The sequence below is a fragment of the Mycolicibacterium septicum DSM 44393 genome, assembly GCF_000455325.1.
GTDB lineage: Bacteria > Actinomycetota > Actinomycetes > Mycobacteriales > Mycobacteriaceae > Mycobacterium > Mycobacterium septicum.
Genome location: NZ_HG322951.1, coordinates 1,043,031 through 1,100,701, shown reverse-complemented (window position 1 = coordinate 1,100,701; position 57,671 = coordinate 1,043,031). Strand labels below are relative to the sequence as shown.

Annotated in this window: 39 protein-coding genes and 2 pseudogenes (1 of these 41 only partly in view); 15 read left to right on the top strand and 26 right to left on the bottom strand. The window is 64.8% G+C overall.

Features of this window, described 5'->3' with window-relative positions:
• Positions 1–407: the start of an aa3-type cytochrome oxidase subunit I gene (ctaD, locus tag TX88_RS05020; RefSeq protein WP_044515084.1), read on the bottom strand. 1,327 nt of this gene lie to the left of the window's left edge; 407 of the gene's 1,734 nt are visible here — the first part of the coding sequence; the start codon lies at positions 405–407; its stop codon lies off the left edge, out of view.
• A 273-nt stretch (positions 408–680) separates the two neighbouring features.
• Here ctaD and TX88_RS05015 point away from each other — a divergent pair, with 273 nt between their 5' ends.
• From TX88_RS05015 to TX88_RS04985, 8 genes and pseudogenes are all read left to right on the top strand, one after another.
• A complete protein-coding gene (locus TX88_RS05015; protein ID WP_044515082.1) occupies positions 681–2,141 on the top strand; it encodes a bifunctional aminoglycoside phosphotransferase/ATP-binding protein in 1,461 nt (486 codons plus the stop codon).
• A gap of 161 nt (positions 2,142–2,302) precedes the next feature.
• Positions 2,303–2,977, top strand: coding sequence for a cAMP-activated global transcriptional regulator CRP (crp, locus tag TX88_RS05010; protein ID WP_044515081.1), 675 nt, complete (start codon positions 2,303–2,305; stop codon positions 2,975–2,977).
• 63 nt (positions 2,978–3,040) lie between these two features.
• On the top strand, positions 3,041–3,541 hold the full coding sequence (locus TX88_RS05005) for a MarR family winged helix-turn-helix transcriptional regulator (protein WP_044515080.1): 501 nt from the start codon (positions 3,041–3,043) through the stop codon (positions 3,539–3,541).
• Positions 3,542–3,556: 15 nt separating this feature from the next.
• Positions 3,557–3,973, top strand: a complete 417-nt coding sequence (locus TX88_RS05000) for a DUF5313 domain-containing protein (RefSeq protein WP_044515079.1) — start codon at positions 3,557–3,559, stop codon at positions 3,971–3,973.
• Between the two features lie 26 nt (positions 3,974–3,999).
• Positions 4,000–4,134, top strand: a pseudogene (locus TX88_RS35630) (GntR family transcriptional regulator); the annotation flags it as partial.
• 91 nt (positions 4,135–4,225) lie between these two features.
• Entirely contained in the window at positions 4,226–4,684 is a 459-nt protein-coding gene (locus TX88_RS04995) for a GntR family transcriptional regulator (RefSeq protein ID WP_244438362.1), read from the top strand.
• Positions 4,681–5,934: an MFS transporter gene (locus TX88_RS04990; RefSeq protein WP_044515077.1), complete on the top strand. Its 1,254-nt coding sequence runs from the start codon at positions 4,681–4,683 to the stop codon at positions 5,932–5,934. Before TX88_RS04995 ends, TX88_RS04990 begins: the two co-directional genes overlap by 4 nt.
• Before the next feature lie 961 nt (positions 5,935–6,895).
• Positions 6,896–8,419: a serine hydrolase domain-containing protein gene (locus tag TX88_RS04985; protein ID WP_084621816.1), complete on the top strand. Its 1,524-nt coding sequence runs from the start codon at positions 6,896–6,898 to the stop codon at positions 8,417–8,419.
• Here TX88_RS04985 and TX88_RS04980 read toward each other — a convergent pair.
• The 4 genes from TX88_RS04980 to TX88_RS04965 are packed head-to-tail and all read right to left on the bottom strand — an operon-like array spanning position 8,416 to position 10,792.
• On the bottom strand, positions 8,416–8,712 hold the full coding sequence (locus TX88_RS04980; protein ID WP_084621815.1) for a cytochrome C oxidase subunit IV family protein: 297 nt from the start codon (positions 8,710–8,712) through the stop codon (positions 8,416–8,418). The two genes, TX88_RS04985 and TX88_RS04980, sit on opposite strands and share 4 nt — an antisense overlap.
• 3 nt (positions 8,713–8,715) lie before the next feature.
• A complete protein-coding gene (locus TX88_RS04975) occupies positions 8,716–9,291 on the bottom strand; it encodes a cytochrome c oxidase subunit 3 (protein WP_044515076.1) in 576 nt (191 codons plus the stop codon).
• Positions 9,288–10,088 carry a hypothetical protein gene (locus TX88_RS04970; RefSeq protein ID WP_044515074.1) on the bottom strand — a complete coding sequence of 267 codons (801 nt, stop codon included), beginning with the start codon at positions 10,086–10,088 and terminating at the stop codon, positions 9,288–9,290. The genes TX88_RS04975 and TX88_RS04970 overlap by 4 nt, the downstream gene beginning before the upstream one ends.
• Positions 10,085–10,792, bottom strand: coding sequence for a hypothetical protein (locus TX88_RS04965; protein ID WP_044515072.1), 708 nt, complete (start codon positions 10,790–10,792; stop codon positions 10,085–10,087). The genes TX88_RS04970 and TX88_RS04965 overlap by 4 nt, the downstream gene beginning before the upstream one ends.
• A gap of 165 nt (positions 10,793–10,957) precedes the next feature.
• Between TX88_RS04965 and TX88_RS04960 the strand changes: the two genes are divergently transcribed.
• On the top strand, positions 10,958–11,476 hold the full coding sequence (locus TX88_RS04960; protein ID WP_044519110.1) for a TetR/AcrR family transcriptional regulator: 519 nt from the start codon (positions 10,958–10,960) through the stop codon (positions 11,474–11,476).
• Between the two features lie 29 nt (positions 11,477–11,505).
• On the opposite strand, the gene TX88_RS04955 is transcribed toward TX88_RS04960, so the two are convergent.
• From TX88_RS04955 to mtf2, 6 genes are all read right to left on the bottom strand, one after another.
• Entirely contained in the window at positions 11,506–12,309 is an 804-nt protein-coding gene (locus tag TX88_RS04955) for a GAP family protein (RefSeq protein WP_044515070.1), read from the bottom strand.
• Positions 12,310–12,317: 8 nt separating this feature from the next.
• The gene (locus TX88_RS04950; RefSeq protein WP_044515069.1) at positions 12,318–20,054 is read right to left on the bottom strand and encodes a non-ribosomal peptide synthetase; all 7,737 of its coding nucleotides are present in this window, start codon (positions 20,052–20,054) and stop codon (positions 12,318–12,320) included.
• Positions 20,051–30,382: a non-ribosomal peptide synthetase gene (locus TX88_RS04945; protein WP_044515067.1), complete on the bottom strand. Its 10,332-nt coding sequence runs from the start codon at positions 30,380–30,382 to the stop codon at positions 20,051–20,053. Before TX88_RS04945 ends, TX88_RS04950 begins: the two co-directional genes overlap by 4 nt.
• A 26-nt stretch (positions 30,383–30,408) precedes the next feature.
• Positions 30,409–30,639, bottom strand: coding sequence for an MbtH family protein (locus tag TX88_RS04940; protein WP_044515066.1), 231 nt, complete (start codon positions 30,637–30,639; stop codon positions 30,409–30,411).
• 545 nt (positions 30,640–31,184) lie between these two features.
• Complete coding sequence (locus TX88_RS04935; RefSeq protein ID WP_044515065.1) at positions 31,185–31,430, bottom strand: hypothetical protein; 246 nt, start codon at positions 31,428–31,430, stop codon at positions 31,185–31,187.
• Positions 31,431–31,510: 80 nt separating this feature from the next.
• Positions 31,511–32,317: a fatty-acid O-methyltransferase Mtf2 gene (mtf2, locus tag TX88_RS04930; RefSeq protein ID WP_044519109.1), complete on the bottom strand. Its 807-nt coding sequence runs from the start codon at positions 32,315–32,317 to the stop codon at positions 31,511–31,513.
• A 111-nt stretch (positions 32,318–32,428) separates the two neighbouring features.
• Between mtf2 and TX88_RS04925 the strand changes: the two genes are divergently transcribed.
• Complete coding sequence (locus TX88_RS04925; protein WP_044515064.1) at positions 32,429–33,682, top strand: glycosyltransferase; 1,254 nt, start codon at positions 32,429–32,431, stop codon at positions 33,680–33,682.
• Positions 33,683–33,694: 12 nt separating this feature from the next.
• On the opposite strand, the gene TX88_RS04920 is transcribed toward TX88_RS04925, so the two are convergent.
• The 5 genes and pseudogenes from TX88_RS04920 to TX88_RS04900 all read right to left on the bottom strand — a co-directional run bounded on the left by TX88_RS04920 (position 33,695) and on the right by TX88_RS04900 (position 39,394).
• A complete protein-coding gene (locus tag TX88_RS04920; RefSeq protein WP_110918012.1) occupies positions 33,695–34,459 on the bottom strand; it encodes a TylF/MycF/NovP-related O-methyltransferase in 765 nt (254 codons plus the stop codon).
• Positions 34,460–34,627: 168 nt separating this feature from the next.
• Positions 34,628–35,407, bottom strand: a pseudogene (locus TX88_RS34920) (TylF/MycF/NovP-related O-methyltransferase); the annotation flags it as partial.
• 144 nt (positions 35,408–35,551) lie between these two features.
• Positions 35,552–36,820, bottom strand: a complete 1,269-nt coding sequence (locus TX88_RS04910) for a glycosyltransferase (protein WP_044515063.1) — start codon at positions 36,818–36,820, stop codon at positions 35,552–35,554.
• 31 nt (positions 36,821–36,851) lie between these two features.
• Positions 36,852–37,652 carry a TylF/MycF/NovP-related O-methyltransferase gene (locus TX88_RS04905; protein ID WP_044515062.1) on the bottom strand — a complete coding sequence of 267 codons (801 nt, stop codon included), beginning with the start codon at positions 37,650–37,652 and terminating at the stop codon, positions 36,852–36,854.
• Between the two features lie 485 nt (positions 37,653–38,137).
• On the bottom strand, positions 38,138–39,394 hold the full coding sequence (locus TX88_RS04900) for a glycosyltransferase (RefSeq protein ID WP_044515060.1): 1,257 nt from the start codon (positions 39,392–39,394) through the stop codon (positions 38,138–38,140).
• Positions 39,395–39,883: 489 nt separating this feature from the next.
• Between TX88_RS04900 and rfbA the strand changes: the two genes are divergently transcribed.
• A complete protein-coding gene (rfbA, locus tag TX88_RS04895; RefSeq protein WP_044515059.1) occupies positions 39,884–40,750 on the top strand; it encodes a glucose-1-phosphate thymidylyltransferase RfbA in 867 nt (288 codons plus the stop codon).
• Positions 40,751–40,757: 7 nt separating this feature from the next.
• Here rfbA and TX88_RS04890 read toward each other — a convergent pair whose 3' ends face one another.
• Positions 40,758–41,726 (bottom strand): sulfotransferase family protein, encoded by a 969-nt coding sequence (locus TX88_RS04890; RefSeq protein WP_409365875.1) that lies wholly within the window; start codon positions 41,724–41,726, stop codon positions 40,758–40,760.
• A gap of 851 nt (positions 41,727–42,577) precedes the next feature.
• Here TX88_RS04890 and TX88_RS04885 point away from each other — a divergent pair.
• On the top strand, positions 42,578–42,916 hold the full coding sequence (locus TX88_RS04885; protein WP_044515057.1) for a hemophore-related protein: 339 nt from the start codon (positions 42,578–42,580) through the stop codon (positions 42,914–42,916).
• Positions 42,917–43,000: 84 nt separating this feature from the next.
• On the opposite strand, the gene TX88_RS04880 is transcribed toward TX88_RS04885, so the two are convergent.
• The 4 genes from TX88_RS04880 to TX88_RS04865 form a co-directional block, all read right to left on the bottom strand.
• Positions 43,001–45,931 carry an MMPL/RND family transporter gene (locus tag TX88_RS04880; RefSeq protein WP_044515056.1) on the bottom strand — a complete coding sequence of 977 codons (2,931 nt, stop codon included), beginning with the start codon at positions 45,929–45,931 and terminating at the stop codon, positions 43,001–43,003.
• A 10-nt stretch (positions 45,932–45,941) separates the two neighbouring features.
• A complete protein-coding gene (locus tag TX88_RS04875; protein ID WP_044515054.1) occupies positions 45,942–48,824 on the bottom strand; it encodes an MMPL/RND family transporter in 2,883 nt (960 codons plus the stop codon).
• Positions 48,821–49,240: an MmpS family transport accessory protein gene (locus tag TX88_RS04870; protein WP_044515052.1), complete on the bottom strand. Its 420-nt coding sequence runs from the start codon at positions 49,238–49,240 to the stop codon at positions 48,821–48,823. The genes TX88_RS04875 and TX88_RS04870 overlap by 4 nt, the downstream gene beginning before the upstream one ends.
• Positions 49,241–49,896: 656 nt before the next feature.
• Entirely contained in the window at positions 49,897–50,274 is a 378-nt protein-coding gene (locus tag TX88_RS04865; protein WP_209446951.1) for a DUF2834 domain-containing protein, read from the bottom strand.
• A 106-nt stretch (positions 50,275–50,380) separates the two neighbouring features.
• Between TX88_RS04865 and TX88_RS04860 the strand changes: the two genes are divergently transcribed.
• Positions 50,381–50,986 carry a TetR/AcrR family transcriptional regulator gene (locus TX88_RS04860; RefSeq protein ID WP_044519104.1) on the top strand — a complete coding sequence of 202 codons (606 nt, stop codon included), beginning with the start codon at positions 50,381–50,383 and terminating at the stop codon, positions 50,984–50,986.
• Positions 50,987–51,012: 26 nt separating this feature from the next.
• Positions 51,013–52,224 carry an acyl-CoA dehydrogenase family protein gene (locus TX88_RS04855; protein ID WP_044515050.1) on the top strand — a complete coding sequence of 404 codons (1,212 nt, stop codon included), beginning with the start codon at positions 51,013–51,015 and terminating at the stop codon, positions 52,222–52,224.
• A 15-nt stretch (positions 52,225–52,239) separates the two neighbouring features.
• On the opposite strand, the gene TX88_RS04850 is transcribed toward TX88_RS04855, so the two are convergent.
• Positions 52,240–52,506 (bottom strand): YdeI/OmpD-associated family protein, encoded by a 267-nt coding sequence (locus TX88_RS04850; RefSeq protein WP_044515048.1) that lies wholly within the window; start codon positions 52,504–52,506, stop codon positions 52,240–52,242.
• A 195-nt stretch (positions 52,507–52,701) separates the two neighbouring features.
• Here TX88_RS04850 and TX88_RS04845 point away from each other — a divergent pair, with 195 nt between their 5' ends.
• Positions 52,702–53,370 carry an SDR family oxidoreductase gene (locus tag TX88_RS04845; protein ID WP_044515046.1) on the top strand — a complete coding sequence of 223 codons (669 nt, stop codon included), beginning with the start codon at positions 52,702–52,704 and terminating at the stop codon, positions 53,368–53,370.
• A 22-nt stretch (positions 53,371–53,392) separates the two neighbouring features.
• Here the strand turns inward: TX88_RS04845 and TX88_RS04840 are convergent, their stop codons facing one another.
• From TX88_RS04840 to TX88_RS34915, 4 genes are all read right to left on the bottom strand, one after another.
• The gene (locus tag TX88_RS04840) at positions 53,393–54,487 is read right to left on the bottom strand and encodes a tartrate dehydrogenase (RefSeq protein WP_044515045.1); all 1,095 of its coding nucleotides are present in this window, start codon (positions 54,485–54,487) and stop codon (positions 53,393–53,395) included.
• 83 nt (positions 54,488–54,570) lie between these two features.
• Positions 54,571–54,738, bottom strand: coding sequence for a hypothetical protein (locus TX88_RS34490; RefSeq protein WP_167333289.1), 168 nt, complete (start codon positions 54,736–54,738; stop codon positions 54,571–54,573).
• 179 nt (positions 54,739–54,917) lie between these two features.
• A complete protein-coding gene (locus tag TX88_RS04835; protein ID WP_044515043.1) occupies positions 54,918–55,772 on the bottom strand; it encodes a thioesterase family protein in 855 nt (284 codons plus the stop codon).
• Positions 55,769–57,671: MMPL/RND family transporter (locus TX88_RS34915; protein WP_244438361.1), on the bottom strand; the 1,903-nt coding region annotated here is incomplete at its 5' end. The genes TX88_RS34915 and TX88_RS04835, both read right to left, overlap by 4 nt.

Genomic DNA, 57,671 nt, shown 5'->3' with positions numbered 1-57,671 from the left:
GCGATCAGGGCGCCGAACAGGAACAGCCAGTAGGAGAGCGCATTGAGGCGCGGGAACGCCACGTCGGGCGCGCCGATCTGAAGCGGCAGCACCAGATTGGCGAACCCGAACACGATCGGGGTGGCGTAGAACAGCAGCATCACCGTGCCGTGCATGGTGAACAGCTGGTTGAACTGCTCGTTGGAGAGGAACTGCAGCCCCGGTTCGGCCAGTTCTGTACGCATGAACAGCGCCATCAGCCCGCCGATGGCGAAGAACGTGAAACACGTGACGCAGTACATGATGCCGATCAGCTTGTGATCGGTCGTCGTGATGAGCTTGTAGATCAGGTTGCCCTTGGGGCCCATCCGTTCCGGATAAGGACGGCCTGCCACGAGTTCTCCGATTGGAGGGGCTTCGGCAGTCAAAACAGAACTCCTCTTCTATCCCCCTGTGAACATGTCCGTTCCGAGCAATGACCCGCAATCAAGATCATCAAGAGAAGACTCGCGGGCGCGCGCCGGCGGGAGAAGGGTCTTTGGTCCTCAATGTCGGATCCGGATCGAGATTGACTGTGCGGCAACATGAATCACCACCGACGTAAATAACGGGTTCAGCAGTGGACCTTCGGCGCTCGGAAAAGGACAGAAAGGGACCAAAGACCCCTGCCGCCATGTGCCCGCAAGCAGCCATCATGAGGTATGGACGTTTCAGCTTCGCCGGCCCCGGAGATCCATGAGACGCATACCGGCATCGTCGCCTTGATCGGCGACCGGGCATACAAGGTCAAGAAGCCTGTCGTCACGGATTTCCTCGACTTCAGCTCGGTCGAGCGGCGCGAACAAGTATGCGCACGTGAGGTTCAGCTGAACCGGCGACTGGCGGCTGACAGTTACCTGGGGGTCGCGCACCTCTCGGATCCGCAAGGTGGCCCGCCCGAACCCGTGATCGTGATGCGCAGATACCCCGACGAGCGTCGGCTGACGTCGATCGTTCTCCGCGGTGAGCCGGTGGTTGAGCATCTGTCGGCGATCGCCGAGGCGTTGGCGCGGTTTCACGCGGACGCCGAGCGGTCGGCGGACATCGATGCCGCGGCCGAGGTCCCTGCGATTGCGGGCCGTTGGCATGACAACATCGCTGAACTCCACCGGCGGGCGGGAACCGTGGTTCCCGCGGAATCGGTGGCCGAGGTCGGACGGTTGGCAGACCAATTCATGAACGGTCGCGCCGCGCTGTTCGCCGACCGGATCGCCAACCGACGCATCGTCGACGGCCACGGCGACCTGCTGACCGGCGACATCTTCTGCATGGCGGACGGTCCGGTGATCCTCGACTGTCTCGAGTTCGATGACAGCCTGCGTCATGTCGACTGCGCCGACGATGCCGCATTTCTGGCGATGGACCTGGAGTTTCTCGGCCGCAAGGACTTGGCTGACTACTTCATTGCCGAGTACCAGCGGCTCTCCGGGGACGCCGCGCCGACGTCTTTGGTGGACTTCCTCATCGCCTACCGGGCCGGGGTCCGCGCGAAGACCGACTGCATCAGGGTCGAGCAGGGCATCGAGACCGCAGGGGCCGACGCACGGCGGCACCTGGACATCGCCCTCGATCACCTCCGCCGGGGTACCGTCCGGCTGATCCTGATCGGCGGTGGCCCGGGCACCGGCAAGACCACACTCGCGCACGCGTTGGCAGAACAAATATCGGCGGAGGTCATCTCCACCGACGACGTGCGCCGCCAGTTGCAGGAACAGGGTCTCGTAGCGGGCGACGTGGGGATCTTGAACAAGGGCCTCTACAGCAGCGACAACGTGGCGGCCGTGTACGACGCGGTGCTCCAGAAGGCCGACGGCGCCCTCGCCGAGGGCCGATCCGTGATCCTCGACGGCACGTGGCGCGACCCGGAACTCCGACGACGGGCACGTGACATCGCCTCCGAAAGACGATGCCCGACAACGGAACTAGCGTGTGCAGCCCCCATCGACGAAGCCAAGAAGCGGATAGCGCAGCGGCAGACCACCACGTCGGATGCCACACCGCAGATCGCCGAGGGTTTGGCCGCAGGCGGCGCCGAATGGTCTGACGCCCATCTCATCAACACGCGCCGACCGCTGGCGGACTCCGTCGCCGAAGCTCAACGGATCTGTTGCTCGACGATCTGAACCCTGCGGTCACTGCCATTACGAAATGAGGGGGCAGTGTAAAACCCGCAGCCAGCGCGGGCGGACAGCCCTTGTAAAGTAAGAAGGCAGCCACGTTCACGGCTGCGACCTGCACAAAAACACCGCATCGCCGCGTTTGGCGCATCCACCGAGGGGGATTCATGAACGAAGTGCTGGCCCGCGCCGGCATCTTCCAAGGTGTGTCGCCAGATGCCGTGGCCGCCCTGGTCCGGCAGTTGGAGCCCGTGACCTTCCGTCGTGGGGAGGTGGTGTTCGCCGAGGGCGAGCCCGGCGACACGCTGTACATCATCACCGCGGGCAAGGTGAAGATCGGCCGCAAGTCGGTGGACGGCCGCGACAGCCTGATCACGCTGATGGGCCCCTCGGACATGTTCGGTGAGCTCGCCATCTTCGATCCGGGCCCGCGGACCTCGACGGTGACCGCGCTGACCGAGCTGAAAACGGTCGTGATGAGCCGCAGCGTGCTGCGGGGTTGGATCGCCGATCGGCCCGAGATCGCCGAGCAGCTCCTGCGCGTGCTGGCCCGTCGGTTGCGCCGCACCAACGACAATCTGTCGGATCTGATCTTCACCGACGTGCCGGGGCGTGTGGCCAAGCAGCTGCTCTACCTGGCGCAACGGTTCGGCAGCCGTGACGGCTCCGCACTGCGCGTCGATCACGAGCTGACCCAGGAAGAGATCGCCCAGCTCGTGGGGTCCTCGCGGGAGACGGTCAACAAAGCGCTGTCGGACTTCGCGCAGCGAGGCTGGATCCGCGTGCAGGGACGAAGCATCCTGATCGACAACGCCGAGCGCCTGGCCAAACGCGCGCACTGATCGCTTGACCGTGTGACGGTCGAGACATTGTTAGTACCCTAACTATTAGGGTACGTTTATTTTGTGTCCGCAGTATCCGAAGCGCCGAAGCTCAGCTCCGATCCATTGGCCCTCGAACGGCAGGTCTGTTTCGCGCTGGCCGTCAGCAACCGCGCCGTGCTCGCCGTCTATCGGCCACTGCTCGAACCGTTGGGCCTGACCCATCCGCAGTACCTGGTGATGCTGGCGCTCTGGGATCACCAGCGGTCCGGCTCGGGTGGCAATCCCCCGCTCTCGGTCAAGGAGATCGCTTCCGCGCTGCAACTCGACTCGGCGACCCTGTCGCCGATGCTCAAACGACTGGAAGCGCTGGGCCTACTGACCCGCAGCCGCCGGGCCGGCGATGAACGCGCGACCGATGTCGAGCTCACCCAGGCCGGGGTCGCCCTGCGCGAACGGGCACTGGCCATCCCACCCGCGGTGGTGGAACGCCTGGGCGTCGACATCGCCGAACTCGAGGAACTGCATCGGGTGTTGACCCGCATCAATGTGGCTGCACTGGCGGCCAATTCACTCACCGATTGACACCAGGAGCCCCTCATGGCCAAGGACCGTCCCAACTTCTTCCAGTACATCGCCTACTGCTACGGCAAGCGGTTACCCGACTCCATGCGCGAGTGGGTGGCCCACGACCTGGCCGACCACGGGGCCGTGCGCCGGCACCTGATCCGGATGGCGATCCCGCCGCTGTTCGTACTGGCACCGCTCTGGCTGTTGCCGGCCTCGCTGTACGTGCACATGGAGATGACCGTGCCGATCTACATCTGGGCCATCTTGATGGCGCTCGCGCTGAACAAGATCTGGCGCCGGCACCGGCTGGCACAGCACGGCCTCGACCCCAACCTGGTCGACGAGATCCAGTACAAGAAAGACCAGAAGAAGCACGAGGACTACATCCGGCGGTTCGGACCACGTCCGGAATCCTCCAAGTACCAGGCCAACAGCAGCCCGTTCTAGGCATTTCCCCTGGATAGACCCCTTGCATGCAAGCTTGCATGCAAGGGGTATCGTGGTCTCTCGTGGCCACGGACGAGAAATCGAGCAACAGCCAGCGCGTCTACCGGATGACCAAGGATCAGATCCTCTCCGGTGAGTTTCGAGGCGGGCAGCTGCTCAGCGAGGTAGAGGTGGCGACGCAACTCGGCGTCAGCCGCACACCCGTGCACGAAGCGTTTTCTGCGCCTGGCCGCCGAGGACTTCCTCGATCTGATGCCGCGCCGCGGTGCCGTCGTCGTCCCGGTCTCCGCCCAGGAGGCCACCGACCTGCTGGAGATGCGACTGGCGCTGGAGACCGCCGCCGTGCGCCGGTTGTGCCGATCATCGGATTCCATCGACACACTGTTCGGCGAGCTCACCGAGTTGGTGGAGCGCCAGCGCCACGGCGCGGCGATCGGCGACGCCGATCAGTTCGCGGCCGCCGACGACGCCTTTCACCGCCGAATCGTGGAGGTCGCCGGGAACACGATCGCCGGCCGCTTCTACGGGTCACTCAGCGACCGGCAGCGCCGCATGATGGCCGACGCCGCCCGCTCGGACTCTGCCCGGCTGACCGAGTTGATCGGCGAACACGCGGAATTGGCCGACGCGATCGGCCAACGCGATGTGCAGGCCTTCGAGGGCGCGCTGCTGGCTCATCTGGAGGCGACCTACCGGGTGGTGCTGGCATGACCGCTGTCGCAATCGATTCCCGCGAGGCGCCGGATCAGGTCCGGCACCGCATGCCGCCCTGGCTCGCCGTGGCCATCGCGGTCTTCTGTATCGGTTGGGGCGGAAACCAATTCACCCCGCTGCTGATCGCCTATGCCCAGCACTCCGGATACACCCGCGTGGACGTGGACATCCTGTTGGGCGCCTACGTGCTCGGCCTGATCCCGGGCCTGCTGATCGCCTCGACGTTGTCGGACCGCCACGGTCGACGCACCGTCATGGCCGCCGGCGTCATCAGTGCGGCCCTGGGCAGTCTCGTCCTGGCGATCGGTGACGGCTGGGGTTTCCCGGCCCTGTTCGTCGGCCGGTTGTTCAGCGGCGTGGCCGTCGGTATCGCGATGGCCGTCGGTTCGGCGTGGATCGCCGAGCTGTCCCGGCCGCCCTTCGACGATGCGCCTGCCGGTGCCGGTGCGCGCCGCGCCTCGATCTGCCTGTCGTTGGGCTTCGGGGTCGGGCCGCTGTGCGCCGGACTGCTCACCGTGTACGCACCGCTGCCGCTGGTGTTGACGTACCTGGTCCACGCCGCCCTGTGCGTGCCGGTGCTGTGGGCGGTGTGGACTCGGACCGTCGAGACGCGTGAGCGCATGACCTCGCGGCCCTTCCTCGACGGTTTGAAGGTGCCCGCGGCCGGGCACCGCCGGTTCCTTCATGTCGTTGTTCCCATGGCGCCGTGGATCTTTGGCTCGGCAGCGATCGCGTATGCGGTGGTGCCTGCACTCGTCGCCGACCAGCTCGGGTCGTGGGCCCTGCTGTACACCGTCGGGTTGACGGTGCTGACGCTGGGCTGCGGGGTTGCGATCCAGCCGGTCGCGCGGCGCCTGGACGACGTGTCCAGCTCGCGTGCCGTGGTGGTGTCGATGGCGTTGATGGCGTTGGGCATCTTCGCCGCGGTGGCCACCGCCCTCACCCGTTCCGCGCTCGTCGCCCCGCTCGTCGCGATGCTGCTCGGCAGCGCGTACGGAATCGCCATCGTCTCGGGTCTCCTTGAGATCCAACGCATCGCGCCGCCCGACGAGCTCGCCGGTATCTCCGGGGTCTACTACTCCCTGGCCTACCTCGGGTTCCTGCTGCCCGCGGCACTGGCGGCTCTGGCGCACTGGTTCAGCTATCCGGTGATGCTGAGCGTGGTGGGGCTGTTGGCGATTGTCTGCACGGCGGTGTGCGCGTCGGGCTGGGCGAAGCATCTGGAGCCGCGGACGCCGGTTGTGTAGCACTGAGAAAATCGATATCGAACCACAGATACTGCGAAGCAGCCTCGTAACCTGCTGCGGGGTTCAACGCCGGAAGTGATGGCCCTGCCCTGAAAAGCGCTCAAACACGACACGAAGTACCCGACCCGGGCGAGTTCCGACCGTGGACCGATGGACGAGACCAGCGTGTGCCGGCTTGCAGCTCTGTATATGTCACAGCGCCGTGGGACTGTGGATCAATGAACACAGCCGCGGTAGGAGTAATTACGGGAGCACTCTCGGTTGCCGTCTCAGGATGGTCGCTGTTCTACAGTGCGAGCGAACGTCGTTGGATCCGCGTGGACCGCCTACTGACCTTGGCAGACAGACTCGACGATGAGAATCTCAAAGCGGAGTTGCGAAAGGACGCAGTTCATTTGGCGCGTTGCCTCTACTTACGTGAGCGAAGGGGCGAAGTCCGGATGATGCGTACGTTCGCCCACAGATCTCACATGCTAAAGATTGGCGCGCCGTCATTGATAGGGAGAGTCCCTGGCCGACGCTCTCACCGAGAAACAGCGGCGATCTGGTCCGCCTTCGTGGTTGTCGGCCTGGCGTTTGTCGTGGCCGTCGCGTGGCCCGGTAGTTCAAACCCACACCTTGCACCGGTTTTCGGTGCAGGAACCCTTACCGTCGCCGGGCTACAGTTCTATTTCACCGTGGCTAGAGGATTCCGCTTTCCGCGACGAGCTGTGCAACCAGAGACACTCTTCGGCATGGAGGCGAGTATCCGTAGCGAGGCCGAGAAGGCATGGCCATCTCGCTATCTCGAGGCGACCAACTAGCAGAAGCCGAGCCCATCCTCGGATCAACCAATCCTGCCGCACCCAATGACTAGTCTCACCGATCCTGCATCACCCAGGAGAACGCCTTCCAGGTCCACGCGACGGGATCCAAGTCCAGATTGGTGCCATCACCACAGGGCACGACTACCGTCGATCGGGTGACCGTGTCGCGATTGCGTCTTACCCGGCTGTGCGCCGCGGGAACGGTCCTGTTCACGATCGCCGCGACGACGTCGTGCGGACAGCCGTCGCCTCCACCGGCGGCCACCAGCACGCCGACCACGACCGCACCGTCGCCCACCGTCCCGATTCCCACTCTCGCCGCCGTCGTACCTACCGGTGACTTCACCCCGGTCTCGCAACTGGTCAACGACAACATCGCGGCCCATCGCCTGCCCGGCGCCGTGGTCCAGGTCGGACACGGGGGCAACGTCGTCTTCCGCCAGGCATACGGTTCGCGCAAGCTCGACGGCGAACCGGGACTGGACGGAGTGCCTGCCCCCGCCGAACCGATGACCGAGGACACGATCTTCGACCTGGCCTCGTTGTCGAAGAGCATCGCGACGACGACGGCCTTCATGCAGCTCTACGAACAGGGCAAGGTCAACTTCGACGACCAGGTGCAGACCTACCTGCCGGACTTCAACCCCGCCAACGACCCACGACGCGCGCAGGTGACCGTTCGCATGTTGCTGACCCACACGTCGGGCATCGCGGGCGACCTCAGCCTGGACGGACCGTGGGGGCTCGACAAGGCCGACAAGGCCGAGGGCATCCACCGCGCGCTCGGCGCGTGGGTGGTGTACGAACCCGGGCAGCTCTTTCACTACTCCGACATCAACTTCATTCTCGTCGGCACGATCATCGAACGGATCACCGGCCGGCCCCTGGATGGATACGTGCAAGACAATGTCTTCGCACCGCTCGGGTTGTCCGAAACCCACTACCTCCCGGCCACCAAAGCCTGTGGCCCGCACCAGGTCCGGGGAACCGCCATCGCCTTCGACCCGAGCGCACCCAAAGTGCACGACTGCCCGGCAGGTACCTGGAGCACCGACCTCCTGCCGCGCATCGCACCGACAGCGCTCGATGAAGACACTCCGGGCATCAACCCGGACTTCGGCCGCCCGTTGCGCGGTACCGTGCATGACCCGACCGCACGCCGCATGGGTGGTGTGGCCGGGAGTGCCGGGGTGTTCTCGACCGTGAACGATGTCGGCCGGTTCGCGCAGGCCCTGCTCGATCGTCTCGCCGGCCGCCCGAGCACGTTTCCGCTGAAGCAGTCAACCGTGGAGTTGATGACGACTCCGCAGCAGCCCGGGCACACCGCTGAACAACTCGACGCGGCCAACAATGCCACCCGGCGAGCCATCGAAAACACTCCCAACACAACCGATCCCCTGCTGGCTCCGCACTACCCGGCGATCGACGGGCAGGACCTCCGCGGCTTCGGATGGGATATCGATACCCCGCATTCCCGACCGCGCGGGCTGGTCTTTCCCGTCGGCAGCTTCGGCCACACCGGGTTCACGGGTGTGACGCTGTGGATGGATCCCGGATCAGACACCTACGTCGCCGTCCTCGCCAACGTCATCCATCAACGCGGCGGTCCGCCGATCGCGAAGCTGAGCGGCGAGGTCGCCACCGAGACCGCCCGGGCGCTCCACTTGTACGGGACCTAGCCCGCGACCGCCGAGCCGACGAAGTAGCTGCCCAGCAGGCAGATTCCGATGAGGACGACCCACCCGTCGGTGAGGCGACAGAGCAACATCGGAGCGTGACGCACCTCCATGAATTCCCGGAAGATGATGCGCACCTTGACAAGTGCGATGGCGATCGCGCTGACGGTGACGACGGTGCTGGCCTTCAGCGTCCCGTTCTGGTCGACGGCTTCGTCGAGCCACACGTAGACGAGTGTCATCGCCGTCAGGATCGCCCAGACGATCAGCAGTCTTGTGTTGCCTTTGGTGCGCACCGCTCACCTCACCACGTAGATCAACGCGAAAATCAGGACCCATAGGAAATCGACGGTATGCCAGTAGGTGGCACCGGTTTCGATCAGCTGTTGGGATCGCCGCTGCGGACTCCGAAGCTGGTAGACGACCACACCCAACACCACGAAGCCGATCAGGACGTGGATGCAGTGGATCGACGTCAGGAAGAAATAGTGCTGAAAGAACTCGTCGCTGGTGAACGTGTTCCCCATGCGAATCTGGGTGACCCACTCGATGATCTTGCCCACCAGGAAGATGACGCCGAACGAGATCGTCAGGAACACATTCGTCAACGCGGATCGATAGTTGCCCTCGCGGGAGGCCTGGACGCACCGGGCAATGGCCCACGAACTCAGCAACAGGGCAATGGTATTGACCACGCCGATCCGCAGGTCCAGGTGGGACTGCGATTGCAGGAAGAGTTCTGGATCCTGGGTTCGCGACACCAGGTATACCGAGAAGTACGCGGTGAACAGCAGTGATTCGAACAGCACGAACATCCACATGTCGGGCTGCCCGGGCACGGACTTTGTGCGGATACCCTCGACTTGTTCGGTCATCGCAGCGCCTCCACCGAATCCACGAACTGCTCGCCGGCATCCTTGTCCGGAGGGTCCGGTAGCGGACCGATGCCGAAGTCCTCACGCTCGATCATCCTGCGCAGCAGAACGATGAAAACACCGGTGTACGTGACGAACACGACCATGTTGACCCACCATGCGATCGCGCCGTTCCAGGCGAACGCGCCACGCTGGAAGATCCATGCGGGCGCGACGACCACCTCGGTCAGCGCGTTGCAGAGATTGAGATAGCCGAACCATTTCGGGAACACCCGGTTCTTGTCGAGCAGGATCGCGGTCATCCACACCAGGGACCCGATCAGGAAAACACCCATGGTCCCGCTGAACGACAGGAACGCGAATTCATAGAGCCAGTGGATGATCTCGGGGTCGCGGTCGGGCCGCAGCGCGGCAGTGGTCATCGCGATGGCCATGACCAGCATTCCGGGAATTGCGCTCAGCGAGTACATGATCAGATACGAGTAGGCGAAGACCGGACTGACCGACATTCGTCGCATCGAGTACGCGAGAAGGGCGTTCATCGGTGCGCACAAGCCGGTGATGAGAAAGACGACGCCGAAGCCGGCGAGGACTCCGAACCGGTGGTCGGTGACCCAGTGCACGACAGTGGGGGTGTCCCACGCCGGGCTTGGCGGAGGCTGTACGCGAGTGACGAAGAAGAAGAGCACCCCGTAGAGCTGGTAGAAGAACACCATCACGTACCAGGCGAACCACAGTTCGCGTTTCGGGTGGTAGCGCAGGTTCCACATGAATCTGCTCAGCCGTGAGCCGCTCATGCGGGCACCTGGTCCTGCGCTCGCTGCTGCTTGATCGCCTGGGCGAGAACGACTCCCATCACCAGGATCCATACGGCGATGGCGATGTTCTTGAGCCAGAAGGACAACGCCCCGTCCCATGCGAAAGGGCCGTCGAACGACAGCGCGGTGAACGTCGCGGGAACCAGCGCCGCCGCGATGACGAGGTTGAAGTAGGCCACCCACGGTTTGAACACCGGCCGTTCCTGCTGATCCCAGTAGATCGCCAGCGCCAGCAGCAGGCATTGCGCGATCAGATACGGCACCAGCAGCGTGAAGGTCAGCCACGCGAGATCGTTGAGCACCTGGGTCAACTCTGGGGCGCGGTCCGGACGGAATGAGCCGAGCAGCCAGAACATGTTGGCGATGAGGAACAACGCCGGCGGACCTCCGGCCGCGGCGATCAAGCTGTAGGACAGGATCGGCGTGCGGTGGGCCATCCGGCGGACCTGCATCGCCAACAGGATGACGATCGGGATGAGGCCGACGCCGAACCAGTTGAACAGGATCATGCTGTACCGGATTCGCGCGGTCTCGTCCTGGTAGAAACTCGCGACCTGCTCGGCAGACATGTTGGGCGACATCGGATGTACGAACCCGGGGAACAGGAAGAACGCGGCGATCCAGATGATTGCCACCACGGGCAACGTCCCCAAGAGGATCAACTCACCATCAGGTCGTCTCATCGTCAGACTCTCTTCATGCGTGACGTTAGTTGCCGATCGGCAACTTGGACGGTAGCCGATCGGCTACTCTACGGTCAATCGTCGGTTACCGTTGACGCTGTGACGTCTACCCAGGAGGCCCGCAGCTTCGCCGCGATCACGCGCACCGCCGCTCAAACCCGCGTGATGGACGCGGCCCTGAAACTCATTGCCAATCACGGGGTCAGCGGGACGTCGCTGCAGATGATCGCCGACGAAATGGGTGTCACGAAGGCCGCCGTGTATCGGCAGTTCAAGACCAAGGAAGAGATCGTCATCGCGATCACCGAGCGGGAGATGGGCCGGCTGGAGGAAGCGCTCGAGGCGGCCGAGGCGGAGGGGTCTCCCCGGCTGGCCCGCGAGGCGCTGCTGGACCGGATGATCGAGCAGGCCATCGACCGCCGCGGCACCTTCAGCATTCCGATGTTCGATCCGGTCATCATTCGTCTGCAGGCCGAGTACGAGCCGTTTCAGCGGTTCATCGAACGCCTCTACGCCGCCCTCCTGGGGACCGAAGCCGGTGTCGAGGCCCGGTTTCACGCGGCGATGCTCTCAAGCGCGATCAGTGTCGCCGTCATGCATCCGCTGCTGGCCGATGTCGACGGCGAGACCCTCCGGGTCCAGCTGACCCAGATGACCCGCCGGATGCTCGGGCTCGCCGACTGACTGGGTCCCCGCCGAGATCAGTTCCGCGCTCAGAGAAGTCCGGCGCCGGTGACCACCTGCCAGAGCCCGACCACCGCGAAGAGCGCCAGCAGCACCAACTGCCGGTGGTGCTTGGTCCATTCGTGCAGTGGATGCAGCACAGCCTGGGTCCTGGCCGGGGCGATGGCGTAGCTGAGTAACGCGAGCTCGAACACCGCGAGCATTCCGAACACGAACGCGATGCTGATGACGACCTGCACTCCGATCGGCGCACCCGATCCGACCACCATGGTGGCCACCATCAACACCAACGGCGGCGGCGCGATGTAGCAGAGGCCGAACACGAGCGCGACCCACAACGCGCCGCCCTCCCAGGCGTCGTGTGCACGTTCGACGAGCCTTCGGGCCGCGGCACCCAGATCGGACATCGCCTTACGGATGCGCCCCGTCGGCGGTCCCGGGGGGGCCGGCTGGTCTGGTTCCATGACAAGCACCGGCGAGTCACCACCGACGTTCACCGACGCGCCCTGGTTCACCCGTTTCCGCATCCTCATCCGCACGGCGAGCAGTGCGGCGATCGCCACACAGACCAATCCCGAGACGAATTGGAAAGGCTTGACGGTCGAACCCGGTTCAGGGGTCACCAAGTCCTGTGCAACCGATCTGAACGACGGAACCGAGGCCAGTACCAATGTCGAGATCACGAAGGCCGGAATGTTCACGATCAGACTTCCGACCCAGAACGCGATGAGGTTCTGCACTGGCCGGGGCCGCGAAATCACCAGCAGGATGAAGCCGAGAAGCACCGGATTGAGTGACACCAGAAGTGCCATCCCCAAGATATCGCCCCACATGGCGCTGCCTAGAGCATCCCGAGCAGCTGCAGGTCTGTCACATATTTCACGACGACCTCCGGCGTCACGCGTGGAATGTCATTTGCTGAACCGACTTTCGCCCGCCGGACCGCGGCGCGGAACCGGTCGGCCGGCGCGTAGGAGCCCTGCGTGGGCTCCGGAGCACGCAGGACGCCGCCTTGCTGTTGAAGCAGCGTCAGCATCTGCAGGACCGAGTTCTGCCGTTGCCGCTCCGGCAGTCCCCTCATGCCGGTTTCGAACCGCTGCAACCACTCTCCGAAATCCCCGACACGTTCGATCGGGTAGCCGGCCTCGATCAGCCAGTCGATGTACGTGTCGATCCCGATACCATCGTCGTGCGGATTCATCACGTGGTAGGTCTCGAAACCGGCTGCCGCACGGGCCACCTCCCAGCCCAATGTGGTTATCGCTTCCGCGACGAAGTCCACGGGCAGTCCGTCGAAATGCGCGCGTTGCCGTTGGCCGTCGTCGCCGAGCCGATAGAACGACTCGGGCGCGACACCGGTGGCCACGAGGCTCAGCACCATTCGGCTCACCGTGTCGGTGAGGTTCAACTGTCCCGCATAAGTCGGGTCAGCCATGATCATGCCGGACCGGAACACCGCGATCGGCAGGTGGCAGAGATCATGCGCCTCACGCAGCAGAACCTCGCCGGCCCACTTGCTGTTGCCATAGCCGTTGGCGTACCCGGCATCGAGGGTGCGGAGCGGGCTGGCGAACCGAATGTCGGTGTCCTCGGTGAACTTCGACGGCTCGATCTGACGACCGACATCGGAGGTCGAGACGAAGTTGTAGGGCTTGAGCTTGGTGGTCAGCGCGAAGCGGATCAACTCGGCCGTCCCGACGACGTTGGGCCCGAACAGTTCTCGGTAAGGCAGCACGCTGTTGACGAAGGCGGCGGAGTCGACGATCAGATCGACACGCTCGGCCAGGTGCCGCCAGCGCTGGTCGTCCAGTCCGAGATTAGGTTCGCCCTTGTCGCCGGCGATGACCTCGAGGCGCTCGGCGGCGAGCTCCTGGAAGTGCCTGCGCAGGACCGGGTCGGTGTCGAAGGTGGCTTCCAGGCGCCGGCGGGCCTCCTCGTCGGAGTCGGCCCGCACCAGGCAGATCACGGTGTCGTCGACCCGGCGCAGTCGCTTGAGCCAGTCCAGCAGCAGATAACGTCCCAGAAATCCGGTGGCGCCGGTGAGTAGAACGGTCTGCACCTGCCCGTTCGGTCGTGGCAGCGCCCGCGCGGTCCTCAGGGTGGCGGCGTCGATGAACTTGTCCAGGGTCAGGTCACGGGCGTAGACCTCATTGACCACGGTGCCGTGTACCGACACGAAGCTGACACCGGTGGGGGTCGCCACCGCATCGGATCCGGCCTCGGTGGTCAACTGGAGGCCCAATGCAGCCACCGACGGTTTCTCGAACAGCGTGCGCACCGCCAGCTGGGCGTCGAACGCGGTGTTGACCGCGGCGATCACCCGCATCGCGGAGATCGAATCGCCACCGAGGTCGAAGAACGAATCATCGATGCCGACCCGGTCCAATCCCAGCACCTGGGCGTAGATGCCGGCGAGCGTGTGTTCGGCCGGGGTGGCCGGGGCGCGGTAGCGGGCGGCGTCCCGGTACTCGGGAGCGGGCAGAGCACGGCGATCGAGTTTGCCGTTGACGGTCAACGGCAGTGCATCCAGGACCACGATCGCGGTCGGCACCATGTACACGGGCAGCCGTTCGCCGAGTTCCTTCCGCAACTGGGTCGGATCGCCGTTGCCGGTGATGTAGCCGACCAGACGCTTGTCGCCGGGGCGGTCCTCGCGCGCGATGACCGCGGCCTGAGTCACTCCGTCGAGCTCGGCGAGGGCGGCTTGGATCTCGCCGAGCTCGATGCGGTAGCCGCGGATCTTGACCTGCTCGTCGGCGCGGCCCAGGTATTGCAGCTGTCCGTCGTCGCCCCACTTGACCAGATCACCGGTTCGGTACATGACCTGTCCGGGAGCGTCGGCACCGCCGAACGGGCAGGCGACGAACCGTGATGCGGTCAGGCCCGACCGGTTGAGATAGCCGACGCCGACGCCGCGGCCGGCGAGATAGAGCTCGCCGACCACACCGGCGGATACCGGACGCAACCACTCATCCAGGACGAACGTGGCACCGGAGGGAACGGGTGACCCGATCGGAACGGCACCACCGGCAGCACCTCCGATCAGGGGTGCGCTCATCGCGCCGTAGATCGTGGCCTCGGTCGGGCCGTACGCGTTGATCATCACCCGGCCCGGCGCCCAGCGATCCACCACATCGCTGGGGCAGGCCTCTCCGGCCACCACCAGAGCGGTGTTCTCCAGCCCCTCCGGCGACAGCATCCCCACCGCGGACGGCGTCTGGTAGAGCACGCTGACCCCTTCGGCGACCAGCAGGTCGTGCAGGTCATTCGGTGAGCCGGCCACCGACTCCGGAACGATGACCAGCCTGGCCCCGTGCAGCAACGCGCCCCAGATCTCCCACACCGAGACGTCGAACACCAGTGAATGCCATTGCGACCAAACCTGTCCCGATCCCGCGGGCAGATCCGGGTGCAGATTCTCCAGCACCTGGGTCACATTGCCGTGCGAGATGGCCACGCCCTTGGGAGTGCCGGTAGTTCCCGACGTGTAGATCAGGTAGGCGGTGTCATTGGCAGATGGCGGTAGCAGGTTGGTTGTGGGGTAGATCAGGCCCGCGGATTCCACAGCGGGATCGTCGACCTCGACGATCTGTACGTCTGTCCCTTCCAGCCGGGATCGGAGCTCACCCGTCGTGATCGCGATGATCGGTGCGGCGTCGGCCAGCATGAACTCCAGTCGGGTGGCCGGCACCGCAGGGTCGATCGGCAGGTAGGCCGCCCCGGTCTTGAGCACCGCCAGGATGGCCACGATCGCCAGGTCGGACCGCGGCGCCAGCAGCGCCACGGTCTCGCCCGGACCGGCACCCATGAGTGCCAACAGGTTTGCCAACCTACGCGCGTCCTCGTCGAGTTCGTCGTAGGTCAGCGAGCGATCCTCAAAAGTCAGCGCGGGCGCACCAGGATCACGTTCCACCTGCCGGCTGAACATCTCCGGGATCGAGACCGGTGCGCTCACCGGCAGGGCCAGGATCTCGCGATTGCTCCACGCGTCCAGCAGATCGTGCTCGGCGCTCTCAAGGACATCCATCGTCGAGAGCCGGCGAGCCGGATCGGCGACCATGTCCACCAGCAGCCGCTGGAACCGTTCGACCAGCGCTTCGATCTGACCCGCATCGAACACGTCGCTGTCGAATTCGAGGCGCAGGCCCAGTTCGTGCCCAGGAAGGGCCATCATCGAAAGCGGGTAGTGGTTGTACTCGCGGTTGTTGAACTCGGTGACGGCCAACTCCTGCACACCCATGAACGCACTGGTGTCGATGGGGTAGCTCTCGTAGAGGAACAAGGTGTCGAACAGCCGCTCGTGGCCGGCGAGGTGGTGAATCTCGGTGAGCGCCAAGTGCTCGTGCTCAAGGGTGTCGTTGTGGGCGCGTTGCAACTGGTCCAGCAGCTCGGCCACTGTGGTGGCCGCGGTGGTGCGGGCTCGCACCGGGACGGTGTTGATCAGCAGGCCCACCATGGAATCCGCACCGGCCAGGTCCGTGGGCCGGCCCGACACCGCGGTACCGAAGGCGACGTCGTGCTGGCCCGTCAGCCAGATCAGCAGTTGCGCCCAGGCGGCCTGCAGCACGGTGGCCACCGTGGTGCGCTGCGCGCGTGCGAGTTCACCGAGCGCCGCGGTCGTCTCGGCCGACACCCGATAGGTCTCGATGCCTCTGGGGCCCGGCTCGGCCGGAGGGGCGACCAGGGTGGGAGTCTCGAAGCCGTCCAACAAGTTTCGCCAGGCTTCACGCGACGCGTCACGATCCTGGCCGGCCAGCCAACTGACGTAGTTGCGGTACGACGCCGGCGCGGGGAGCCGCTGCCCGAAGTAGCTGGCGAAGACCTCCTTCAACAGGATCGGCAGCGACCAGCCGTCGATCACGATGTGGTGGAAGGTCAGGACAAAGCGATGCTCGTTCCCCGCGGTGCGGATGAGTGCGGCCCGGAATGTCGGCCGCTCGGAGAGGTCGCAGACCGCGGTCCGCTCGGCGTCGCAGAGCGCACGGACCTCCTCGTCGGACGTCAGGTCATCGCCGCGAAGGTCGAGGTACCGCCACGCCATGACCGGGTCGGCAGGGATGACCTGCACGGGTTCGCCGAACTGCCCACAGAATCGCGCAGCCAGATTCGGATGCCGGGCGACCACGGTGTGCAGTGCGTCCCGCAGCCGGTGCTGGTCGACGATGCCGGTGATGGTGATGTCGAGCTGAACCGCGTACACGTCGTCATGGGCGCCACGGCCACGGGCGAAGGTGGAATGGAACAGCAACCCCTGTTGTACCGGAGTCAGCGGCAACACATCGGCAACGGTGTATTCCTGTGCCAGCTCATCGATCTGGCCCTGAGTCAGTTGTGCCGGAAGGACATCCGATGGGGTCAACCCGCCGCCACCGGAGTGCACGTGGGCGCAGATACCCTTCAATGCCTCAAACCACAGCCGGCTGAGCCGGTCCACCTGATCCCGGCTGACGACCGATGGGGCCCATGTCCACGCGGCCTGCAGGCTCGGGCCGGCATCGGTGTCCGTGGTGCCGGCATTGAGTTCAACGGTGTGCATCAACGGCATGGGGACCTCTGACACCACACCGGTGGCCGACAACGCGTCCTGGTCGATGCGCCACAGGTCCTCGCCGAGGTCCGCCATCCCAACGGCGAGGCGACCCAGATAGTTGAACCCGATCGTCGGGTCCGGCCCGTCCAGTTCCACGTCGGCGTTGAGGTAGCGGAGCATCCCGTAGGTCAGGTCATCGGGCAGGGCCCGCAGTTGCTCCTTGACCTCCTTGATGACCGAACCCAACTCGACGTCACCCGAAATCACCTGATCCCAGGGCAGTTCCGGCGCTGCCAACGCGATCGGATACTTGGTGGTGAACCAGCCGACGGTACGCGAGAGGTCCACATCGGAGTCCGGGCATGCTCCCCCGAGGTCCTCACTGCGGCCATGACCCTCGACGTCGAAATTGATCGGCAGGCTGCCGGTGCCGAGGTATTCGGCCCATGCCAGGCCGAAGGCGATCAACAGAATGTCCTGCACCCCTGCGTGAAATGCCGCAGGAACCGGCCCGAGCAGCTGGCGGGTGGTCTCGACATCCAGCTCCACCGACAGCTGGCCGGCGTTGGCATAGGTGTCCACGTCTGGCCGCACCGGCGGCAGAGGAGCGGGTACCTCGAGCACTCTGCGCCACTGGTCGGCATGCCCGACAACCTTCGCGTCGCCGGCATGCTCGGTCAACAAGTGCGACCAACGGGCAAACGACGTACCGCCGAGCGGCAGGCGCACCGGCTGCCCGCTGTGGTGCTGCGCCCAGGCAATGTTCAGGTCTTCCAGCAGAATTCGCCAGGACACCCCGTCGACAGCCAGGTGGTGGATCATCAACACGAGCTGGCTGGCGGTGGGCACCCACAGGGCTCGAAGGACCGACCCGCCGGCCGGGTCCAACTGCGTCAACGCCATGATCAGCGCGTCGTCGGACAACTCCTCGACAATGGACACGCGGTCGCGCGCATCCACCGCACCCTTGTCGGGCACGCTCAGCGCCCATTCGCCGTCGGCGTCGGTTTCGGCCAGCATTCTCAGGGTGGCGTGTCGATCGAGCAGCTCCTGCACCATGACCACCACATCGTCCTCGGTCACCCCATCGGGCGCCTGCAGCACGACCGTCTGGTTGAACTGATCGACGGGACCCTGCACGTCGCGCAGCCAACGCATGATCGGTATGGCCGACACCGGACCGATGCCCTCGTCGACGACCGCATGCTCCGGATCTGCGAAGACCGAAACTTCGGCGACCCCGGCCACGGTCTGTTCGACGAAGATGTCGCGCGGCCGGCACCGCACGCCTGCCGCCCGAGCCCGGGCCACCACCTGCATCGACAGGATGCTGTCACCGCCCAGGTCCAGAAATGAGTCGTCGACACCGACCTGATCCAGGCCAAGCACCTGGGCATAGATGTCGGCGAGGATCTCCTCGACCGGGTTGCTCGGCGCGCGGTATCCGGCTCCGGCAGTGCGATATTCGGGCGCCGGTAGCGCGCGCTTGTCGAGCTTGCCGTTCACCGTCAGCGGGAAGGCGTCGACCACCACCACCGCGGCGGGCACCATATAGGCCGGTAACCGCTTGGCCAGCGCCGCACGCATCTGGGCCGGGTCGGCCGTGCCGGTGATGTAACCGACAAGCCGTTTGTCGCCGGGGCGGTCCTCGCGGGCGATCACCACGGCCTGGGTCACCCCATCGAGCCCGGCAAGTGCGGCCTGCACCTCGCCCAATTCGATTCGGTAGCCGCGGATCTTGACCTGCTCGTCGGCGCGGCCCAGGTATTGCAGCTGTCCGTCGTCGCCCCACTTGACCAGATCACCGGTGCGGTACATGACCTGTCCGGGAGCGTCGGCACCGCCGAACGGGCATGCGACGAAACGCGATGCGGTGAGCCCGGACCGACGCGCGTATCCAACTGCCACCCCGGCACCCGCCACGTACAGCTCACCGACCACGCCCTCCGGCGCCGGGCGGAGCCACTGGTCGAGCACGAACAACGCCGCACCCGGCACCGGGGAGCCGATGGGCACGATCGCACCGGCCGTTTCCGACGTCGTCAACGGCGCACTCATCGCGGCGTAAACGGTTGCCTCCGTGGGCCCGTACGCGTTGATCATGACCCGGCCCGAGGCCCACCTCTCCACCAATTCGGAGGGGCAGGCTTCGCCCGCCACCACCAGGGTGGTCGATTCCAGCCGCTCCGGCGACAGCATGCCCGCCGCCGAGGGCGTCAGGCACAGCACGCTCACCTTTTCGGCGAGCACCAGATTCTGCAGGTCATCCGGCGAGCTAGCGGCAGCCTCCGGGACGATCACCAGTCGTCCGCCGTGCAGCAGGGCACCCCAGATCTCCCACACCGAGACGTCGAACACCAGCGAATGCCATTGCGACCACGCCTGTCCCGGCTCCGAGGGCAGATCCGCATGCAGGCGCTCCACCAACTGAGTCACGTTGCGGTGGGTCACTGCTACCGCCTTCGGCACACCGGTGGTGCCCGACGTGTAGGTCATGTAGGCCAGGTCGTCCGGTTCCGGGCCCGGCAGCGCGGTGCACGGCTGACGCTCGACAGCGGGATCGTCGACATCGATCACCGGCACCTCGCCGCCGTCCAGCCGGGCACGCAGTTCCGCGGTGCTGATGGCGATGCCGGGTGCCGCATCGGTGAGCATGAAGCCGATCCGGTCATCGGGATGTGCGGGGTCGATCGGCAGGTAGGCGGCTCCGGTCTTGAGCACGGCCAGGATCGACACGATCGCCTCGGCGGAACGGGAGATCAGCAGTGCAACGGTTTCACCCGGCCCGACTCCGTGATCCGCCAGCAGGTTCGCCAGCCGATTCGACTTCTCATCGAGCTCGCGATAACTCCACGATCGGTCGCCGCTGACCAGCGCCACGGACTCGGGGCTGCGGGCCGCCTGGGCGGCGAACAGGACGGGTACGGTGACCGCGTCGGAAGACCGGCGGGTCAATGCCGACCGGTTACCCCAGTCGTCGAGGCGGCTGTGCTCACTGTCGTCGAGAAGGTCGAACGACAACAGCGTCCGGCTGGAACCGTTGCTCATGACTGCTCCCTCGTGTCTGCGGTCATGGCATCGAGTACCCGCCTGAACCGCGCGACCAATCTCCCAATGCGCACCGAATCGAAGGCGTCAGAATCGAATTCGACGCGAAAGCCCAGTTCATGACCTGGAACCGCCTGCACCGAAAGCGGATAATGGTTGTACTCGCGATTGGTGAAACCGGTGATCGTCAGGTCACCGACCGCTGACAGCGCGGCTGTGTCGATCGGGTAGTTCTCGTAGACAAACATGCTGTCGAACAACTGGTCGTGACCGGTGACGCGATGTATCTCGCTCAGCGCCAGGTGCTGGTGATCCAACGTGTCGTTGTACACGCCCTGCAGCTCTTCGAGCAGGCTGGCGACGGTGGTCGCCGGGGTGATCCTCGCGCGCACCGGCACCGTGTTGATCAGCAGTCCGACCATCGACTCGGCGCCGGCAACGTCTGCCGGCCGGCCCGACACCGCAGTGCCGAATGCGACGTCGTACTGGCCGGTCAGCCACGTCAGCAGCTGTGCCCAGGCGGCCTGCAGCACGGTGCTGACCGTCGTATGGCAGGTACGCGCCAGCTCGCCGAGAGCCTGTGTGGTCTCGGCCGACAACTGGAAGGATTCGACACCGCGTCGGCCGAGGGTCACCCTCCCCGGGGTGCTGACCAGTGCAGGATTGTCGAAACCGTCAAAAACCTTGCGCCACGCCGTCTGTGCGGCGCTGATGTCCTGCTCGGCCAGCCAGGTGACGAATCGCCGGTATGGGACGGGAGCCGGCAGCCGGCCGCCGAGATAGCCGGCGAAGATCTCCCGCAACAGGATCGGCTTCGACCAGCCGTCCAGCACGATGTGGTGGTTGGTGAGCACGAAGCGGTGCTGGTCGTCCGCGGTCCGGAGCACTGCGGCCCGGAACGGCGGCTGATCACCCAGCCCGACGACGGCGGCGCGCTCGGCGGCGCAGAACTGCTGAATCTGCTGTTCGACGCCCTGTTGTGGGGTATCGCTGAGATCCAGGTATTGCCAGGCGAGTTCCGGTTGCGCCGGCAGGATCTGCACCGGCAGTCCGAAGTCCTCGTGGAAGCGCGCGACCACGTTGGGGCGCCTGGTGATCACGTCCTGCACAGCGGCGCGCAGGCGGTCCTGATCCAGCGGACCGGCCACTGCCACGTCCAGCTGCACCGCGTACAGATCGTCGCCGGCCTCCCCCGCTTCGGTGTGGAACAGCAGACCCTGCTGCAACGGGGTCAGCGGCAACACGTCGGCGATCGCGGATTCGCCTTGCAGTTCATCGATCTGAGACTGGGTCAGACGCGCCGGGAAGATATCTGACGGGGTCAGCCCACCGCCGCCGTTGCGGACGTGAGCGCAGATGCCGGCCAGTGCCTCGAACCACAGTCGGCTCAAAGTTTCGACCTGCTCGTGGTTCAGCGCGGACGAGGCCCACGTCCACGTCGCATGCAGCCGAGGACCGCCGTCACCGCCGGCGTCGAGCGTGCCGGCGTTGAGCTCCAGGGTATGTCCGAGCGGGGTGTCCACCGCCGTGGCCGACGCGGTGATCGACACCGCTTGCTGATCGATCCGCCACAGGTCGTCGGACAGTTCACCGGCGCCCGCCCCGAGCCGGCCGAGGTAGTTGAAGCCGAAGTCCGGATCCGGACCGTCCAGCTCCACAGCAGGATTCAGGTAGCGCAGCAGTCCGTAGGTCAGGCCGTCAGGCAGGGCCCGCAACTGTTCCTTCGCGGCCTTGATGACCGCACCCAGCTCATCCTCACCCGAAGTCACCTGCTCCCATGGCAATTCGTCCAGAGCCAACGCCACCGGATACTTGCTGGTGAACCAGCCCACGGTGCGGGACAGGTCGACGCCGTCGGCCAGGTCCTCGTCTCGGCCGTGACCCTCGACATCGATGCCGATCGGGTCGGCACCGGCGCCGAGGAATTCCGCTGCCGCCAGCCCGAAGGCGATCAGCAGGATGTCCTGCACACCGGCGTGGAACGCGGCCGGGACCGCACCGAGCAGTTGGCCGGTGGTGTCGGCGTCCAGCTCCACAGACAGCTGCCCGGCGGTGGCGTAGGTGTCCACCGCTGGTTGCACCGCGGGCAATGCGGCCGGGGTGGCGGCCACCTGTTGCCAGGCCGGCGCCAGCTCGACCACCTCCGGGCTGTGGGCGTGTTCGTTCAGCACCGACGACCAGCGGGCAAAGGACGTGCCCGAGGCGGGCAAATCCACCGATTGGCCGCTGCGATGCTGAGCCCAGGCGATGTTCAAGTCTTCCAAGAGGATTCGCCAGGACACCGCGTCGACAGCCAGGTGATGAATCATCAACGCGAGGGTTGCGGTACCGGGCACCCACAGTGCCGTCAGCATCGCCCCGACCGCGGGGTTCAACCGTGACCGCGCAGCGCGCAGCGCCTCGTCGGACAGTTCGTCGACGACATGCACACAGGCACCGGAATTCACCGCGCCCGGTTCGGGCACGGTCAGCGACCACGCACCGTCCACCGCCTCCACCCGCAGGCGCAGCATGGCGTGCCGGTCCAGCAGAGCCTGCAGCACCATCACCACGTCGCCCTCGGTGACGCCATCGGGCGCCTGCAGCACCACGGTCTGGTTGAACTCGTCTACCGGACCGTCGATTTCGTGCAGCCACCGCATGATCGGGGTGGCCACCACCGGGCCGATCCCCTCGTCGACCACCACGACCTGGCCGTCGGCGGATGCCACCACCTGTGCCAGCCGGGCCACCGTCTGTTCGACCAGAACGTCACGCGGTCGGCAGACCAGACCAGCGGCCCGGGCGCGGGCCACCACCTGCATCGACGAAATGCTGTCCCCACCGAGGTCGAAGAACGAATCGTCCACGCCCACCCGTTCGACACCCAGCACCTGGGCGTAGATGCCGGCCAGAATCTGCTCGACGGCGTCGTGCGGTGCCCGGTACCGATCGGCGTCCTGGTACTCCGGCGCAGGCAGCGCCCGGGTGTCGAGCTTGCCGTTCACCGTGAGCGGCAATGCGTCCAACGCCACCACCGCGGTCGGAACCATGTACGCCGGAAGACGTTCGGCCAGCAGCGCTCGGGCTGTTGCAGGGTCGACCGATCCGGTCACGTAGCCGACCAGACGCTTGTCGCCGGGGCGGTCCTCCCGGGCGATCACCGCCGCCTGCTGCACTCCGTCCACACCGGCCAGAGCCGCCTGGACCTCACCGAGTTCGATGCGGTAGCCGCGGATCTTCACCTGCTTGTCGGCGCGGCCCTCGTAGCGCAACTGCCCGTCCGCGCCCCAGCGCACCAGGTCACCGGTGCGGTACATCCGTTGCCCGGGGGCTCCGAACGGGCACGCCACGAATCGCGTCGACGACAGATCCGAACGGCCCACGTAACCCGCGGCGAGGCCGGCACCGGCCACGTACAACTCGCCGACCACGCCCACCGGGACCTGCCGCATCCACTCGTCGAGCACGAAGAAGGCCAGGTGCTGCAGCGGCACGCCGATCGGGCTGGAGTTGCCCTCGACGTCGGCACGGCCGATCTCACGGTACGAGGCGTGGACCGTGGTCTCGGTGATGCCGTACATGTTGATCATCCGGGGCAGCCCGGGGTGACTCCGCATCCAGACCGAAAGACGTTGCGGCTCCAGTGCTTCACCACCGAACACCACGGTCTGCAGCTCAAGTTCACGCCCCAGTTCGGGCGCCAGTGCATCGGCGGTCTGCAACGCGTAGAACGCCGACGGGGTTTGGCTCAGGACATTGACCTTCTCGCTGACGAGCAGCGCATGCAGATCTTCGGGTGAGCGGACCACCGAATCGGGCACGACCAGCAGCCGGCCGCCGGAGAGCAGCGGGCCCCAGATCTCCCAGACCGAATAGTCGAACGCCAGCGAATGGCACTGGCTCCAGACCCGGCCCACCGACAGTTCGGCGCCGAGGGCCTCGAGCAGTTCGGTGACATTGCGGTGCGTGACTGCCACGCCCTTCGGCGCGCCGGTGGTTCCCGACGTGTAGATGATGTAGGCGATGTCGTCGGGCACTACCGCGAGCGGTGAATCGGCAGGTGCGGCAGGCAGTTCGGCGCCGGATCGAGAACCGGGGTCGTCGATCTCGAGCACGGGCACACCGGATGGCTCCAGCCGATGGCGCAGCCCCGCCGTGGTGATCGCGACGACCGGCCCGGCGTCGGCGAGCATGAACTCGATACGGGCATCGGGATGCGCCGGGTCGATCGGCACATAAGCCGCCCCGGTCTTCACCACGGCCAGGATCGCGACGACGGCCTCGGCATTGCGGGGCAGCAGCATCGCCACCCGCCTACCGGGGCCGGCCCCACGACTGGACAGCAACTGCGCCAATCGATTTGACGAATCGTCGAGGTCACCATAGGTCATCGACCGGCCATCGCAGGTCAGCGCCACCGCGGCCGGGTCGCGGGCCACCTGCCCGGCGAACAGCTGCGGAATCGACACCGGCTCGGTCACCGGCCGGCTCAGGACAGCGCGGTTGCCCCAGCTGTCGAGCCGGCCGTGCTCATCGGCGTCGAGCAGATCGATCGACGCGAGCGTCCGAGCTGGATCGGCGACCATGGTCTCCAGCACATGTCGCATCCGATCGGCCAGGGCCGCAACGTCGTCCGTGCCGAATACACAACTGTCGAACTCGATCCGCAGTCCCAGCTCCTCCCCTGGCATCGCCACCACCGACAGCGGATAGTGGTTGTACTCGCGGCTGGTGAAGTCGGTGATGCCCAACTCCTGTGCGCCCAGCAGCGCCTGGGTGTCGATCGGATAGTTCTCGTATACGAAGAGCGTGTCGAACAGCCGGTCGTGCCCTGCCGCTCGATGGATCTCGGCCAGCGACAGGTGCTCATGCTCGACGGTGTCGTTGTGCACCCGTTGCAGCTGATCCAGCAGATCGGCCACCGTGCTGGCCGCGTTGATGCTCGCCCGGACCGGCACGGTGTTGATCAGCAGGCCGACCATCGACTCGGCGCCCGGCAGATCGACCGGCCGTCCCGACACCGCGGTGCCGAAGACCACGTCGCGCTGGCCGGTCAGTGCCATGAGCACCTGCGCCCAGGCCGCCTGCAGCACGGTGTTCACCGTGGTGTGCTGCGACCGGGCCAGCTCGGTGAGTGCCCGGGTGGTCTCGGCCGGAAGCCGGTAGGACTCGGTGCCCCGGGGCCCCACCGGCGTCGGGGGCCCGACCAGGGTGGGAGTCTCGAACCCGGCCAGAGCGTCGCGCCACACCACCTTTGCCGCAACGTGATCCTGGCCCGCCAGCCAGCTGACGAAGTTCCGGTACGAGGCGGGCGAGGGTAGCCGGTGCCCGAAGTACCCGGCGAAGATCTCCTGCAGGAGGATCGGCAGTGACCAGCCGTCGATCACGATGTGGTGAATCGTGAGGACCAGTTTGTGCTGCTCGTTACCGGTGCGGATGAGCGCGGCGCGGAAGGTCGGCTGCCCTGCCAGATCGCAGACAGCCCGGCGTTCGGCGGCGCACAACTGCTCAAGCCGATCGTCGACATCTCCTGCGGTGTCGGCCGGTTCGGCGTACTGCCACGCGGTGAACGGATCGGCCTCCAGTACCTGTACCGGCTCGCCGAACTGGTCGTGGAACCGTGCTGCCAGGTTGGGGTGGCGCGCGATGACCGCACTCACCGCTCGGCGTAAGCGCTGTGGATCGAGCTCACCGGTGACGGTCACCGCCAGTTGCACCGCGTAGACGTCGTCCCCGACGGTCCCGGCATCGTCGGCGACGCTGGACTGGAACAGCAGCCCCTTCTGCAGCGGGGTCAGCGGAAGGACATCGGCGATCCGGTACTGCTCGGTCAGCTCGTCGACCTGTCCCTGGGTCAGCTGCAGCGGGGCGACATCCGACGGGGTGAGCCCGCCCCCGCCGGACCCCACGTGGGCGCAGATGCCGGCCAGGGCCTCGAACCAGAGCCGGCTGAGCCGGTCAACCTGTTCACGACTCAGCACGGACGGTGCCCACATCCAATTGGCCTGCAGCTGTGGGCCGGTCGCGCCGTCCAACGTGCCGGCGTTGAGTTCCACGCTGTGGGCGAGCGCCATCGGAACGGCCGAAGCCACGTCGGTCATCGACAGGTTGTCCTGGCTGATCCGCCACAGATCCTCGGACAGGTCGACCCCGCCCGCGCCCAGCCGGCCGAGGTAGTTGAACCCAACGGTCGGGTCGGATCCGCCCAGATCCACATCCGGATTGAGATAACGCAAGAGCCCGTAGGTCAATCCGTCAGGCAGGGCCCTCAGCTGTTCCTTCGCGGCCTTGATCACGGGTCCGAGTGCCGAGGCTCCGGCGGTCACGTGTGTCCAGGGCACCCGGCCCACCGTCAGCGCCACGGGGTACTTGGCCGTGAACCAACCCACGGTGCGGGACAGATCGACATTGGGCGCCAGATCTTCGGCGCGCCCGTGACCTTCGACATCGATGCCCATGGGCACGCTGCCGGCGCCGGCACCTGAGAACTCCGCCCAGGCCAGGCCGAAAGCGATCAACAGAATGTCCTGCACGCCTGCGTGGAATGCCGCAGGGACCTCTCCCAACAGCATCCGGGTGGTCGCTTCGTCCAAGGCCACCGTCAGCCGCCCGGCGCTGGCGTAGGTGTCCAACTCCGGCTGTACGGGTGGCAATGCGGCCGGGGTCGACGCGACTGCCCGCCAGGTGTCGGCGTGCCGGACGACATCGGTGTCCCGCGCGCGTTCGGCCAGCAACTCGGACCAGCGGGCCAACGACGTGCCACCGGTCGGCAGTGCCACCGACTGCCCGTTGTTGTGCTGCACCCAGGCGATGTTCAAGTCTTCCAACAGGATTCGCCACGACACACCGTCGACCGCCAAATGGTGGATGATCAGGGCCAGCTGATGGGTGTCCTGCGCCCACAGGGCACGCACCATCGTCCCATCGGCGGGGTTGAGCTTCGCCCGCGCGCCCCGCACCGCCTCGTCCGACAACTCCGTGACCGCGGTCAGGCAGTCACGGGCACTGACGGTTCCCTTGTCCGTTGCGGTCAACGACCAGTCACCACTGCCGTCGGTGCCGCCCGTGGCATCTGCGACGTCGGCGCGCAGCCGCAGCGCGGCGTGCCGGTCCAGCAGTGCCTGCAGGACGATCTCGGCATCGGGCTGGGTCACCCCGGCCGGGGCCTGGATCACCAAGGTCTGGTTGAACTGGTCGGTGCGACCGGGCATGTCCTGAAGCCACTGCATGATCGGTGTCGGGTCCACCGCACCGATGCCCTCGTCGATGACGGCCTCGCCTCCGGCGAGCTTGGCCACGCCGCCAAGCCGGGCAACGGTCTGCTCGACGAAGATGTCACGCGGCCGGCACCACACTCCCGCCGCCCGGGCCCGCGCCACCACCTGCATCGACAGGATGCTGTCGCCACCCAGGTCGAAGAACGAATCATCCACTCCGACCCGTTCCAGCCCGAGGACCTCGGCATAGATGCCGGCCAAGATCTCCTCGACCGCATCACCCGGAGCCCGGTATTCGGTCTTCCCGCTTTGGTATTCGGGTGCCGGCAACGCGCGGGTGTCCAGTTTGTTGTTGGCCGTCAACGGCATCGCGGCGAGCACCACCACCGCGGCGGGCACCATATAGGGCGGAAGTCGGTCCGCCAGTTGGGCCCGGGCTTCAACCGGATCGACGCTTCCGGTGACATACCCGACGAGTCGCTTGTCGCCGACGCGGTCCTCCCTGGCGATCACCGCGGCGTGTTCCACCCCGTCCACCCGAGCCAGCGCGGAACGCACTTCACCGAGTTCGATGCGGTACCCGCGGATCTTGACCTGCTCATCCGCGCGGCCCAGATATTGCAGCTGCCCGTCCTCGCCCCACCGCACCAGATCGCCGGTGCGGTACATCCGCTGCCCTGACACACCACCGAACGGGCACGCCACGAACCTCGAGGCCGTCAGATCCGGCCTGCCGAGGTATCCGCATGCCACCCCGTCGCCGGCAACGTACAGTTCGCCCACCACGCCCGTCGGCACCGGCTGCATCCAGGTGTCCAGTACGAACAGCGCGGCGCTGGGCACGGGTGAGCCGATGGGAACGACGGTCTCGGCCGCTCCGGCCCGCAGCGGTGCGCTCATCGCCGCACAGATCGTGGTCTCGGTCGGGCCGTAGGCATCGAACATCACCCGACCGGCTGCCGCCCAGCGATCCACCAACTCGGTTGGGCACGCCTCGCCGGCCACCACAAGCACTGCGGATTCCAGGTTCTGCGGCGACAGCATCGCCACGGCGGACGGGGTCTGGGTGAAGACGCTGACCCCTTCCGCGACCAGCAGCCGATGGAAGTCCTCGGGAGAGCCGGCCACCGATTCGGGCACCACCACCAGACGGCCGCCCCGTAACAGGGCATGCCCGACCTCCCACACCGAGGCGTCGAAGCCCAGCGAGTGGCACAGCGGCCACACCGCTCGCCGCGGCAGGCTGGCGTCCAGCGAGATCATCAGCTGGGTCAGATTGTGGTGGGTGACCGCCACACCCTTGGGCGTGCCGGTGGTTCCCGACGTGTAGATCACGTAGGCGATGTCGGCAGGGGCAGGCGCCGGCAATGCGGTGACAGGCTGCGCCTCGATCGCCGGATCGTCGACGTCGATCACGATGCCCCGGTAGCCGTCGAGCCGTGACTGCAGTTTCGCCGTGGTGACGGCGGCTATCGGTGCCGCATCGGCCAGGATGAACTCCATCCGCGAGGCGGGCACGGCCGGGTCGATCGGCAGATACGCCGCACCCGTCTTGAGTATCGCCAGCATTCCGACGACGGCCCGGGCCGAACGGCTCGAGTACAGAGCGACCCGCTCGCCCGGGCGGGCTCCCTGGGCTGCCAGCAGATGCGCCAACCGATTCGCCGCCTCGTCGAGCTCGCGGTAGGTCAGCGTTCGGCCTTCGAAGGTCAGTGCCGCGGCGTCGGGCGCAGCGGCCACCTGTTCGGCGAACAAGTCGGGTATCGAGACCGGTTCTGCCTTGGGCCGGGTGAGCACAGCATGATTGCCGATCTCGGCCAGCCCGGCACGTTCCTGCCCGGCCAGCAGATCGAGTGAAGACAGCGGCCGTTCCGGGTCGGCGGCCATTTCCACCAGGACTCGTTGAATGCGGTCGGCCAGATCAGAGACTTCGAAGTCCGCGAACGGACGCCCGGTGCCCGCCGTGCTCAGGAAGAGCTGGTCACTCGCTCCGATGAAGAACAAGCCGAAGTGCCCCATCGGGCCGTGGTTGGTGTACGACACCGTGACGGGGGCGCCGGCCAGATCCAAGGTGAGACGGGACGGGATGAAGTTGACCGCCACCCTGTTCGACCCCTGCCGAGATCCGCCGCTGAGAGTGTGCACGGGAAAACGCTGATGTTGCAACAGTTCTCGGATACGCGAATCGACGTGCCTGCAGAATTCACCGACCGTCCAGTCCGGGGGCGCCTTGAGCACCAACGGCACCACCCCGGCGAGCATGGCCGGCAGGGTCTTCGATTCCGGAGTCACGCGTCTGCTGACCGGGAAGTCGAGCGCCACCTCTGAGGCGTTGGCGGTCCACGCTCGCACCAATAGTGCGCACGCCGCGGTGGTTACGGAGTATCGACGGACCCGCAGGCTCTTGGACAGTTCTTTTATGTGCCCCACAGCGGCCCGGTCGACTTCGACCGAGGCCGAGGGCGCGTACGCGTCCCGCCCGTTCTCCGTCGAGGGTTGCCCCTGGTCGAGACCACCCTCAGGTGGAAGGTTGTCCCGCCAGTAGGCCAGATCATCCTGAAAACTCTGGGACGCTTGGTATTCCACTTCGCAGTCGACCAGATCCTGCAATGTGCCGAAGTATGCCGGCGGCACCGGCTCGCCCGAGACCAGCGCCGTGTAGATCGTGGCAATCCGCCGGCTGACCAGTGCCATGCCCAAGCCGTCGACAGAAATGTGGTGCCCCAGCCCGAACAGGAAGTACTCGTCCTGCCGCGTCCGGAAGAGGGCGAACTTCACGAGCTGACCGGTCAGCGGCAGGGGCGTGTGCTGAATCGCCGATGCCATCTCCCGGGCTTTACGCACCGGGTCGGCGGAGTCCCTGACGTCATGGAACACCAACTCCAGGTCGGAGTAGTCAACCGCCTTCTGAAGGACCTGTCCGTCGATCTCGACGAACGCGGCCCTGGCCGGCTCCGCCTCTTGGAGGGCCTGGCGGATCGCCCGCTCAAGGAGGTCTCGCCGCACCGCGCCGTCAATTCGGCCCAAAAGGCCGAGTTGCCACTCGGTGCCGGCAAGGCCACTTTCCTGGGAAAGCCAGATATCCAACTGCCCGCGCGAAAGCGGCAGTGTTCCACCATCAGGTTCCATATATGTTGTCAACTTCCACTGACGATTTAGCGCTGAATAGACCCGTCGCGCGCCAACCGCTCACGCAGGCTCTTAGGTCGGATATCCGTCCAATTCTGCTCAATGAACTCCAAGCAGTCAGAACGGTTCGCTTCGCCATAGACCATCCGCCACCCTGCGGGTACCTCGGCAAAGCTCGGCCACAAGCTGTGCTGCTCCTCGTCATTGATCAAGACACAGAAGCTGCCGCTGTCGTCGTCGAACGGGTTATTGCTCACGTTTCTCCAGGCTGGTCGGTGACTTCGCAAAGATATCGCAAACATACGGGAGCCCGCATCGCCCAGTTCCCGGTTTCGTTCAAGTCAACCCGCCGACCCGCTCCAGCGAACTCTATCTAGCATTACTAATCACTTAACTGCACTTTCAACATCATGTGCTTTTGTGAGGTCATCATCTTTTGACGAAAGCGTCACGCTATTGCGTATTCAGTCAGATTGTGAATTTTGTGTGGTCCTGTCGGCCAGCAACCAACCTCAAAACTCGAATTCTCCCCGTAATAGCAACCACAGCAAATAATTGCGGTTCGCGACGCAAATCGATAAAGAGTCGCCACGCATTGAATCGATAATGGACGCGGCACCGACAGTGGTTAACTGAAACTCGGTGGCCGTGAAGATCCCCCAGCCCACGGGGCGGGATCTGGGGGCGGTTTGCGATTGCCATCCATGCCGGGGCGGGGCACGCAAGCGGGCGCGCAAAAGCCCGCTACGCGCTCCGCCCGCAATCTGCGACAGGCGACGCAGCTATAGCAATACGGCGAGGGCTACTGATCGCCCTGTTCGGCGGGATCCTGCACCGACTGAAGCGCCGACGATCCGGCCGGCATGACCATGACGAACACCGGCACCTTCAGCTTGACGCCCCCGCCGACCGGCATACGGATGGCCAGGGAGACAACTTCGAGTTCGAGGCGCCTTCCACGCTGCGTCTCCATCTCGAGGTGACCGGGCAAGCGCTTGGGCGTCGCCAGCCAATCCAGGCCACGTTCGATCGACTCGAGCAGACTCATGCCCTCACCATACCTGCGAGCAAAGTTCAGAACCCGTGAACGGCCAGGTCGGATGTGCCGCCGGGTCACTAATTGCGAGGCTACGCACCATGATTCGATGGAGCTTCAACGTTCTGGAAGCAATAGATCCGATACTCGGAGGTTCCCCCCGGCCGCAGGCTTTCGCATGCCTTCCGTGCCGGTGAGAAGCGGCGAGTGAGACCGCGAAGCGGCCGTGGTGCGACCTGGTCGATCACGTACTGCCACTGATGCATGCTCTTCTCCATCCCCCGGACCACGTCGGCGCTGACGGTCCGCTGGGACACCATCCGCAACGGCGCGTCTGCGAGCGCCTCTTCCCAGGCTGGAATGTCGCCAAGGAGACGGGCATCCGTGTAGAGGAAGTACCCGCCCGGGCGCAGTACGCGGCTGACCTCGGTGAGGAATCTGTCGAACTGCGGGTACAGATGCGAGGATTCGACATTGACGAGCGCGTCGAAGGTGTTGTCGGCAAAGGGAAGATCTTCCGCAGTGCCCTCGACAAAGTCGAGATCTTTTAATTTGTGCCGCTTTTGGCAAAATGCGATGGCGGACGGGTTCAGGTCCAGCCCGGTGTACGTCGCCGGGTGCAATGTCCGCGCGAGGTACGAGGCACCGCCACCGTGGCCACAACCAACCTCGAGTACCCATTTACCCTGGATATCCACTTGCGTTGCGGTGGCGTGATATAGCTGGATGAAGTAACGGTTGCGTTCATCCGAGTCCGAGAGCGGCACGCCCATAGCCGGATCTTCTTCGTACCCGTAGTTGAGGAACACCACGTCCTCGGCCTCCAGCTTGCGCGTGGCGTACGGGTAGATGAACTTTTGCACATACTGCGCGAGCTTCTCGTTCTGATTCTTGATCATCCGGTCACGAGACTCGCGTACGCGATCTTTGAGGTCCATAAGCTAACTATCCCAAACTCAAAGGGCGGTAAGGTCAACTACGCGAGATATCAAGTGAAAGGCTAGGGCGGCATGAGATTTGCGCTGGCATGCTACGGAACTCGCGGTGACGTCGAGCCCTCGGTCAGCGTCGGGCGCGAACTCCGGCGCAGGGGCCACGACGTCTCGCTGGCAGTGCCTCCGGATCTGGTCGAGTTCGTACAAACGGCTGGTCTCGAAACCGTTTCCTACGGGCCCGAATTGGCGGACTTTCTGCAGGAGGACTTCCTGCGTGACTTTTGGACTCGGTTGCCACGCAATCCGATCGGCTCCCTGCGCGAGCTCTGGGCACCCATCGCTCGCCATTGGCAGGAGACGAGTGCCACGCTGACGCAACTCGCGAGAGGGGTAGACCTGCTGTCCACGGGACTGAACTACGAGCAGCCGGCAGCCAATGTCGCTGAGTACTACGGCATCCCACTGGTCGCGTTGCACCACTTCCCGATGCGTCCGAACGGCCAGTTGATTCCCGCACTGCCCTCATCCCTGGTCCGTTCGGCAAGTGCGGTGTCCGAGTGGCTGATGTGGCGATCCACCAAGAAGGCAGAAGATGTGCAGCGCCGAGATCTCGGCCTGCCCGCAGCCTCGGCACCCTCACCGACGCGAATGGCGGAGCACGGAGCGCTGGAGATCCAGGCCTACGACGCGGTCAGTGTTCCCGGGCTGGCGGAGGAGTGGGCGAAGTTGAACGGCCGCAGGCCTTTTGTCGGGGCATTGACGATGGGGCTCGCAACAGACGCCGACGACGCGGTCGCGTCCTGGATCGCGGCCGGAACCCCGCCGATCTGCTTCGCCACGGGCAGCATCCCGGTTGAGTCGCCTGCGTCGACAATCGAGATGATCAGTTCCGCTTGCGCCGACCTCGGTGAGCGGGCGTTGATCTGTGCGGGCGGCACCGACTTCGGGGGCATCGCCATCCCCGAGCACGTGAAGGTGGTCGGGCCGGTGAACTACGCAGAAGTGTTCGGTGCCTGCCGGGCTGTCGTGCACCACGGCGGCTCGGGAACCACGGCTGCCAGTCTCCGAGCAGGGGTGCCCACGCTGATCCTCTGGAGCTCGGCTGATCAGCCGTACTGGGGAAACCAGATCAAACGCCTGAAAGTCGGTACTGCGCGACGAATCTCGGGTGCGAACCGGGAGACGTTAGAGGCGGACCTGCGCCGCATCCTGAGCCCGGACTACGCGGCCCGGGCCCGATCACTCGCCGCGCAGATGACCAGTCCCGGTGACAGTGTCGGCAAGGCTGCCGACCTGTTCGAGCAGGCCGTCCGCCCAAGCGCACGCTGACGGCACCGGAACTCAGCCGGGGCGGCTGGATTCCGCGTGTTCGGCAACCACCGATGACGACCTGAACTGCTCCGGCGGCTTGACGAGGAGGCCCTGGCCTGTAGGCAGCGCGCATATCTGCACCCCCAGTTCATGCGCCACTTCGTCCATGGCGATCCGCTGATCGTCCCTCCCGCGATTGGCGTAATCGTCGAGCAGCACCAGGGCACCCGGAGACAACCGCGGCCAGAAGTACCGCAGTGTTGCGACTTCTGGTGGAGCACAGTTCATGTCGATGTGGAGGAAGGCGATGGACTTCGCCTCGACCTGCTCGAGCGTCTCGGGCACCGCGCCGACGACGATGCGTTGGTTGCGCCACTGGGAGAAGTTGGCCCGGACGCTGTCCACCGAACTTCCGTAGATGCCGAAGTCCAGCGCCGCCTGGTTCTTGATCAGCGCGCCGGCTTCGCGCTCGCCCGCGGTGACGAAGCGCGGGTCCATTCCGGCGAAGGTATCCAGCAGATAGAACATCTTCCCCAGCTGATCCCAGTCCAGGTACTCCATCACCGCACTGCTCAGGAAGCCGTGACTGACGCCGCACTCGACGAAATCGCCCTCGATGGTGCTCGCGGTGGCGGCCGCCCACAGTCCCACGTGCACCCGCCAGTGCCAATGGTGGATGTCCTTTCCGCCCAGCGCGAGCACACCGCGTTGGTAGGCTCGCCGGAATGCCGGATCATCCATGAAGGCATGGCTGTTGAAGCAGATCAAGGCATCGTCGGAGTACACGTCGGGCAAGACCTTGCGCGGGATCCAGTACGCCGTGCGCAGCGCGGCCCACGCGATCCGGAACTTGAGCGGCCACTTGTTCGCCGCGCGTGCGCTCGCTGTCCGCCGATCGCCGATGCCCTCGGCCACCTCGGCGGGGAGGCCGCTCCGTCCATCGCGCCGGTCCGTCCGCCCCGCTGGCTTGATCAGCAATCCCTGACCGGTGGGCAGCGAACAGATCGAGGCGCCCAGCTCATCGGCCACCTCGTCCATCGCGATCCGCTGCTCATCGCGCCCACGGTTGGCGTAGTCGTCCAGCAGGACGAAGGCACCCGGGGCCAGCCTCGGCCAGAAGTGCCGAAGCGCCGCCACTTCGGGTGGGGCACAGTTCATGTCGAGATGCAGGAAGGCCACCGTGTCCGAGTCGACCTGCTCGAGGGTTTCGGGCACCGCACCCACGACGATGCGTTGGTTGCGCCACTGGGAGAAGTTGGCCCGGACACTGTCCACCGAACTGCCGTACATTCCGTTACGGACGAGCTCTTCGCTCTTCTCCAGGGCGCCGGCCTCCCGCTCCTCAGCGGTGACGAACCGAGGGTCGAGTCCGGCGAAGGTGTCGAGCAGATAGAACGTCTTGCCGAGCTGATCCCACTCGAGATGCTCCATCACCGCGCTGCTCAGGAAGCCGTAGCTGACGCCACACTCGACGAAGTCACCCTCGATATTGCTGGCGTTGCCTGCGGCCCACAAACCTACGTGCACCCGCCAGTGCCACTGGTACCAGTCCATGTCGCCGAGTGCGCGCGCGCCCCGTTCGTAGGCCCGCTGGAACTCCGGATCATCCATGAACGCGTAGCTGTTGAAACAGATCAGCGCGTCATTGCTATAGACCTCGGGCAACAGGTTGCGCGCCAGCCAGTACTCGGCGCGTACCGCCTTCAGCCACATCCGCGTGCTGATTTTGAGCCGTTCAGGCATGGGCACCACCCTGGCAGCGGCGGATTCGGGGCTGGTGACGTTGCGTCCCGGCCCCTCTGGACTCGGATGCTTCAAACATGTTGACTCACAGAGTGTTCAGGGAACTGGCTGGTTGACAGTTCGCATCGGCGGCGGTGTCTCGGCTCAGGCCGAACACCTCTGGCGTGCATAGCTCTCGATCAGGTCGGCGGTTCGCGACACGCTCTCGGCAGCCGGGACCATCCGAGCGGCCACGCCGCGCGCACGGGCAGCGCACGCGGGGTCGAGGACCTTACGCAGATCCGCGACCAATGACTCCTGGGTGGTGCTGGAGAAGCTGCGTACTGCACCTACATTCAGCAGTTTGACGCGGGACGCCCACACGGGCTGCACGCCGTCGATCCACAGCACCAAAGTGGGTACCCCAGCGCGCAGGCTGGCCGCCAGCGTTCCCGCCCCGCCGTGGTGAACGGCCGCACGGCAGGCCGGAAAGACCGCGGCGTAGTTGACGGCGCCCACGACCTTCACATGGTCGTACTGCGGGACGTCGCTGTAATCGCTCCATCCGGAACACACCAAAGCTCTCTGCCCGAGCTCGGCGCATGCCGATGCGATCATTTCGACTGTCTCAGCGGGAGATTCGACCGGCATACTGCCGAAACCGAAGCAGATCGGCGGTGTTCCCTCCGTGATCCACGATTCGATCTCCTGGTCCGCCTCGGTCGCCAGCTCCATGGTCAACGTACCGACGAACGGGCGTTCGCTACGCCACTGCGCCCACTCCTCGGCCAACCCCGGGAAACACACCTCGTCGTAGGCCTGAACTTCGAGCGCTCCGCGAGCGGCAATGCGCCCGGACACCGGCCCCGTCGCCTTCGGCAGCCCCAGCTCACGACGCTGGGCGTCCTCGACCTTCTTGTTCAGCCGCCAACCCAACCAGTCGTACGCCCACATCGCGGCACGCGCCAGCGGTCCCGGCAGCCTCGAGAGCAACTTGCCGTTCACCCGCACCGGGGTGTTGTGCAGGGTGGCGAACGGAATGTCGTGATACTCGGCCACATTGGCCGCCGGCTCCTGATAACTCTGCCCGGCGAACAGTAGATCGGCGTCCGTGGCCAGGGACGTCAGCGCCGTGCTCATCTGGGTCCATGAGCGATCGCTGAGATCCCACATCTCGCGCCACAACCGTCTGAGCTCGCCGACCCGCCAGAACCGGTGGAAGAAGCACGTCCAGAAGTCGCGATACACGCCCAGCCAGGCCTGGGTGTCCAGCCCGTACGGAACGGCGACCAGGCCCGCGCTCTCGGCGAAGCCGACCAGATCGGGCGGAACAGCCATCCGCACGTCATGCCCTCTGCGCATCAGTTCGCGACCGGCAGCGACCGAGGGTTCGAGATCTCCGCGTGTTCCATAGGCGGCCAGGACAAGTTTCATTGCGAATCCCTGCCTTTCAGGTGCGATGGGCTCATTCCTTGCGCCAGAGCACCCCGGTGCCGTCGATGTCGACTATCTCGGCGGAGATTCCGTGCCTGGCACGATAATCCGTCACCGCCTTCCGGCACCCTTCGATCGCGTGATAGTCGTCGATGATGCAGAAGCCACCCGGAGTGAGCCGCGAGTAGAGGCCGTCGAGCGCCTGGATCGTGGATTCGTAGAGGTCGCCATCGAGCCTCAACACCGCGATGCGTTCGATCGGCGCATCGTGCAAGGTGTCCTTGAACCAGCCGGGGAGGATGCGAACCTTGTCATCCAGCAACCCATAGCGTGCGAAGTTGGCCCTGACATCTTTCTCCGACACCGCCAGGATGGGCGCCGCCAGGTGCAGCCTGTCCCCTTTGTCCGCCTTGTAGTTGGCGGCATCCGGCGGCGGCACACCTTCGAACGAGTCGGCAAGCCACACCGAACGGCTCTCATCGCCGTACGCGGCGAGGACCGCGCGCATCAGGATCGAGGCGCCACCACGCCAGACCCCGCATTCGACCAGATCACCGGGGATGTCCTCGGCGATCACCGTCTCGACACAGTGCTGCAAACTCGTCAGCCGCGTCATACCGATCATCGTCAGCGCTTCCGCCGGCCAATCCAGACCCAGATCGCGTTTGTGGCGATCGAAGGGCCGCTTGCGGACAAGCATCAGATTGCCGATCTTGAAAACTGGGCGGTGCAACCAGTTCCAGCCGACGGGCACCAATTCGTCGACCCCGTATCTGGTGAGGTCCTGGCGGAGCAGGTCCAGGTATGCAGATCGGGTGTCGTGATCCGTCACGGTCAAAAAACTGCCCCCTTACTCGGTTGCTGGTCAGGCCATGAGCCTAGCCTCCCGACAGCATCTCCAGTGCATTTCAGATAGGACCAATGTCCTTGGAAATCTGGCACTTTGGCAAATCGAAGAGCAGTTCGTCGCGGTAATGCAAATGGCGCGAATTCGATCGCTTCGGGATTCCCGCCCACCATGTGGGGGGATGCCCGGCTACGGCCAAGCTGGCAAAGAAAACCCCACCCCGAACTCGCCATCGAGCCTTCTCCTCAACAAGCCGCGAGCCAGCTTCTTTGGCCCACCGGGACAGCGAGCATTACCGCGGACTCCACCGCCGGAATGGCTCGATGATCTGCTCCGCAAATGCGCAGAGCGGGCAGAGCAGGATTCCCGGCAGCATCGGTTTAATTGACGCCGGCGGCAGCCACTTACGAATGGCAGGAGTTAGCTGTCGCTGCCCGGCGATCCGCCCAGATCGGCGAGACTTCCGGAAATCACGCTCCGGCGAAGCGCTCGAGGAGATCTGCGGCTCTTGCGACGCTGTCGGACGGTGAGGTCATCCGTCGTGCAAGGTCGCGTGCCCTGGTCGCATACTCGGGAGACAGGATACGGCGCAGATCTGCTACCAATGATTCGCCCGTGGTTGTCGAAAATCGACGTGCGGTACCGACTTTCAGCCTCTTGAGCTGATTGCCCCACACCGGCTGATCACCCACCGACCAGAGAATGAGGGTGGGAACGCCCGCGCGCAGGCTCGCGGCCGTCGTGCCCGAGCCGCCATGGTGCACGACGGCTGTACTGAGCCGAAAGACGTCCGCGTAGTTCACCACGCCGACGACCTTCACGTGGTCGGACACCGGGATGGCGGTCAGGTCGGTGCCGCCGGCGCAGATCAGCCCCCGCTGCCCGAGCTCGGCACAGGCCGCGCTGATCATCGCCACCGTATCCGCCGGGGACTCAACGGGAATGCTGCCGAATGCGAAGCAGATCGGCGGCGGCCCGGCAGCCATCCACGCGGTCACCTCGTCATCGGCACGGGTGGACAGCTCCATCGTGAGTGCGCCGACGAACGGACGTCGTCCATTCAGCTTCGACCACTCGGCCGCCAGCCCGGGAACGCAGACCTCGTCGTAGGCCTGGATCTCCAACGCACCCCGTTCGGCCATCCGTCGTGGCGACGGGCCAGTCGTCCGCGGTAGGCCGAGTTCACGCCGCTGCGCATCCTCGTGGCGCTTGGTCAACCGCCAGGCCAGCCAGTCGTAGGCCGTCATGGCGGTGCGGCTCACCGGAGGCGGCACGATCGGAAACAGCCGGCCGTTGGGCCGCCAGGGCATGGTGTGCAGTGCGACCAAAGGGATCCCGTAGTACTCGGCGACGTTGGCCGCCGGCTGCTCGTATCCCACGGCTGTGGTCAACACGTCGGCACCGTCGGCGAACGCCGTGAGGGTCCGGCTCAGTTCTGCCCACTGCTCGGTGACCATCTTGAGGGCCTCCCGGCACAGCACCACCAGATCCTGAACCCGCCAGAAGTGTCGCGCCCACGTGGTCCACAAGTCGCGATAGCCGTCCAGCTGCGGCTCCACCTCCAACCCGTAGCCGACCGCCGGCAGCCCCGCCGCCTCGACAAATCCCACGAGGTCCGGGGGCACCGCCATCCGCACTTCATGTCCCCGACGCAGTAGCTCACGTGCCACCGCCAGGGAGGGCTCGATGTCCCCACGCGTTCCATAGCTCGACAGTGCGATTCTCATGACAGTGCTGCGACCCCCACCGGTTGGACATTAATAGACGCACATGGCGATTGGCGGCTTCACCGACGAATAGTCCACGCCGTCAACAGTTTTTAGGATAGTGGCCCGAGAGAATATGGATCCGGATGACAAATTTCGCTAATCGATAGACATCTGAATCATGGGCCGTGGCACGGACTAATGCCCTGCCATATTCGTACTGGCAAATTCCGTGCGGCGTCACCTACCGCGGTCGCCGACGCCACTTTGCCACCGGCGCACTTTCACACGAACCTTCGCTGACGGTTGGGGCGACCTGCGCTGGGGCCGCTCCTGCACCACGGCAGCGTCGATATTCCGAGGTAGTCCGAGTTCATCGCAAACCATTTCGTCGCGATTGCTGTGCGGGCACGCTAAGGTGGCGCGTGTGTTGCCCGATGACAGTCCAGAAAACGTCGTCGCAGCAATCGATCTCATCGAATCTCTTGTTTTCGACGTGTAGGGGCACGCATGCGCGGAATTATTCTCGCCGGTGGTTCCGGCACACGACTGCATCCGATCACGATGGGTGTGAGCAAGCAGTTGCTTCCGGTATACGACAAACCACTCGTCTATTACCCGCTGTCTACGTTGATCATGGCCGGTATTCGCGACATCCTGGTGATCACCACACCGGCCGACGCGTCGGCGTTCGAACGACTCCTGGGCGACGGCTCGGCGTTCGGGGTGAGCCTGACCTACGCCGTCCAGCCTGAACCTGAGGGACTCGCACAGGCATTCAAGATCGGAGCCCGGCACATCGGCACCGACACGGTGGCGCTGGCCCTCGGCGACAATGTCTTCTACGGTCCTGGCCTGGGCACCAGCCTGCGCCGATTCCAGAACGTCAGCGGTGGAGCGATTTTCGCGTACTGGGTGGCCAATCCGTCCGCCTATGGCGTGGTCGAGTTCGGCGAGGGTGGCATCGCCCTGTCGCTCGAGGAGAAGCCGGCCACGCCAAAATCTCACTACGCGGTTCCCGGGTTGTACTTCTATGACAATGACGTCATCGAGATAGCCCGGTCTCTGAGCAAGTCGGCGCGCGGCGAATACGAGATCACCGAGATCAACCAGATCTATCTGAACCGGGAACAGCTGTCGGTGGAGGTGCTGGCTCGCGGGACGGCCTGGCTCGATACCGGCACCTTCGACTCCCTTCTGGACGCCAGCGATTTCGTCCGCACCATCGAACGCCGTCAGGGGCTGAAAATCGGTGTGCCCGAGGAGATCGCTTGGCGGGCGGGGTTCATCGACGACGATCAGCTGGCCGCCCGCGCCAAGGAACTCCCCAAGTCCGGGTACGGCGACTACTTGCTGGAACTGCTTCGGCGCAAGTAGAGGCGGTTCAGGCCCAGGTTCCCCGGCGTCCGTGTACCAGGGCGGCGCCTTCGAACAACGGCTTGATGAAGGCCCGGGAGAACCGGTACCGGCGGTTGAACTGGCCCTGGAAATCCTCTATGGCCGTGCGGAACCCGTGCTCACTGGCCCGGAATCCATCGAAGACACCGTCCAAGGAGGACTCCGCCCACGGCTCGTCGCGCGCCGCAGAGGCCAGGGCCCTGTAGGCCACGGACAACCAATCCGTCCCGAACGGTTCTACGATCGGGCCACGCTGGCGTTGGTGACGCATGTCTTTCGCCAGGAACCTCTCCACCGCGGCCCGGTCGCCGGTATCCAGGTGCACCGCGAGAGTGTGGGAGATGCGTTTGATCTCCCGGCTCCAGTCATCGAGGAAGTTCGAGTAGTCGACGAATACCCGCGGCAGTCCGCGGGTCTCACGCTCGGCCAGCAAGTTGTACTTCAGCCACAGGGCGCTCGTCAGCTGCGGTGAGGCATCCATGAGCTTGGCCAGCGACCCGATGACTTCCTGCGGATCGCGCACGGCCAGCACCGCCGCGATGTCATATCCGGCCTGGCGCGCCGCATCGAACCACATTCGCGCCAGAACCGAGATGTGCAGCACCTTCACCACCACTACCCGTGCGGCGGGCAACGTCTGCAGATAGTCCCGGATCTTCGCGGTGAAATCCGCGGTCTCTTCGGAACTCAATCCGCCTTCTTCCTGCAGGCGCAGAGTCGGGTCGAAGTAACTGCTGCCATGGCGGTACAGGAACTTCTCGTTCAGATAGAGACCGGCCCGCGGCTCCCAATAGCCGCGCTCATTTCCGCTGTCGGCTCCCATCATCCCGCCGGGCAAGGCAGCACCGCACAGCGAGAGAACCCGGGTCAGTGCCGAGGTCCCCGACCGTCCCATGCCGAGCACGAACAGCACTACCGGGCGGCCGGATTCCTGCGTGGGCTCGTCCGGCGCGATCACGAACACGCCTCCGAGCTCAATACCGCGTACGAGACCGAATTACTCAACTCGAACGACAACTTCGGCAATTCCAGCGCAGCACCGACCATCATGTTCCCCCGTTCCCATCTTCCCGACCGTACGTATCCGACCAAACGTGAAAGCCACTGCGGCACAGAGGTTAGCCCGCCTTTGATGTTGAATACAAGGCTTCTCGGTGAGAATCGCTTTATTTAACTCGGCTGCAAAATGCGCGTCCCCAACAGCCACTGTCAGCAATTGGATGCCGCGCAGACTTCACACTTATTGGCTGACCCGCGACCCGCTCGGAATCACAAGTGGCCACGTCGTGGCAGGCGCCCTTCGACCGTTTGCCATGCCCGGATCACCCGTCGCGCGCCCACTTCCACCGAGCGGCCTTCTGGCGACGGAGATCAGACTTAACCTGCTGGTTTCCACCAGTTTTCCGGTGCGAGTGCGAACCCGGCGGGACCCAACGAGCGGGCTCCTTGTTGCTCTCCACCCTTCGGATGGCGGCCAGTCCCCTCAGCGGCGGCCGTTACGGAGGCAACACCTTGCATCGGTGGTGAAATCTTTTTCGCACTGCTTCAGCAACCATATCGAGAACCCTCCTACGGTAGCTGTGCTGGGAAAGACGCAATCGCTCGGATTCTCGGGAAATATTGCCCCAATACCGCGTCTGAATCGGTGTAACACCGCGGAAGCAAAACCGGAAATTCCAGGTGGGCGTCCGGGCATAAAGTTTGGTATTGATGAGTTAGTGGTAAATACCTCGACGAGGCCGCACGGCCCCGGGTCGTCGCCTGACTACCTGAGTTTGAGCCACAGTAACCAGGAGGGGAAATCAAATGAAGAAACTTCCACTTGCCAGGCTCGCGGTCGCCGTGGCCGGCGCCGGCCTGCTGCTCAGTGCCGGAGCCGGCCTCTCGTCGGCCCAGCCTGATCTCGGGCCGATGGTCGACTCGCCCTGTACCTACGATCAGGCGATCGCGGCGGTGCACGCCGAGAACCCGATGGCCGCGCAGTACCTCGACCAGTCGCCGCCCAATCTGCAGTTCCTTCGGGTGTTCCTGAGCTCCCCGAAGGACGAACGGGTGAACCTGCTGAATCAGATCAAGAACAACCAGGGTGCGGACCAAGCCCTACCCGTGTTCAAACAGATGCTGACCAGCTGCGTCAAGTACTGACCAAACACAGCAGAGCAGTGGGCGCCGGCAACAGCCGGCGCCCACTCGCATTTCAGCACAACGACTTTCCGATGACAGACGGCGCTAGTCAGACGTCCTGATCGGCTGTGTGACCGTGTCTCCGGGCAGGTCCTGGCCCAGCAGTGAGCGGACCGCGGGACGTGGCCCATGCGGACGCAGCATGGCACTGGCCGGACGCTGACGTACCCGCTGTGGCCACCAGAACCAACGCCCCAGCAGGGCGGCGATCGACGGTGTCATGAAGGACCGCACAATCATCGTGTCGAACAACAGACCGAGGCCGATGGTCGTACCGATCTGACCGATGATCTGCAGATCGCTGACCGCCATTGCCGCCATCGTGCACGCGAACACGATGCCCGCGGTGGTGACGACCTTGCCGGTGCCGCCCATCGCCCGGATGATGCCGGTGTTGATGCCCGCACCGATCTCCTCTTTGATCCGCGACACGAGTAGCAGGTTGTAGTCCGATCCCACCGCCAGCAGGATGATCACCGACATCGCCAGCACCATCCAGTGCAGATGGATTCCGAGGATGTACTGCCAGAGCAGCACCGAGAGCCCGAACGATGCACCCAGCGACAGCACCACCGTCCCGACGATCACCAAGGCTGCGATGAAACTTCGGGTGATGAACAGCATGATGAGGAAAACCAGGCAGATCGCGGCGATTCCGGCGATCCACAAGTCGTACTTGGAGCCGTCCTGCCAGTCCTTCGCGGTCGCCGCGGCGCCGGCGATGGAGATCTTGCCGCTCGCCAGCGGGGTGCCCTTCAGCGCCTCCTCCGCCGCCGTCCGGATCTGCTCGACGCGCTGGATACCCTCCGGTGACTGCGGGTCCCCGTTGTGGGAGATGATGTACCGCACCGATCGTCCGTCGGGAGACAGGAACGATTTCATCGCCTTCTGAAAGTCCGGATTCTGGAACACTTCCGGCGGAAGAAAGAACGAATCATCGTTCTTCGCCGCGTCGAAGGTCTGCCCCATGACGGCGGCGTCCTTGCTCGTCTCATCCATCTGAGCCATCAGCCCCGACATGGTGGTGTGCATCGTCAAAGTGCTCACACGCATGGTCTTCATGATCGCGATCATCTTCGGGAACTGGACCAGCAGCTTCGGCATGATCGAGTCCAGTTCGTCCATGTTCTCGACCATGACCTGCAAACTGTCGTCGAGCTTGTCCACACCGTCCATGGCGTCGAAGATCGACCTCAGCGACCAACAGATCGGGATGTCGAAACAGTGTGGCTCCCAATAGAAGTAATTGCGGATCGGTCGGAACATATCGTCGAAGATGGCGATACTGCCCCGGAGGTCTCGAGCGACTTCGTAGACTTCGTGGGTTCGCTGGACCATGTTGTGCGTGGTGGCGGCCATCTTTTGCATCACGTTGAACGTGTGCTGCATGGTGTCGATCATCACCTGCATGTCGGCAGCCTGCCGGACCATGTCGTCGATGCGCGCCTTCTGGAATTCCGTGGCCTGGACCTGGCCCGCGCTCTGCAAGCTGAGCATGAACGGGATGGAGGTGTGATCGATCGGGGTGCCCTCGGGCCGGGTGATGCCCTGAACCCGAGAGATGCCGCGCACCTTGAAGATTGCCTTTGCCAATCGGTTCAGCACGATGAAGTCGGCCGGGTTCCGGAGGTCACGGTCGGTCTCGACCATGAGGACCTCCGGTGTCATCCGCGACTGGGAGAAGTGGCGTTCCGCGGCAGTGAAACCCATGTTGGCCGGGATGTCTCCGGGAATGTAGCGCCGGTCGTTGTAGCTCGTCGTGTATCCGGGCAGCGCGAGCAGGCCGACGAACGCCGCCGCCAGGGACGCGATCAGGATCGGCAACGGCCACCGGACGACCGCGGTACCGATTCCACGCCATCGCCGAACCCGCAATGTGCGTTTGGGTTCCAGCAATCCGAACCGACTGGAGATCGCGATCCCGGCCGGCACCAGCGTGACCGCGACCGCGACCGCCGCGGCCATACCGATCGCGCACGGGATGCCCATGGTCTCGAAATACGGTAGCCGCGTGAAGGTCAGGCACAGGATCGCTCCGGCGATCGTCAGACCGGAGGCCAGCACCACCGGCGTGACCCCGCGATACATGCTGTAGTACGCCTGCTCCCGGTCCTCGCCGGCCTGACGCGCCTCTTGATATCGGCCGAAAAAGAAGATGCCGTAATCGGTTCCGGCCGCGATGGCGAGGAATACGAGCATGTTCACGGCGAACGTGGAGAGCACGAAGACTTCGTTGGCGCCCAGAAAGGCCACTATGGCTCGGGCCGCCGCCAGCTCGATGCCCACCATGATGAGCAGCAGGATCACCGTGACGACCGACCGATAGACCATGAAGAGCAGGATGAAGATGATCACGACGGTTACCGCGGTGATCTTCAGAATCGACCGGTTTCCGCTGTGCTGCATATCGGAAGCCAGTGGCGCAGCGCCGGTTACGAAAACTTCCACGCCTGGCGGAGGAGTCGACCGGTCGACGATGTCGCGCACGGCGGCCACCGATTCGTCGCCCTGCGGTGTGCCCTGGTCGCCACCCAGGTTCAGCTGGACGTAGGTGGCCTTGCCGTCGGGGCTCGTCACGCTCGACGCGGTCAGGCGATCGCCCCACAGATCCTGCACGTGCTCGACATGCTTCGGATCGCTTCTCAGCGCAAGGATCAACTCGCTGTAGTAGCGATGCGCCTCATCGCCCAGGGGTTCTTGTCCCTCGAGCACGATCATCGCGGAGCTGTCCGAGTCGGATTCCCCGAAGTTGTGACCGATACGTTTCATCGCCTGCGCCGAGGGCGCATCCTTGGGCATCAGGGACACGGCGTTCTTCTCCGCGACCCGCTCGAGTGAAGGGATCGCAGCCGACCAGTCTCCGCCGACCGATGCCAGCGTCAAGATCAGAGTGACAGCCAGCCAGCCGACGATGATGAGCGGCGACAGCATCCGAACGGTGCGCGCGATGAACGGCCGCCGAGTTTTCTCAGTCATGCAGCCGCCGCTAATCCCTCAACATCAGGTTGCGCACCAGCGGACGCGGGCCCATCGGCCGCAGCATCGCACTGGCCGGGCGCGGACGCACCTGCTGGGGCCACCAGAACCAGCGGCCCAGAAGCGCTGCGATCGACGGGGTCATGAACGCGCGCACGATCAGCGTGTCGAACAGCAATCCCAGGCCGATCGTGGTGCCCACCTGACCGATCGTGAGCAGGTCACTGACGATCATCGACGCCATCGTGGCCGCGAACACCAGACCCGCCGCCGTCACGACCTTGCCGGTCCCCGCCATCGCCCGGATGATGCCGGTGTTGATGCCCGCGTGGAGCTCTTCCTTCATCCGCGAGACCAGCAGCAGGTTGTAGTCCGAACCCACCGCCAGCAGGACGATGACCGACATCGCCAGTACCACCCAGTTGATCTGGATCCCGAGGATGTACTGCCACACCAGCACGGACAAGCCGAAGGACGCCCCCAGTGACAGCGCGACCGTACCCACGATGACCAGTGCCGCGACGAAGCTACGCGTCATCAGCACCATGATCAGGAAGATGAGCGCCAGGGCGGTGACGCCCGCGATCATGAGGTCGATCTTGGACCCGTCGACCAGATCCTTCACTCCCGCCGCGGTACCGGCCAGGTAGAGCTTGGAACTCTCCAGCGGGGTGCCCTTGAGCGCCTCCTCCGCCGCGATCCGCATCGGCTCGACCCGGGAAATGCCTTCCGGCGTCGCGGGATCGCTGCGTTGAGTGATCAGCATGCGCGCGGCCTTCCCGTCCGGGGACAGGAAGATCTTCATGATGCGCTGGAAGTCCTTGTTCTCCAGGACATCCGGCGGCAGATAGAACGAGTCGTCGTTGTTCGACGCGTCGAAGGCCTTACCCATGGCGGTGGAGTTGTCGCTGGATTCATCCATCTGGGTGAAGAGTCCCGACATCGTGCTGTGCATCGTCAGCATCATGGTTCGCGTGCTCTGCATGGTGGCGATCATCTGTGGGAACTGCAGCAGCATCTGCGGCATGAGCAGGTCCAATTGGTCGAGTTCCTTGACCAATCCCTGCATTTTGGTGGTCACCTCATCGATACCGTCGAGCCCGTCGAATATCGATCTGATCGACCAGCAGAGCGGAATATCAAAGCAATGCGGCTCCCAATAGAGGTAATTGCGTAGCGGTCGCCAGAAATCGTCGAAATCCGCCATATGGTCGCGCAATTCACCCATATCGGACTGCAGTTCATGGGTGGTACCGACCATGCGGTGAGTGGTGCCGACCATCTGCTGCATCAGTTCGTACATCCGCTGCATGAGGCTGATCGTCGTCGACATATCGTCGGCCTGTTTGACCAGATCCTCCATCCGCTCCTTCTGGAACGGCAGGGAGAGGCGCTGACTGGCATTGGACATGCTCAGCATGAACGGGATCGAAGAATGTTCGATCTGAGTTCCCTCCGGCCGCGTTATGGATTGCACATTCGCAATTCCGGGAACCGCGAAAACAGCCTTGGCCAGCTTGTTCAAGATCAGCAAATCGGTTGGGTTCCGCATATCATGATCGGCCTCGACCAACAGGAGATCGGGCGTCGTCATCTTCGATTCCGGGAAATGGCGAGAGGCCGCCGCGAACCCTTGGTTGGCCGGAATGTCCTGCGGAATGTATTTCTGGTCGCTATAACTCGGGTTGTACCCCGGCAGCGTCAACAACCCGATGAGGGCCACCGCGAGGGTGGCGAGCAGGATCGGGGCCGGCCACCGGACGACGGCGGTACCGATGCGCCGCCATCGGCGAGTGACGACCGGGCGCTTGGGGTCGAAGATGCCGAACCGGCTGCCCGCCGTGATACAGGCCGGCACCAGCGTCAGCGCGACCGCAACCGCGATCAGAATGCCTACCGCGCCGGGGACTCCGAGCGGCTGGAAGTACGGCAGCCGCGTGAAACTCAGGCAGGCGATCGCTCCCGCGATCGTCACGCCGGAGGCGAGGACGACCTTGGCGACGCTTCGGTAGGTGGTGAAGTACGCCGACTCTCGATCCTCACCGGATTGCCTGGCCTCCTGATATCGACCGGTGAAGAAGATCGCGTAGTCGGTTCCGGCCGCAATGCCCACCGAGACAAGCAGATTGACCACGTAGGTGGTGAGACCCACGAGACCGTGCATGCCGAGAAAGGCGACGCACCCGCGGGCCACTTGCAGCTCGATCCCGACGGTGAACAGCAGGATGATGACGGTGATGAATGATCGGTAGAGCAGGAGCAGCATCAGGAAGATCACCCCGATGCTCACCAGCGTGATGAGGATGACCGTGCGGTTGCCGCTCTGACCCATGTCGGCGACGATCGCGGCCGGACCGGTGACATAGGTCGTGATCCCGGGCGGCGCTTCCGTGCGCTTGACGACATCTTGGACCGCCTGGACCGATTCGTTCGCCGCGGCCTGTCCGAAACTTCCGTGCAGGTTCAACTGCACGTAGGCGGCTTTGCCATCGGCGCTCTGCGCGGCACCGGCGGTGAGCGGGTCACCCCAGAAATCCTGAATGTGCTGGATGTGCTCCGGGTCTTGCTTCAGCTGACTGACGAGGCTGTCGTAGTACCTGTGGGCGTCGTCGCCGAGGGGCTGCTCGCCCTCGAGGACGATGACTGCCACGCTCTCCGAGTTGGACTCCTTGAACAACTCGCCCATACGGGTCATCGCCTTGACCGCCGGCGCATCCGGCGGGCTGAGCGACACCGAATGGTCGCGCTCGACCACCTCGAGTGGAGGGACGGCCACAGTCACCAGCACCGTGATCGCCACCCACCCCAGGATGATCAGGGGGGAGAACCGGCGAATCACCGAAGCCAGTCGCGGCCTGCGTTGTTGGTCTGTATCCATGTTTTTATCGCTCATGCAGCCTTCAGCAGACACGAGGTAAAGGCATTTATCTGATCCGAGGACTTCTCGGCCTTGACCTCATTGTCGACGGTGATCCGGCAGCCGATATTATTGCTGTCCCCTTGCGCCATGACGCTTCCGACAGCCGTGGTCTTTGTGATATCGAATTCCAGAATCCAGGGCAGGCTGACTTTCTTGATAAATTGCGGGTCGGCATTCACATCGAAATAGCTGATATTTGCCACGGTTCCCGGCGAACCGAATACCTCGTACTTCAGCTTCTTGGGGTCGAATGGCTTCGTATCATTGACCTGGGTGTCGGCATACGTAGCACGCTTGTCGCTGCCAAAGATAGTGTGCAGGCGCGAAACGGTAAATCCCGCGGCGGAGATCACCACGACCGCGAGTAACGGAATCCACAACCGCTTCAAAAACCGAAAAATCGTAGATCTCCTCCACTATCACCCCACCCGGTACAGGTGCAGCGAATACGCATGACGCCTCACGGAGTCAGCTTGGTCGTTGAAGAGTAAACCATGTCATGCGCCGCCCCATCAGGCTGTTCCGCGCAGCTTCATAGCGAAGTCCGTATACAAACGCGGGCGTAAATTACCCTCCAAATTCAATTCAAAATCGGCGGCGCGTTTCCCATTTTTGGGCAATGCGAATTGGGCAAATTCGTGATTTCCGGTCGGCGCGGGCGGCGACCGGTAGATAGTCCCCGCATGTCACGTTCTGGCTAACACGGGCGTGGAGGCTCATTGGTAGCTGCGACTGCACGGACCCGGGAGGCCGGCCTCCGGCGCCCCGCGACGCGAGACCGCCGCCAGGGACCGGGTTCGACTGTGGACAGTCGCCTCCGCGGACGTTCGCATCCCGCACCAAGGCCCGCCCACGCGGATCTGCAGCGGACTGCCCCGCCACAGCCGCCTTTCACGTTCCCGCCCGCAGGCCGGCCCACATACGACGCGAACCGGCGTCCGGCAGCACCAACCCAACCGCATTTGTACGACAGAAGATTCGCCGCTCAGCGCCCTACGGGGACTGGATCAATACGACCGCGCTGGTTTAAACAGCGACCACGGTTTTACGAATTTCCATCGCGACTTGGCTGCAGCACCCGCCGATCCGCCAGCACCAATTGCCGCCGGATCAGAAACAGCGGGAATGCCACACTCACGGCGATGACCGCACTGAGCACGATGTAGATCCACACCTTCGGGATACCGATCCGGCGCGCCTCGACAACCATGAACACGAACGCCGCCAGCCCGAACAGCAGCAGATCGTTGGTCAGTGAGGACGATCCGTAGTTGGCATAGCCACTCCGGAAGAAGTCGATCAGGCTGGTGCTTTCGGTGGTGAAGTAGCCGATGTTGTTCCACCAGGTCGCGACCAGCGCTACCACGGCGATCACCGCATAGGTGCCGCACAAAATCTTGTCGTTTCGTGTCAGCATCGCCATCGTCACGCCTCCCCCTCAGACCGACACAGTCCAGGTCAACCTATCGATCCGGCGGACAGGAGGGGGCAGTTTGCAGCCCAATTTGGTGAGTGAGTACTCTCTCACCGTGTCAACCGGACGGGACCGACTCTTGGCCACAGCGTTGAAGCTGTTCGCCGCGAAGGGTTATGCCGCGACATCGGTGGCCCATATCCAGCAGGCGGCCGGTCTGGCGCCGGGGTCGGGCGCGTTGTACAAGCATTTCGGCTCCAAACGAGAACTGCTGGAGTCCGCGGTCACGCACCGCATCGACGCGATCGTGAGCGCCCGCGAGCAGTACGACGCCGGCAATCCCAAGACCGTCGAAGAGGCGGTTCGCAGCGCCGGGCAACTGATCTGGACCAACCTCACCCAGAGCGAGGAACTGCTGCGGGTCATGTTGCGCGAACCCGATGAACTCGGGGACCTCGACGAAAAGACCTGGCAGGTCATCACCGACAACGCCTATCAACGGTTCGCCGATGAACTGGCCGCGTCCAATCGCTCGGGCCGCACCCAGATCCCCGATCCCGAGGCCACCGCGGCGGTCGCCATTGCCGGGCTGTCCTATGCCGCGACACTGCAGGCGCTGACCGGACGCTTGCCGGGCAACGTCGACCACGAACGTTTCTTCGAGGCCTGGGTCATCCAGACCGTCAGCACGATCAAGCAACACCGCTCTCAAAAAAACTGACCGCCAACGTATTTCAGGAGTCAACCGTGACGTTCTCCATGCAACTGAGCGAAGACGTGATCGAGGTCCGCGACTGGGTGCACCAGTTCGCCGCCGACGTCGTGCGTCCCGCGGCCGCCGAATGGGACGAGCGCGAGGAAACGCCGTGGCCGGTCATCCAGGAGGCTGCCAAGGTGGGGCTGTACTCCCCCGAGTTGTTCGCCCAGCAGACCACCGAGCCCACGGGACTCGGCATGCTGACCGTGTTCGAGGAGCTGTTCTGGGGCGACGCGGGTATCGCGCTGTCGATCCTGGGCACCGGTCTGGCCGCAGCAGCCTTGGCGGGCAACGGAACTCCCGAACAGATCGGCACCTGGCTGCTGCCGATGTTCGGCACCGCCGATGAACCCCAGCTCGGCGCCTTCTGTTCGTCCGAGCCGGACGCCGGCTCCGACGTCGGCGCCATCCGCACCCGGGCCCGCTTCGACGAGGCGACCCGCGAGTGGGTGCTCAACGGCACCAAGACCTGGGCCACCAACGGCGGTATCGCCAACGTCCACATCGTGGTGGCCTCGGTCTATCCCGAACTCGGCTCGCGCGGGCAGGCCACGTTCATCATCCCGCCGGGCACTCACGGCATGAGCCAGGGACAGAAGTTCAAGAAGCACGGCATCCGGGCCTCGCACACCGCAGAGGTCGTGCTGGACAACGTCCGGCTGTCCGAGGACCTGATCCTGGGCGGACGCGAGAAGTTCGAGGACCGCATCGCCCGGGTGAAGTCGGGAGCCTCGGCGGGCGGCCAGGCCGCGATGAAGACCTTCGAGCGCACCCGGCCCTCGGTCGGCGCGATGGCGGTCGGCGTGGCTCGCGCTGCCTACGAGTACGCCCTCGACTATGCCTGCCAGCGTGAGCAATTCGGCCGCAAGATCGGCGAGTTCCAGGCCGTCGCGTTCAAACTCGCCGACATGAAGAGCCGCATCGATGCCGCCCGGTTGCTGGTGTGGCGGGCAGGCTGGATGGCTCGCAACAACCAGCCCTTCGACAACGCCGAGGGGTCGATGGCCAAGCTGGTGGCCAGTGAGACCGCGGTGTACGTGACCGACGAGGCGATTCAGATCCTCGGCGGAAACGGCTACACCCGCGACTACCCGGTCGAGCGGATGCACCGCGACGCCAAGATCTTCACGATCTTCGAGGGCACCAGCGAGATTCAGCGACTGGTGATCTCCCGGGCCATCACCGGGTTGTCGATTCGGTAGTGACGGCCGCGGCGGCTACTTGCCGGTGCGCTCGCGGTGCTTGCACCCGGGCCAGCAGCAGGGCCGCCGCTGACCTTCCTCCAGCTCCTCCTGTGTCCGACGGATCCGTCGCTCGCGCGTCGCCTGCTGCTTGGCGTCCTCGACCCAGCAGATGAACTCGTTGCGCGCGAGCGGCGTGATGTCCTGCCATGCGGCCAGCGCCGTGGAATTGCCGATCAAGGCTTCACGCAGGTCCGCCGGCAACTTGTGCACCACTCCACCGGGCACCCGTTGGCCAGCCATGAAGCCAGGTTAGGCCCCACCGCTCAGCAACCCGGCCGCGACATGACCTAGCCCTTATCGTGACCTTAGAGGGGTCTTATTTTTCTTAGAGTTGGGGTACGGTGGGTGCTCAGGGCGGTCGTGGCACGGCATAACCATCGTGTTCTCGCAGGTCAACCGGACCAACCGCCTCGGCAGTGACGGAAGGAACCCGACATGCAGCCTGCAGCAGCCACCCGGATCGCTCTTGTCACCGGCGCATCGCGGGGTATCGGCGCCGACGTCGCCCAGCAGCTCGCCGGTCCGGACACCCACGTCGTCGTCAACTACCGCGAGAAGGCCAAACGCGCCAACACGGTCGTCGACGCCATCCGCCGTGCGGGCGGTCGTGCCTCCACGCTCGGGGCCGACATTTCCGACGAGGCTGCCGCCGCCGCGATGATCGAACGGGTGGGCCGCGAGTTCGGCCGCTTGGACGTCCTGGTGCTCAACGCATCAACCGGGCTGGAGCTCGGAACCGATCCGGGCTACGCGATGCGGCTGAACCGCGACGCACAGCGCCGGCTCGCCACGCTGGCCCTGCCGCTGATGCCGGCGGGCGGTCAGATCGTGTTCGTCACCAGTCACCAGGCGCACTTCTTCCCCAACAAGGCCGTGCCGAAGGGTTACGGACCGATCGCCGCGAGCAAGCGGGCCGGTGAGACCGCGTTGTATGCGATGCGTTCCGAATTCGACCGACGGGGAATCGATTTCACCGTGGTGTCCGGCGAGATGATGTCAGACCGGGAGTTGGCGACGACGATCGCCCGCGCCGCGTCCGCACCGTACCCGTCCGGGATCGTCTACGTCGGAGGGCCCGACTTTCTCTGCAAGATGTCGGCCTGACGCACAGCGGATCGTCCGAGACCTACTGCGAAGCAGAAATATTCTCCTGTAGCTGGTCACGGACCGCTGTCCCCAGCGTGCCCGTCGTCGCGGTTCCGCCCATGTCAGGAGTCAGGATCTCTCCTCCACGGGCCAGGACATCCTCGACCGCTGTGAGGATCGCTGCTGCGGCATCACGCTCACCCAGGTGGTCGAGCATCAACGACGCGCTCCATATCTGACCGATGGGGTTGGCGATTCCGCGTCCGGCGATGTCGGGTGCAGAACCGTGAACCGGCTCGAACAGGCTGGGAAATCGCCGTTCCGGGTTGATGTTTCCGCTGGGGGCGATGCCGATGGTGCCGGTGCACGCGGGGCCCAGGTCGGACAGGATGTCGCCGAACAGGTTGCTCGCGACGACGACGTCGAACCAGTCGGGATGCAGAACGAAATTCGCGGCGAGGATGTCGATGTGGAACTTGTCCACCTCGATGTCCGGGAACCGCTCACCCATCAGCTCCACGCGTTCGTCCCAGTACGGCATCGTGATGGAGATGCCGTTGCTCTTCGTCGCCGAGGTCAGGTGCTTCCCTGGTCGGCGTTGAGCAAGCTCGAAGGCGTACTTCAGGATCCGGTCGACGCCGACCCGGGTCATCACCGTCTCCTGCACCACCGTCTCGCGGTCCGTTCCCTCGAACATCTTGCCGCCGATGCTCGAATACTCGCCCTCGGTGTTCTCACGTACGACGACGAAGTCGACGTCGCCGGGCCCCCGCCCGGCCAGCGGACTCTTCACTCCGGGCATCAATTTGACCGGGCGCAGGTTCACATACTGGTCGAAATGCCGGCGAAACTGCAGGAGGCTGCCCCACAGCGAAATATGGTCGGGCACAACGTCCGGCCAGCCGACGGCGCCGAAGTAGACCGCATCGAACCGGCTCAACTCCTCGAACCATCCGTCGGGCAGCATGGCGCCGGTGTCGGTGTAGTACTCCGCGCACGCGTAATCGAACTGCTCATAGTCGATGGCGAAGCCGAAGGCCGCCGCCGCGGACTCCAGAACCTTGAGCCCCTCGGGGACCACTTCCTTACCGATGCCGTCGCCCGGGATCACAGCCAGTCGGTGGGTGGTGGTCATTCCGCCACCATACGTTCCGGCGGTTCCCCGCCAACGACAAGCGAGGGGCGCCCGGGATGGGCGCCCCTCGCTGGTGTCGGGTATCAGCGGCCGTTGCCGACTATCGGTGTGACGACACCGGTGCTGGCGTGCTGCTGAATGTCGTGCACCCACTGGTGATGGGTGATGTCAGCTTGTGCCGGAGCCGCCAGGCCGACGATGGCGGCGGCGAAAGCAGTGGCGATCATGCCGGCGAAACCAAACTTCTTCATGTCGAAGCCCTTCGTTCTGGGCGTTCGAGCCGTGGCGTGGGAGTCGCGGTTCGGACGTCTCTCCACCGGTTCGGGGGATTCCTACCCGGTCTGACTTCCACAACACGCTGCTCAAGACGGTTAATTCCGCTGGCAGAAATTGACCGGCCAATGGCAGCAATCGCGCGACTCCGCTGGTTTCAGGCCCCCTTCGGGATCATCGCCAGCTGCCGGCTCTGCACGACAACTGCACCGCTCGCATCGAGAATCAGGTGGTCCTCTTCGAACCAGGTCGTGCCCATGACTGTCGAGCTGGCCATCACCCGCAGCCACCCCGGCGACGGTCGCCGACGCAGATAGGTGGTGAGCTGGACCGTCGGCGCCCAGCCGAACATCCCCCGGTTCATCGTCACCGGCGCGCTGATGTCACCGGCCATCAGTGCGAACAGCAGTGCCGTGTCGGTGTCGGCCTCGTCGGCAGCGAACGGTCGTAGCCACATCCGATTGATCGGGTCACCCTGTCGACCGCTCAAGAACAGTGCCGCTGCAGGGTCGACCCGCAGGTCGCAACCTTGCGCGACATGCACGATCTGGCCCATGGGATGGTCAGGGGTCACATGAACAGCCTCGGCCGTCGGCTCGGCCGGCATCTGTGTGAGTGCCAGAGGTTCCTGATGCCGCGGGTCGCCGTCGTCGAGCACCCCGAGGGTGACCGCGGCGGTCACCGCGACCCGATCCGCCTGCGACAGCTGCACGTCCACCGCACACACCTGCCGACCCATCTTGCGCACGCTCGTGCTCACCCGCACCTCACCCGGATCGGGCGCGGCCAGGTAGTTGGCGCTCACCGCGACCGGCTGCAACTCGGCGCCGCCCCCGGCGGCGAGGACGGAACGACGGGCGGCCGCCGCGCAGATCGCCATCATGCAGCCGCCGTGCACCTTGGGCCCGATGGTCCAGATCGGATCAACCGTCGCGCCGAAGCGCTCCGGACCCAGTTCGCGCAGCGCGGTCAGCTCGGTGAATGGGCTGGTGCGGGTGAGGATCTCGGTCATGGGGTTCCTTTCGGGATCTCCACGGTCGGCGCGTCGCTCGAAGCGCCGACGCCGGCGAGAGCGGGAACCGGTTGCGGTGCAGCCGGAGTCGGGCGCGCCGGCCGGCTGCGAACATTGAGCGGCCACCAGAACCAGCGGCCGAGCAACGCCGCGATGGACGGCGTGATCAGTGAGCGGACGATGAAGGTGTCGAACAGCAGGCCCAGGCCGATGGTCGTGCCGATCTGGCCGACCGAGCGCAGATCGCTCGCGATCATCGAGATCATGGTGAACGCGAACACCATTCCGGCCGCGGTGACCACTCCGCCGGTGGCGCCCATGGCCCGGATCAGACCGGTCTTGATACCCCCGTCGAGCTCCTCCTTCATCCGGGAGACGACCAGCAGGTTGTAGTCCGACCCGACCGCGAGCAGCACGATCACCGACATCGCGATCACCAGCCATTGCAATTCGATACCCAGGATGTGCTGCCAGATCAGCACCGACATGCCGAACGAAGCGGCCAGCGAGAGCACGACCGTTCCCACGATCACCATCGAGGCCACCAGGGACCGGGTGATCAGCAGCATCACGATGAAGATCAGGATGATCGCCGCGATGGCCGCGATGAACAGGTCGTAGTGCGCGCCTTCCTGAATGTCCTTGTAAGTGGCCGCGGTTCCGCCGAGGTAGAACTTGGCATTGGCCAACGGGGTGCCCTTGACGGCTTCCTTGGCGGCCAGCATTTCGGCATCCACATGTGAAATGCCTTCCAGCGTGGCCGGATCCACGTCGTGGGTGATGAGGATCCGAGCCGCCTTCCCGTCGGGTGAGAGCATCAGCTCCATGCCCCGCAGGAAGTCCGGGCTGGTGAACGCCTCGGGCGGCAGGTAGAACATGTCGTCGTTCTTGGCCTCGTCGAAGGTCTGGCCCATGGCCGATGCGGTGTCGGTCATCTGCTCCATCTGGATGAGCATTCCGCTGAAGGTGCTGTGCAGCGTCAGCATCAGATCCCGCACCTGTGTGGAGATGCCGATCATCGGCGGGATCTGCGCGGCGATCTGCGGGGTCAATCCGTCGACCTTGTCCATCTCGGTGGCCAGCGCCCTGGTGTTGTCGGCCAGCTTGTCGAAACCGTCCGTCGCATCGAACACCGACCGCAGGGCGTGACACACCGGGATGTCGAAGCAGTGCGGTTCCCAGTAGAAGTAGTTGCGCAGCGGGCGGAAGAAGTCGTCGAAATCGGCGACCTGATCCCGCAGTTCGGCCATGGTCGCTTCCATGTCGTGCGTGGCACCGACCGCGCTATGGGTGGCGTCGGAGAGCTGGACGCTCAGATCGTGCAGGTGCTCCATGATCGCGATCATCGAGCTGAGGTGATCGGTCATCTTCAAGGTGTCGTCCAGACGGGCCCTGATGAACTGCAGGTTCTCCCGCATCGCCACACCTTGCGCGCTGACCTGGAACGGCACTGAACCGTGTTCCATCGGCGGTCCGAGCGGGCGGGTGATGCTCTGCACCCGTGCGATACCCGGCACCCGGAAGATGTTCTTGGCGACGCGGTCCAGCACCAGCATGTCGCGCGCGTTGCGCATGTCGTGGTCCACCTCGACCATGAGCATGTCGGGATTCATCCTGGCCGAGGAGAAGTGCTTCTCGGCCGCGACGTGCCCGATGTTGGACGGCACGTCGGCCGGCACGTAGTGACGGTTGTCGTAGTTGGTTCGATAGCCCGGCAGGGCGAGCACCCCGATGAGCGCGATCGCCGTGGCGGCGACCAGGATCGGCAGCGGCCAGCGCACGATGGCGGTGCCGAGCCGTCGCCAGCCGCGAGTCTTGTTGGCCCGCTTGGGATCCAGCCAGCCGAACCGGACACACACCGCCAGCACCGCCGGGGCGAAGGTCAGTGCCATGACCAGG

Bases quoted from the DNA above. Each gene is read 5' to 3' on its own strand.
- TX88_RS04970 (WP_044515074.1), bottom strand. From the start codon at position 10,088: ATGAGCGGCTCACGGCTGAGCAGATTCATGTGGAACCTGCGCTACCAC.
- TX88_RS04850 (WP_044515048.1), bottom strand. From the start codon at position 52,506: ATGGCTGGCCAACGGGTGCCCGGTGGAGTGGTGCACAAGTTGCCGGCG.
- TX88_RS04845 (WP_044515046.1), top strand. From the start codon at position 52,702: ATGCAGCCTGCAGCAGCCACCCGGATCGCTCTTGTCACCGGCGCATCG.
- TX88_RS04835 (WP_044515043.1), bottom strand. From the start codon at position 55,772: ATGACCGAGATCCTCACCCGCACCAGCCCATTCACCGAGCTGACCGCG.
- TX88_RS04875 (WP_044515054.1), bottom strand. From the start codon at position 48,824: ATGAGCGATAAAAACATGGATACAGACCAACAACGCAGGCCGCGACTG.
- TX88_RS04865 (WP_209446951.1), bottom strand. From the start codon at position 50,274: ATGGCGATGCTGACACGAAACGACAAGATTTTGTGCGGCACCTATGCG.
- TX88_RS04965 (WP_044515072.1), bottom strand. From the start codon at position 10,792: ATGAGACGACCTGATGGTGAGTTGATCCTCTTGGGGACGTTGCCCGTG.
- mtf2 (WP_044519109.1), bottom strand. From the start codon at position 32,317: ATGATCAAGAATCAGAACGAGAAGCTCGCGCAGTATGTGCAAAAGTTC.
- TX88_RS04910 (WP_044515063.1), bottom strand. From the start codon at position 36,820: ATGAAACTTGTCCTGGCCGCCTATGGAACACGCGGAGATCTCGAACCC.
- crp (WP_044515081.1), top strand. From the start codon at position 2,303: ATGAACGAAGTGCTGGCCCGCGCCGGCATCTTCCAAGGTGTGTCGCCA.
- TX88_RS04950 (WP_044515069.1), bottom strand. From the start codon at position 20,054: ATGAGCAACGGTTCCAGCCGGACGCTGTTGTCGTTCGACCTTCTCGAC.
- TX88_RS04880 (WP_044515056.1), bottom strand. From the start codon at position 45,931: ATGACTGAGAAAACTCGGCGGCCGTTCATCGCGCGCACCGTTCGGATG.
- TX88_RS04900 (WP_044515060.1), bottom strand. From the start codon at position 39,394: ATGAGAATCGCACTGTCGAGCTATGGAACGCGTGGGGACATCGAGCCC.
- TX88_RS04935 (WP_044515065.1), bottom strand. From the start codon at position 31,430: ATGAGTCTGCTCGAGTCGATCGAACGTGGCCTGGATTGGCTGGCGACG.
- TX88_RS04840 (WP_044515045.1), bottom strand. From the start codon at position 54,487: ATGACCACCACCCACCGACTGGCTGTGATCCCGGGCGACGGCATCGGT.
- TX88_RS04945 (WP_044515067.1), bottom strand. From the start codon at position 30,382: ATGGAACCTGATGGTGGAACACTGCCGCTTTCGCGCGGGCAGTTGGAT.
- TX88_RS05015 (WP_044515082.1), top strand. From the start codon at position 681: ATGGACGTTTCAGCTTCGCCGGCCCCGGAGATCCATGAGACGCATACC.
- TX88_RS04995 (WP_244438362.1), top strand. From the start codon at position 4,226: ATGCCGCGCCGCGGTGCCGTCGTCGTCCCGGTCTCCGCCCAGGAGGCC.
- rfbA (WP_044515059.1), top strand. From the start codon at position 39,884: ATGCGCGGAATTATTCTCGCCGGTGGTTCCGGCACACGACTGCATCCG.
- TX88_RS04975 (WP_044515076.1), bottom strand. From the start codon at position 9,291: ATGACCGAACAAGTCGAGGGTATCCGCACAAAGTCCGTGCCCGGGCAG.
- TX88_RS04960 (WP_044519110.1), top strand. From the start codon at position 10,958: ATGGACGCGGCCCTGAAACTCATTGCCAATCACGGGGTCAGCGGGACG.
- TX88_RS05000 (WP_044515079.1), top strand. From the start codon at position 3,557: ATGGCCAAGGACCGTCCCAACTTCTTCCAGTACATCGCCTACTGCTAC.
- TX88_RS04885 (WP_044515057.1), top strand. From the start codon at position 42,578: ATGAAGAAACTTCCACTTGCCAGGCTCGCGGTCGCCGTGGCCGGCGCC.
- TX88_RS34490 (WP_167333289.1), bottom strand. From the start codon at position 54,738: ATGAAGAAGTTTGGTTTCGCCGGCATGATCGCCACTGCTTTCGCCGCC.
- TX88_RS04990 (WP_044515077.1), top strand. From the start codon at position 4,681: ATGACCGCTGTCGCAATCGATTCCCGCGAGGCGCCGGATCAGGTCCGG.
- TX88_RS04925 (WP_044515064.1), top strand. From the start codon at position 32,429: ATGAGATTTGCGCTGGCATGCTACGGAACTCGCGGTGACGTCGAGCCC.
- TX88_RS04955 (WP_044515070.1), bottom strand. From the start codon at position 12,309: ATGTGGGGCGATATCTTGGGGATGGCACTTCTGGTGTCACTCAATCCG.